General features: G+C 64.5%; 49 protein-coding genes and 4 pseudogenes (2 of these 53 running past the window's edge). 29 read left to right on the forward strand and 24 right to left on the reverse strand.

Annotation, left to right across the window (positions count from 1 at the left end; all coding sequences use genetic code 11):
• From OKW37_RS27165 to OKW37_RS27190, 6 genes and pseudogenes are all read left to right on the forward strand, one after another.
• Window positions 1–301 (forward strand): annotated as a pseudogene (locus OKW37_RS27165) (PLP-dependent aminotransferase family protein) (it extends 1188 nt beyond the left edge of the window).
• Between the two features lie 376 nt (window positions 302–677).
• Window positions 678–1130, forward strand: a complete 453-nt coding sequence (locus OKW37_RS27170) for an HU family DNA-binding protein (RefSeq protein WP_090807144.1) — start codon at window positions 678–680, stop codon at window positions 1128–1130.
• Between the two features lie 413 nt (window positions 1131–1543).
• A complete protein-coding gene (locus tag OKW37_RS27175; RefSeq protein ID WP_184063524.1) occupies window positions 1544–2953 on the forward strand; it encodes a circularly permuted type 2 ATP-grasp protein in 1410 nt (469 codons plus the stop codon).
• 170 nt (window positions 2954–3123) lie between these two features.
• A complete protein-coding gene (locus tag OKW37_RS27180; RefSeq protein WP_187619543.1) occupies window positions 3124–4074 on the forward strand; it encodes an alpha-E domain-containing protein in 951 nt (316 codons plus the stop codon).
• Between the two features lie 12 nt (window positions 4075–4086).
• Complete coding sequence (locus tag OKW37_RS27185; RefSeq protein ID WP_184063527.1) at window positions 4087–4887, forward strand: transglutaminase family protein; 801 nt, start codon at window positions 4087–4089, stop codon at window positions 4885–4887.
• Between the two features lie 169 nt (window positions 4888–5056).
• Window positions 5057–5929: a proteasome-type protease gene (locus OKW37_RS27190; protein WP_184063530.1), complete on the forward strand. Its 873-nt coding sequence runs from the start codon at window positions 5057–5059 to the stop codon at window positions 5927–5929.
• Window positions 5930–6082: 153 nt separating this feature from the next.
• Here the strand turns inward: OKW37_RS27190 and OKW37_RS27195 are convergent, their stop codons facing one another.
• Complete coding sequence (locus OKW37_RS27195) at window positions 6083–7267, reverse strand: porin (RefSeq protein ID WP_429402755.1); 1185 nt, start codon at window positions 7265–7267, stop codon at window positions 6083–6085.
• 432 nt (window positions 7268–7699) lie between these two features.
• Window positions 7700–8968, reverse strand: coding sequence for a YihY/virulence factor BrkB family protein (locus tag OKW37_RS27200; RefSeq protein ID WP_090807133.1), 1269 nt, complete (start codon window positions 8966–8968; stop codon window positions 7700–7702).
• 192 nt (window positions 8969–9160) lie between these two features.
• Here OKW37_RS27200 and OKW37_RS27205 point away from each other — a divergent pair, with 192 nt between their 5' ends.
• Both OKW37_RS27205 and OKW37_RS27210 read left to right on the forward strand, forming a co-directional pair.
• Complete coding sequence (locus tag OKW37_RS27205) at window positions 9161–9715, forward strand: YbaK/EbsC family protein (RefSeq protein ID WP_187611309.1); 555 nt, start codon at window positions 9161–9163, stop codon at window positions 9713–9715.
• Window positions 9716–9825: 110 nt separating this feature from the next.
• Window positions 9826–11385 (forward strand): methyl-accepting chemotaxis protein, encoded by a 1560-nt coding sequence (locus OKW37_RS27210; RefSeq protein WP_184063539.1) that lies wholly within the window; start codon window positions 9826–9828, stop codon window positions 11383–11385.
• Window positions 11386–11453: 68 nt separating this feature from the next.
• Here the strand turns inward: OKW37_RS27210 and OKW37_RS27215 are convergent, their stop codons facing one another.
• The 6 genes from OKW37_RS27215 to OKW37_RS27240 all read right to left on the reverse strand — a co-directional run bounded on the left by OKW37_RS27215 (window position 11454) and on the right by OKW37_RS27240 (window position 21156).
• A complete protein-coding gene (locus OKW37_RS27215) occupies window positions 11454–12941 on the reverse strand; it encodes a SulP family inorganic anion transporter (RefSeq protein WP_429402756.1) in 1488 nt (495 codons plus the stop codon).
• A 238-nt stretch (window positions 12942–13179) separates the two neighbouring features.
• Window positions 13180–13770: a BPSL1445 family SYLF domain-containing lipoprotein gene (locus OKW37_RS27220; protein ID WP_184007138.1), complete on the reverse strand. Its 591-nt coding sequence runs from the start codon at window positions 13768–13770 to the stop codon at window positions 13180–13182.
• A gap of 266 nt (window positions 13771–14036) precedes the next feature.
• On the reverse strand, window positions 14037–15425 hold the full coding sequence (locus OKW37_RS27225) for an FAD-binding oxidoreductase (RefSeq protein ID WP_429402757.1): 1389 nt from the start codon (window positions 15423–15425) through the stop codon (window positions 14037–14039).
• An 895-nt stretch (window positions 15426–16320) separates the two neighbouring features.
• Entirely contained in the window at window positions 16321–18471 is a 2151-nt protein-coding gene (locus tag OKW37_RS27230) for a hypothetical protein (RefSeq protein WP_429402758.1), read from the reverse strand.
• A gap of 217 nt (window positions 18472–18688) precedes the next feature.
• On the reverse strand, window positions 18689–19303 hold the full coding sequence (gene pdeM / locus OKW37_RS27235; RefSeq protein ID WP_429402759.1) for a ligase-associated DNA damage response endonuclease PdeM: 615 nt from the start codon (window positions 19301–19303) through the stop codon (window positions 18689–18691).
• A complete protein-coding gene (locus OKW37_RS27240; RefSeq protein WP_429402760.1) occupies window positions 19300–21156 on the reverse strand; it encodes a helicase-related protein in 1857 nt (618 codons plus the stop codon). Before OKW37_RS27240 ends, pdeM begins: the two co-directional genes overlap by 4 nt.
• Window positions 21157–21407: 251 nt before the next feature.
• Between OKW37_RS27240 and OKW37_RS27245 the strand changes: the two genes are divergently transcribed.
• From OKW37_RS27245 to OKW37_RS27255, 3 genes are all read left to right on the forward strand, one after another.
• On the forward strand, window positions 21408–21758 hold the full coding sequence (locus OKW37_RS27245) for an FKBP-type peptidyl-prolyl cis-trans isomerase (protein WP_373685682.1): 351 nt from the start codon (window positions 21408–21410) through the stop codon (window positions 21756–21758).
• 103 nt (window positions 21759–21861) lie between these two features.
• A complete protein-coding gene (locus tag OKW37_RS27250) occupies window positions 21862–22323 on the forward strand; it encodes a DUF488 family protein (protein ID WP_184025218.1) in 462 nt (153 codons plus the stop codon).
• Window positions 22324–22599: 276 nt separating this feature from the next.
• Complete coding sequence (locus tag OKW37_RS27255; RefSeq protein ID WP_184064180.1) at window positions 22600–23673, forward strand: DUF6765 family protein; 1074 nt, start codon at window positions 22600–22602, stop codon at window positions 23671–23673.
• A gap of 53 nt (window positions 23674–23726) precedes the next feature.
• Here the strand turns inward: OKW37_RS27255 and OKW37_RS27260 are convergent, their stop codons facing one another.
• Window positions 23727–23978, reverse strand: coding sequence for a hypothetical protein (locus tag OKW37_RS27260; RefSeq protein WP_429402761.1), 252 nt, complete (start codon window positions 23976–23978; stop codon window positions 23727–23729).
• 412 nt (window positions 23979–24390) lie between these two features.
• Between OKW37_RS27260 and OKW37_RS27265 the strand changes: the two genes are divergently transcribed.
• The 4 genes from OKW37_RS27265 (at window position 24391) to cls (ending at window position 27729) form a co-directional block, all read left to right on the forward strand.
• Window positions 24391–24729: a hypothetical protein gene (locus OKW37_RS27265; protein WP_187611310.1), complete on the forward strand. Its 339-nt coding sequence runs from the start codon at window positions 24391–24393 to the stop codon at window positions 24727–24729.
• Between the two features lie 211 nt (window positions 24730–24940).
• Window positions 24941–25774 carry an H-NS family nucleoid-associated regulatory protein gene (locus OKW37_RS27270; RefSeq protein WP_429402762.1) on the forward strand — a complete coding sequence of 278 codons (834 nt, stop codon included), beginning with the start codon at window positions 24941–24943 and terminating at the stop codon, window positions 25772–25774.
• Between the two features lie 22 nt (window positions 25775–25796).
• Window positions 25797–26303 (forward strand): hypothetical protein, encoded by a 507-nt coding sequence (locus OKW37_RS27275; RefSeq protein ID WP_429353127.1) that lies wholly within the window; start codon window positions 25797–25799, stop codon window positions 26301–26303.
• A 151-nt stretch (window positions 26304–26454) separates the two neighbouring features.
• Window positions 26455–27729, forward strand: coding sequence for a cardiolipin synthase (gene cls / locus OKW37_RS27280; RefSeq protein WP_429402763.1), 1275 nt, complete (start codon window positions 26455–26457; stop codon window positions 27727–27729).
• A gap of 33 nt (window positions 27730–27762) precedes the next feature.
• Here the strand turns inward: cls and OKW37_RS27285 are convergent, their stop codons facing one another.
• The 4 genes from OKW37_RS27285 to OKW37_RS27300 all read right to left on the reverse strand — a co-directional run bounded on the left by OKW37_RS27285 (window position 27763) and on the right by OKW37_RS27300 (window position 30752).
• A complete protein-coding gene (locus OKW37_RS27285) occupies window positions 27763–27969 on the reverse strand; it encodes a hypothetical protein (protein WP_244144817.1) in 207 nt (68 codons plus the stop codon).
• A gap of 124 nt (window positions 27970–28093) precedes the next feature.
• The gene (locus OKW37_RS27290; protein ID WP_184064195.1) at window positions 28094–28636 is read right to left on the reverse strand and encodes a hypothetical protein; all 543 of its coding nucleotides are present in this window, start codon (window positions 28634–28636) and stop codon (window positions 28094–28096) included.
• A gap of 50 nt (window positions 28637–28686) precedes the next feature.
• Window positions 28687–29340 (reverse strand): response regulator, encoded by a 654-nt coding sequence (locus OKW37_RS27295; protein ID WP_184046652.1) that lies wholly within the window; start codon window positions 29338–29340, stop codon window positions 28687–28689.
• Entirely contained in the window at window positions 29337–30752 is a 1416-nt protein-coding gene (locus OKW37_RS27300; protein ID WP_184064198.1) for a cache domain-containing protein, read from the reverse strand. Before OKW37_RS27300 ends, OKW37_RS27295 begins: the two co-directional genes overlap by 4 nt.
• Before the next feature lie 240 nt (window positions 30753–30992).
• On the opposite strand from OKW37_RS27300, the gene OKW37_RS27305 reads away from it, so the two are divergent.
• Both OKW37_RS27305 and mctP read left to right on the forward strand, forming a co-directional pair.
• Complete coding sequence (locus OKW37_RS27305) at window positions 30993–31190, forward strand: DUF3311 domain-containing protein (RefSeq protein ID WP_090807102.1); 198 nt, start codon at window positions 30993–30995, stop codon at window positions 31188–31190.
• Window positions 31187–32668 carry a monocarboxylate uptake permease MctP gene (gene mctP, locus OKW37_RS27310; RefSeq protein ID WP_184064201.1) on the forward strand — a complete coding sequence of 494 codons (1482 nt, stop codon included), beginning with the start codon at window positions 31187–31189 and terminating at the stop codon, window positions 32666–32668. The genes OKW37_RS27305 and mctP overlap by 4 nt, the downstream gene beginning before the upstream one ends.
• A 175-nt stretch (window positions 32669–32843) precedes the next feature.
• Here mctP and OKW37_RS27315 read toward each other — a convergent pair.
• Window positions 32844–34078: pseudogene (locus tag OKW37_RS27315) on the reverse strand (NAD(P)/FAD-dependent oxidoreductase).
• Between the two features lie 252 nt (window positions 34079–34330).
• Here OKW37_RS27315 and OKW37_RS27320 point away from each other — a divergent pair.
• Genes OKW37_RS27320 through OKW37_RS27335 form a run of 4 tightly spaced genes read left to right on the forward strand, consistent with a single transcriptional unit; the run spans window position 34331 to window position 38876 of the window.
• Window positions 34331–35233: a DUF3348 domain-containing protein gene (locus tag OKW37_RS27320; protein WP_429402764.1), complete on the forward strand. Its 903-nt coding sequence runs from the start codon at window positions 34331–34333 to the stop codon at window positions 35231–35233.
• A 10-nt stretch (window positions 35234–35243) separates the two neighbouring features.
• Window positions 35244–37601, forward strand: coding sequence for a DUF802 domain-containing protein (locus OKW37_RS27325; protein WP_429402765.1), 2358 nt, complete (start codon window positions 35244–35246; stop codon window positions 37599–37601).
• On the forward strand, window positions 37598–38251 hold the full coding sequence (locus OKW37_RS27330; protein WP_429402766.1) for an OmpA family protein: 654 nt from the start codon (window positions 37598–37600) through the stop codon (window positions 38249–38251). Before OKW37_RS27325 ends, OKW37_RS27330 begins: the two co-directional genes overlap by 4 nt.
• On the forward strand, window positions 38244–38876 hold the full coding sequence (locus tag OKW37_RS27335) for a DUF2894 domain-containing protein (protein WP_429402767.1): 633 nt from the start codon (window positions 38244–38246) through the stop codon (window positions 38874–38876). The genes OKW37_RS27330 and OKW37_RS27335 overlap by 8 nt, the downstream gene beginning before the upstream one ends.
• A gap of 59 nt (window positions 38877–38935) precedes the next feature.
• Here the strand turns inward: OKW37_RS27335 and OKW37_RS27340 are convergent, their stop codons facing one another.
• Window positions 38936–39196, reverse strand: coding sequence for a zf-TFIIB domain-containing protein (locus OKW37_RS27340; protein WP_090807087.1), 261 nt, complete (start codon window positions 39194–39196; stop codon window positions 38936–38938).
• Window positions 39197–39203: 7 nt separating this feature from the next.
• Window positions 39204–39956 carry a TerC family protein gene (locus OKW37_RS27345; RefSeq protein ID WP_429402768.1) on the reverse strand — a complete coding sequence of 251 codons (753 nt, stop codon included), beginning with the start codon at window positions 39954–39956 and terminating at the stop codon, window positions 39204–39206.
• A gap of 120 nt (window positions 39957–40076) precedes the next feature.
• On the opposite strand from OKW37_RS27345, the gene OKW37_RS27350 reads away from it, so the two are divergent.
• Window positions 40077–40958, forward strand: a complete 882-nt coding sequence (locus OKW37_RS27350) for a LysR family transcriptional regulator (RefSeq protein ID WP_187611205.1) — start codon at window positions 40077–40079, stop codon at window positions 40956–40958.
• Window positions 40959–41002: 44 nt separating this feature from the next.
• On the opposite strand, the pseudogene OKW37_RS27355 reads toward OKW37_RS27350, so the two are convergent.
• Window positions 41003–41209: pseudogene (locus tag OKW37_RS27355) on the reverse strand (hypothetical protein); the annotation flags it as partial.
• A gap of 148 nt (window positions 41210–41357) precedes the next feature.
• Between OKW37_RS27355 and OKW37_RS27360 the strand changes: the two are divergent.
• On the forward strand, window positions 41358–42032 hold the full coding sequence (locus OKW37_RS27360) for an HAD family hydrolase (RefSeq protein WP_429402769.1): 675 nt from the start codon (window positions 41358–41360) through the stop codon (window positions 42030–42032).
• Window positions 42033–42044: 12 nt separating this feature from the next.
• Here the strand turns inward: OKW37_RS27360 and OKW37_RS27365 are convergent, their stop codons facing one another.
• Window positions 42045–42833, reverse strand: a complete 789-nt coding sequence (locus OKW37_RS27365; RefSeq protein WP_429402770.1) for a hypothetical protein — start codon at window positions 42831–42833, stop codon at window positions 42045–42047.
• A 587-nt stretch (window positions 42834–43420) separates the two neighbouring features.
• Here OKW37_RS27365 and OKW37_RS27370 point away from each other — a divergent pair.
• On the forward strand, window positions 43421–44383 hold the full coding sequence (locus OKW37_RS27370; protein ID WP_429402771.1) for a response regulator: 963 nt from the start codon (window positions 43421–43423) through the stop codon (window positions 44381–44383).
• Window positions 44384–44424: 41 nt separating this feature from the next.
• Here OKW37_RS27370 and OKW37_RS27375 read toward each other — a convergent pair whose 3' ends face one another.
• On the reverse strand, window positions 44425–45390 hold the full coding sequence (locus OKW37_RS27375) for an alpha/beta hydrolase (RefSeq protein WP_429402772.1): 966 nt from the start codon (window positions 45388–45390) through the stop codon (window positions 44425–44427).
• Between the two features lie 2 nt (window positions 45391–45392).
• On the reverse strand, window positions 45393–45920 hold the full coding sequence (locus tag OKW37_RS27380; protein WP_187611210.1) for a thioesterase family protein: 528 nt from the start codon (window positions 45918–45920) through the stop codon (window positions 45393–45395).
• Between the two features lie 254 nt (window positions 45921–46174).
• Here OKW37_RS27380 and OKW37_RS27385 point away from each other — a divergent pair, with 254 nt between their 5' ends.
• A complete protein-coding gene (locus OKW37_RS27385) occupies window positions 46175–46519 on the forward strand; it encodes a DUF4148 domain-containing protein (RefSeq protein ID WP_429353140.1) in 345 nt (114 codons plus the stop codon).
• A gap of 199 nt (window positions 46520–46718) precedes the next feature.
• Here OKW37_RS27385 and OKW37_RS27390 read toward each other — a convergent pair.
• The 4 genes and pseudogenes from OKW37_RS27390 to phnC all read right to left on the reverse strand — a co-directional run.
• A pseudogene (locus OKW37_RS27390) lies at window positions 46719–47006 on the reverse strand (EamA family transporter); the annotation flags it as partial.
• A 45-nt stretch (window positions 47007–47051) separates the two neighbouring features.
• The gene (phnE, locus tag OKW37_RS27395; RefSeq protein ID WP_429402773.1) at window positions 47052–47891 is read right to left on the reverse strand and encodes a phosphonate ABC transporter, permease protein PhnE; all 840 of its coding nucleotides are present in this window, start codon (window positions 47889–47891) and stop codon (window positions 47052–47054) included.
• A complete protein-coding gene (gene phnD, locus OKW37_RS27400; RefSeq protein WP_187611213.1) occupies window positions 47888–48865 on the reverse strand; it encodes a phosphonate ABC transporter substrate-binding protein in 978 nt (325 codons plus the stop codon). Before phnD ends, phnE begins: the two co-directional genes overlap by 4 nt.
• Window positions 48866–48924: 59 nt before the next feature.
• Window positions 48925–49809, reverse strand: coding sequence for a phosphonate ABC transporter ATP-binding protein (phnC, locus tag OKW37_RS27405; protein ID WP_429364178.1), 885 nt, complete (start codon window positions 49807–49809; stop codon window positions 48925–48927).
• A 312-nt stretch (window positions 49810–50121) separates the two neighbouring features.
• Between phnC and OKW37_RS27410 the strand changes: the two genes are divergently transcribed.
• The 4 genes from OKW37_RS27410 to OKW37_RS27425 form a co-directional block, all read left to right on the forward strand.
• Window positions 50122–51159: a M14 family zinc carboxypeptidase gene (locus OKW37_RS27410; RefSeq protein ID WP_184064246.1), complete on the forward strand. Its 1038-nt coding sequence runs from the start codon at window positions 50122–50124 to the stop codon at window positions 51157–51159.
• The gene (locus tag OKW37_RS27415; protein WP_184064250.1) at window positions 51156–52016 is read left to right on the forward strand and encodes an alpha/beta fold hydrolase; all 861 of its coding nucleotides are present in this window, start codon (window positions 51156–51158) and stop codon (window positions 52014–52016) included. The genes OKW37_RS27410 and OKW37_RS27415 overlap by 4 nt, the downstream gene beginning before the upstream one ends.
• Before the next feature lie 197 nt (window positions 52017–52213).
• Window positions 52214–57052, forward strand: a complete 4839-nt coding sequence (locus OKW37_RS27420) for an NAD-glutamate dehydrogenase (RefSeq protein WP_429402774.1) — start codon at window positions 52214–52216, stop codon at window positions 57050–57052.
• Window positions 57053–57224: 172 nt separating this feature from the next.
• Window positions 57225–57505, forward strand: the 5' portion of a protein-coding gene (locus OKW37_RS27425) for a cation diffusion facilitator family transporter (protein WP_184064256.1). 625 nt of this gene lie beyond the right edge of the window; the window shows 281 of its 906 coding nt (coding positions 1–281); it begins with the start codon at window positions 57225–57227; its stop codon lies off the right edge, out of view.

The raw sequence follows: 57505 nt of genomic DNA on the forward strand, positions 1-57505 counted from the left end.
CCGCCGCGCGATGCTGCTCGAGCATCTGCAAGGCGGTCTCGCGCGCTGGTTCGAGCCGATCGTGCCGACCGCCGGCATCCATCTGGCGGCGCGGCTCAAGGGGCCGTTGGCGTCGCTCGGCGAAGAGGTGCTCGTTGCCGCCGCGCGTGAAGCGTCGATCGGCCTCTATGGACTCGCGCCATTTCACCATCGCGTGACACCACAGCCTGGGTTGATCTTCGGCTATGGCAGCATCGCGGCCGAACATATCGACACGGCGCTGACGACGCTCGCCGACATCCTGCAGCGCATCGCACGCTGAAACGGAGCTCGCCGCAAGCGAGGCGTAGGCATCGTCGAAACGTTGGGGGGTGCGTTGCTTGACGCGTCAAACGAAGAAAATGCCCTGTTTCAAGGGGCGAAAACACCGGCTCGCCTCGACGCAACCGCCTCGAAACCACGGCCGAAACGAACTGTAACGAGCGTTACTCCTGCATGTCAAAGAGCTCGCCGCGCACGTTTTAGGCGCTAAAACAGGTACTAAAACGTGTTGCACCGTCGGCGCCGCGCAAAAAACTTCGTCGCAATACATAAAAGAGTCGCGCAAATCGCTTTAGCGCTTGTAGAATCCGGCGTTGAAGCGTGCACATACGGTGCGCGCTTCGAGCAATTCACTGACCACAACAGGTAGGAGAAACATGCCGACTTCCGCAAAAAAGGTGGCCAAGAAGGCTGCTGCCCCGGTACCGACCAAGAAGGTTGCTGCAAAGAAAGTTCCTGCGAAGAAAGCCGTCGCAGCCAAGAAGGTCGCCGTGAAGGCGTCTGGCGCACCGTCGCCGATCAAGGACACCTTCACGAAGGCCTCGTTGGCAGCTCACATCGCTGAACGCGCTGCAGTGGAACCGAAGACCGCCAAGGCCGTGCTGGCCGCGCTCGAAGACACGATCCTCGGCACGGTGCACAAGAAGGGCGCTGGCGAATTCACGCTGTCGGGTCTGCTGAAGATCGTCGTGCAGGCTGTGCCGGCGAAGAAGAAGCGCTTCGGCAAGGACCCGTTCACGGGTGAAGAGCGCTGGTTCCCGGCCAAGCCGGCCAGCGTGCGCATCAAGACACGCGCGCTGAAGAAGCTGAAGGACGCAGCGGCAGCCTGAACGCGTTGCTCGCACGACTCAGGCGTCGGCATGGCGCTGTTGTGTTTAACCATGCCTGACGTTTGAGTGCGTGAAAAAGCGCCTGCATGCAGGTGATCGAAGTCCCCGTGGATGAAGATTCACGGGGACTTTTTTTATGCGCTCGCTTCGTAGTGCGCGTCGAGTCCATTGGCGAAACGGCAAGCGCGCCTCTCATAGTGTGCTCCCTGATGGCGCACACGCACCTGACTGGCGCATCATGAGCCACGACAGTACGATCAAGGCAATCCGACGCCCTGCGGATGCGCCATTAGCGGGCACGTCAACGCGCTCTATCCCGACACATTCAATGGCATAACGCTTGCTTGATCGAAGGTCGAATACCGAATGCGCAGCGCATTCGCCTTCTATTTGACAACAAGACTGGGGCTGACATGCGATGCTTTGACGAGATGCGCCATCACGCCGATGGCGTACGGCCGCATTACGCGCGCTTTGAGCGATGGTTGGACAGTCAGGGCGATGAAGCGATTGCACGCAAGCGCGCGGAAGCGGACCTGCTGTTCCGGCGCGTCGGCATCACGTTCGCGGTAAACGGCGACCTGTCAGGCACCGAGCGGCTGATTCCCTTCGATCTGATTCCGCGCATCATCCCGCGCGGCGAATGGCAGACGCTCGAAGCGGGTTTGCGACAGCGCGTGCAGGCTCTCAATCTGTTTATCCACGACGTCTATCACGATCGCAACATCGTGCGCGCGGGCATCGTGCCGGCCGACCAGGTCTATACCAACGCACAGTATCGTCCCGAGATGCAGGGCGTCGACGTGCCGCTCGGTGTTTACGCGCATATCGCGGGCGTCGACGTGGTGCGCGCCGGCGATGAAGGCGAATTCTACGTACTCGAAGACAATCTGCGTGTGCCGTCGGGCGTGTCGTACATGCTCGAAAACCGCAAGATGATGATGCGGCTCTTCCCCGAACTGTTCGTGCAGAACCGCATCGCGCCGGTCGCGCATTATCCCGACCTGCTGCTCGATACGCTGCGCTCGGTCGCGCCCGCGGGCGTCGACGATCCGGTCGTCGTCGTGCTGACGCCGGGCATGTACAACTCCGCGTATTTCGAGCATACGTTCCTCGCGCAGCAGATGGGCGTCGAGCTCGTCGAAGGCAAGGATCTGTTCGTCGACGACAACTACGTGTTCATGCGCACCACGCAAGGACCGAAGCGCGTCGACGTGATCTACCGGCGCGTCGACGACGATTTTCTCGATCCGCTTGCGTTTCGCCCCGACTCCGCGCTCGGCGTACCGGGTCTGCTCACCGCCTATCGCGCCGGCCGCGTCGCGCTCGCGAACGCGATGGGCACCGGCATCGCCGACGACAAATCGATCTACCCGTACGTGCCCGACATGATCGCGTTTTATCTTGGCGAAAAGCCGATTCTGAACAACGTACCGACCTATCAGTGCCGTAAGCCCGAGGATCTCGCCTATACGCTCGCGCATCTGCCGGAGCTGGTGGTCAAGGAAGTGCACGGCGCGGGCGGCTACGGGATGCTGGTCGGCCCCGCCTCGACGAAGGCCGAAGTCGAGGCCTTCCGCGAGCGGCTGATCGCGCGTCCGGCCGGTTATATCGCACAGCCCACGCTGGCGCTGTCCGCGTGTCCGACTTTCGTCGAATCGGGCATCGCGCCGCGCCATATCGACCTGCGGCCGTTCGTGCTGTCGGGCAAGACCACCACGATGGTGGCGGGCGGCCTCACGCGGGTCGCGTTGCAGGAGGGCTCGCTCGTCGTCAATTCATCGCAGGGAGGCGGGACCAAGGACACCTGGATGGTCGACTGACGCGGTTGCCGCCGCGCTTTTCGCCTCGCTTCTCGCCTCGCTCGCAACAGAGCAGAGCAGGGCGCGACACTCGCAACCTGATGCGCGCTGGCGCTCAACGGATAACCAGCGCGGACCTTCGTCGCTGACGAAGGCCTCGCGCGTTCAGATCACAGACATGGAACGTCGTCATGCTTAGCCGAACCGCCGATCACCTCTTCTGGATGGCCCGCTATATGGAGCGTGCGGAGAACACCGCCCGCATGCTCGACATCAACCTGAAGGCGCAACTGCTGCCGCAGACGGCCGAACAGGAGGCTCGCGCGCAGCGCTCGGTGCTGCGCATCTCCGAGCTCGAAAGCGCCTTCGCGCAGCGCTACGACGAACCGACGCGCGAGCACATGCTCGACTTCATGATCGCCGACGCAAGTAATCCGTCGAGCATTCATTCGTGCCTGCAGGCCGCGCGTGAAAACGCCCGCGCGGTGCGCGGCACGCTGACGACCGAGTGGTGGGAAACCATCAACGACACGTGGCTCGAATTCAACGAGCGGCTCGCGAGCGGGCAGGCCGCGAGCAATCCGGGCTCGTTGTTCGAGTGGGTCAAGTTCCGCTCGCATCTGTCGCGCGGCGTGACGATCGGCACCGCGCTGCAGGACGACGCGTTCTTCTTCACGCAGCTAGGCACGTATCTGGAGCGCGCCGACAACACCGCGCGGATTCTCGATGTGCGTTTCGCGAACGTCGAGCCGAATTCACGCGACGCGGCGCGTCAGCTCGAGGACTTCTATTACTGGACCTCGATCCTGAGTTCGGTGTCGGCGCTCGAGATCTACCGCAGGGTATATCGCGACGTCGTGACGCCCGCGCGCGTCGTCGAGCTGATGATCCTCAATCAGCAGATGCCGCGCTCGCTGCTCGCCTCGCTCGACGGCGTGTGCAGCAATCTCGCGATGCTGCGCACATCGGGCTCGAACCAGTGCGAGCGCTTCGCCGGCAAGCTGCGCGCCGAGCTGTTGTATGCCGACATCCGGCAGATTTTCGAAAGCGGTCTGCACGCCTATCTGACGCAGTTCCTCGCTCGCGTGTTCGATCTGGGCAATCTGGTGGCGCGTACTTATCTGATGCTGCCAGTGGCCTGACGGAGTTTTCTCATGTACCTGACGATCCGCCACGACACCTCCTACCGCTACGAAGCGACGGTTCACTATTCGATCCAGCAGTTGCGCCTGACGCCCGCGAGCGGCGCCGGACAGACCGTGCGGCGCTGGAACATCGACGCGCCGGGCAAGCTCGACGCGACGCTCGACGCCTACGGCAACGTGCTGCACACGCTCGTCATGAACAAGCCGCACGACGAGATTCATCTGCGCGTGTCGGGCGAGGTGGACACGATGCCGCTCGTCGACGGCGTGCTGGGTGATCCGCCCGGCCCGATTCCGCTCGAGCATTTCACCTGCGCGACGCGTCTGACCGAAGCCGACGGCGCGATCCGCGAACTGGCGGAGTCGGTGGCGAATCTGGCGAGCCCGGCAAGCCTGCTCGCGCTGTCCGAGCAGATCGTGCAGCGCGTGCAGTACCGGCCCGGCGTAACCGAGGTTACGAGCACGGCCGCCGAGGCGCTCGCGCTCGGCAACGGCGTGTGCCAGGACCATGCGCATCTGATGCTCGCGTGCTGCCGCGCGCGCGGCGTGCCGGCGCGCTATGTGAGCGGATATATCGAACCCGGCGACGTGCCGCATGGCGCGAGTCACGCGTGGGTCGACGTATGGCTCGAAGGCAAAGGGTGGATTTCGATCGACGTCACGCATGCCGGGTTTGCCAGCGAGATCTACTGCCGGCTCGCGGTCGCCCGTGACTATGAGGCCGCGGCACCGGTGCGCGGCCGACGCATCGGCGGACTCGAAGAGGAGCTTCACGTGGCGGTGGCGGTCAGCGCGCAGATGTCGCAGTAGCCGCATTGCAACGCCAACGCGCGCGACCGCATTTAACATTCCTGCCACGTGTTCGGAATCAGCTGCCAAAGGCTGCAAAAAGGCTGCAAAAAAGGCCGTAAACACGGATAAAAGGCGCCTGTGCGCCGCATTACAATAGCTCCGTTCCTTTGCCTTCCGCGGATTCCTTATGACTTACTGCGTAGCGATGGCCGTCAACGACGGCCTCGTATTTTTGTCCGACACGCGTACCAATGCGGGCGTCGATCACATCAGTACCGCGCGCAAGATGTCGGTGTTCGAGCAACCCGGCGAACGCATGCTGGTGCTGCTCGGCGCCGGCAATCTGTCGATCACGCAAGCGGTGCTGCACGAGCTGTCCGAGCCCGCCGATGCCGGCGAGCCCACGCTGTGGAGCGTGCCGACCATGGCGGACGCCGCGCGCGTGGTCGGCAGCGCGGTGCGTCGCGTGCATGAGCGCGAGGCCGAGGCGATGCAGAAGTTCGGTGTCGACTTCAATTGCAGCTTCATTCTCGGCGGCCAGATCGCGGGCAACCGGATGCGCCTTTTCATGATCTACGCGGCGGGCAATTTCATCGAGGCGTCGGCCGTGAATCCGTATTTCCAGATCGGCGAGGCGAAGTATGGCAAGCCGATCATCGATCGGGTGCTGACGCCGTCCACACCGCTCGACGAGGCAGCGAAGTCCGCGCTGATCTCGATGGACTCGACGCTGCGCTCGAACCTGTCAGTGGGCTTGCCGCTCGATCTGCTCGTGTACGAGAAGGATGCGCTGCGGGTCACGCGGTTCGTGTCGATCGATCGCGACAACGCGTACTTCGACATGCTTCACCGCACGTGGGGCGAGCGTCTGCGCCAGGTGTTCGCCGAGATTCCCGATCCGGACTGGCAGCAGTCGCTGGATGCGCCGTCGCTGCAGTCGGAGCGGGCGCTGGTGCTATATCGCGCGCCGGTCGGCGCCGATGGCGTCGAGCATGAGCACGATGTGTCGCCCGCGCAGATTCTCGCGCAGGCCGACAAGGGCAAGGCGCAGCGGCGCTAGCTGCGTTGGGTTCGGAGCGCGCGTCAGGCTCGCTTGGGCCCGCACCAAAACCTCAGGACGAAAAAAACCAGCCATCGGCATCGCCTCTGGCTGGTTTCTGGTCTCTGGCTACGCAGCCCGTCGGCTGCGTAGCAGGTCCGATTCGAAGTCCGATTAGAACTTGTGACGGATACCAACGCTGACCATGACCTGGTTGTTGGTGCTCGACTGGTTGCCATACGAACCGATCGAAGCCGTGGACGAAACGAGTGCGCCCGTAGCCGGATCACGCTGTTGGCCGCTTGCATGCTGCCATGCGGCGACCGTGTACAGGTCGGTGCGCTTCGACAGCGAGTAGTCGCCGCCCAGCGAAACCTGGTTGTACGTTGCCACCGCGTCGCCCGTACCGCGGGTGTACGCGTAGCCGATACCCAGCAGGGCTGCCGGCGTGATCTGGTAGCCGACGTACACGCGGCCGACGTTGAAGATCTGCGTCGACGTGAACGCCGATTGTGCGTCCGGCTTGTAGCGCGCGTTGCTGTACGACAGGTTAGCCGTCAACGGGCCCGTCACGTACTGAGCAGCTGCCGAAGCGATACTGATCGACTTCGCCGTGGTGTAAGCCTGGTTGATGCCTGCGTTGTTCGGGAAGTTCGTGTCGAACGTAGCGCCGGGGACCGTCGTGCTGTTCCAGCCCGTGCGGACAGGAAGGTTGGTGCTTGCGTTGTCAGTCCTCAGGTAGCCACCCGCGACGCTGAACGGACCCGTTGCGTACGTTGCTGCGCCGCCCCACGTTTGACCCGAACCCGTCGCGCCTGCGACGCCGCCCAGAGCGTACATGCCTTCGACCTGGAAGCCCGACCACACCGGCGACACATACTTCAGCGAGTTGTTCACGCGGAAGCTGTTGTCGTTGTTGTCGACGTCACCCGGCGTAGCGAACGTGCTGCCGAAGTAGTTGTCGCCCGTCAGCGGCTGGATCATGTCGACCAGCGGGTCGTATTGACGACCAGCTGTGAAGGTGCCCCAAGAGTCGCCCGTCAGACCGACGTAAGCCTGACGACCGAACATCAGGCCGCCTTGACCGAGCTTGCCGGAGTTGATGTCAAAGCCGTTTTCCAACTGGAAAATTGCCTTCAGGCCGCCGCCGAGGTCTTCCGTGCCCTTCAGGCCGAAACGGTTACCTTGCAGGTTGCCGCCAAACATTTGTACGAGGCTACCGCCGTTGGGCGTAGCGTTGTTCACGTACTGGACCGATTCATCCAGCACGCCATACAGGGTCACGCTGCTTTGCGCGTGAGCGATACCGGCGACGCCGAGGAGCGCCAGTGAGAGGGTAGACAGTGCGATTCGTTTCATCCATTTCTCCACGCAGATGATTGTTCGTTGTTGCGGAAAGCAGAATAGCTCAGCGGCTCGGCGGGGTAGAAACGGAAAAAAAAGAGTGTCGCCAAAAACTGACAATCGATGCAAACCCTTGTATTTAAAGCTCTCAGCGATTGTTTCCATTTGCGCAACATTTATTGGTCTGATGTGCATTATTGTTGATTTGTTGATAGTGACTGGGTGAACGAACACACTATCAGCATCGATTTGCATGCTAAATGTAATCTAGTCGTCTACACGTCCACTCGCCTTTGTAGTGAAATCATAAAAGAGACGGCTGACGAAAGGACTAGACAGGCTGGACAGACGGGGCGCGTTGTGTGTCCAGGCGCAATCGACTGGTTTGACGGCGCAACACGTGCATCTATAAGGGTATGGACGGTAGCGTGGTGAGAAGCGCCCGCTTCAGCGCCGGTCGGCGCCACGGCGCGCCATGGCCGCGGCCGTGAGCCCCGCGGCGGCCGCGAGCAGCACCGAGGTCCACGGGTTGCGTCGCACGTAGCGGTCGGCGGCCGTCGCCTGGCGGCGCGCTTCGACGAGGGCGGACGCCGCGAAACGGGTGGCTTGCGCTTCGGCGTCGAGCACCTTGCGCGTAACGTCCACCGCGGTCTCATGCGCGGAGCGCCTTTGCGCCGCCGCGTTGATTCCCGCGGGCAGCGGCGTAGCCGTTTGGCTGGCAACACCTACAGCAGCGGGAGCAGACGGCGCGGCATTTGCCGCGACGGTCGATGCCGCCAGTACCGACGCGAGCTTCGCGCGGCTGCCCGGCGGCGACTCGCCCTGCATGCCCCAGCCGCCACGCGGATCGTGCAGCCGGCCGCGCGCCGCCGAGAACTCCGCGCCGAGCAGCAGCACCAACGCCGAGAAGTACAGCCACATCAGCAGCACCGCGAGCGAGCCGGCCGCGCCGAACGCGCTGGCCATTCCCGCATGCGCGAGATACAGCGCGAACAGCTTCTTGCCAGCCGTGAACAACACGGCCGCGACGATGCCGCCCACCACCGCATCGCGCCACAGCACCCGAGCGTCGGGCAGAAACTTGAGCAGTCCGGCGAACGCGAAGATCAGCACGAACAGCCCGACGCCGAGCTGCAGCAGATTGCCGATCACGACATACGGCGAGTCGCCCCACAGCCAGTTGCCGATAAAGACGATCACCGTATCGAGCACCAGCGACACGATCAGCAGGAACGCGACGCCGAGCACGAGCCCGAACGAAATCAGTCGCACCCGCACCAGCGCGAGCCAGCTGGAAGTGCGCGGCCCGCTGTACGGCCACACTATATTGAGCGCGCTGTTCAGCGACGAGAACGTCGCCGACGCGCCGATCGCCAGCAGCGAGAACGAGATGATCGTCGCGATGCCGCCTTTGGCGCCCGCGTGATGCGCGTTCTCGACGATCGTCTGCACGCCGGCCGCGGCCTGATCGCCGATCAGGCCGTTGATGTGGCCGAACAGCTCGCCGCGCGCGGCCGCCGGGCCGAAGAACCAGCCGGCCACCGCGAGCACCATCACGAGCGTCGGCGCGAGCGAAAACGCCGCATAGAACGCGATGCTCGCCGCCAATGCAGGACAGCGGTTCTCCGCGAACTGCCGCAGTGCACCCATCGCCCAATTGGCCTGATGACGCGCGGCCTGCTGGAGGTTCTCGCGAGAGAGCGTGTCGATGTCCATGATCGTGTCTGAATCGTGAGGGCGCCTTCAGGGTGTTTGCTTCATTGCCTTTCGCAAACCTCGTGCCCGTCACTATACAAGTTAAGCGGCGCGCTGCATGGCCTGCGTTCATGGCCTGTTTTGCGGCCCGTTTCGCGGCCGCCCGCGCGTACCGCTAGAATGCAGCGGGTTAATGTCACCTTTCCGCTCATCATGCATTCGCACGAACTCGTACAGCAACTGGACGTCATCGAGCGCGACCAGTGGAGCGCGCATCTGCCCGCGCACGTCATCGAACAATTGCCGGCGCGCGGGATCACGGTGTTCGCCGTCACCGACGACGCCTCCGACACCGCCGCATTCAGCGCTCGCTACGGCTTCGGTCTCGAAGACTGCGCGAACACGATCGTGATCCGCTACAGGAAAGAGGGTGGCGAGCACTATGCGGCGCTCGTGTCGCTCGGCTCGCGGCGGCTCGACATCAACGGCGCGGTGAAGGCCGCGCTCGGCGCACAGCGGCTGTCATTCGCGAAGCGCGAGGCGGCGGTCGAGCATAGCCAGATGGAGTTCGGCGCGATTACCGCGTTCGGTCTGCCGGCCGACTGGCGCATCCTCGTCGACGCCGCCGTGATGGAGCGTGCGCAGATCGTGATGGGCGCCGGCGTGCGCGCGGCCAAGCTGCTGACGTCGCCCGACATGCTGCGGCAATGGCCGCGCTGCGAGGTGGCGGCGCTGACGCTGCCTGCGGACGGAAACCCGCAACCTTGAAGCCGCACTGAAGTTTTCCTCCGTCGCGCCGTTAATCCCGACAACGACATGAAACGTTTGCGGCGTCCGTTCGCGCGGACAGCCGCCGACCACGACAAGGGATACGGAAGATGGAACGGTTTCGCCTGAAAGTGCGGCTGTGGCTCGCGCTCGCGGTGATGTGCATGGGCATTCTGGCGATCGGCCTGTGGGGGGCGTTCAAGACACGAGACACGATGATCGCCGATCGCGAGGGCGAGCTGAAAAACGTGGTCAGCATCGCGTACAGCGTGCTCGATCGCTACAACGCGCTCGTCGCGGCCGGCACGATGCCGCTCGCCGACGCGCAGCGCGCCGCGATGGACGACCTGCGCGCAATGCGCTACGACGGTGCCGGCGGCTATCTCGTGCTCGAAGATAGCCAGGCGCACGTGCTGATGCATGCCACGCGCGCCGACCTCGTCGGCAAGGACATGACCAACGTCACCGATCCGGACGGCCGCCACGTGTTCAAGGAAGGTTCCGAGCAAACGCAGCGCGAAGGCGAGGCCTTCGTTCATCTGCAGTTCCCGAAGCCCGGCACCGACAGGCTTGCGCCGAAGATCAACTACATGCGGCTTTACAAGCCGTGGGACTGGACCATCGTCACCGGCGTCTTCACGGACGACATCGACGGCGTGTTCTACCGCACCCTCGTGCAATACGTGATCGCGGCGGTGGTGCTTTGCGCGCTCGTGTCACTGGTGATCGGCGTGATTCTGCGCAGCATTCTGCGTCAGCTTGGCGGCGAACCGGCGTACGCGCTGCAGATCGCGTCGCGTATCGCGGACGGCGACCTCGACGTGGTCGTCGACGCGAAGGCCGGCGACAGCACGAGCCTGCTCGCCGCGATGAAACGGATGCAGCAGCGTCTCGCGCAGGCGATCGAGCAGATTCGCGCCGGCGCGACGCTGATTTCGTCGGTATCGAACGAGATCGCCGCGGGCAATTCGGACCTGTCGCGCCGCACCGAGCAGCAGGCGGCCGCGCTCGGCGAGACCGCGTCGAGCATGGAGCAGATCACCGCGACCGTGCGTCAGAACGCCGACAACGCGAAGCAGGCGAGCCAGCTCTCGCACAACGCGTCGGAGACCGCGGCGCGCGGCGGCGCGGTGGTCGGTCAGGTGATCGACACGATGCGCGGGATTTCACAATCGTCGCACCGGATCGGCGACATCATCGGCGTGATCGAAGGGATTGCGTTCCAAACCAATATTCTCGCGTTGAACGCGGCCGTCGAGGCGGCGCGCGCGGGCGAGGAGGGCCGCGGTTTCGCGGTGGTCGCGGGCGAAGTGCGCACGCTCGCGCAACGCAGCGCGGCGGCCGCGAAGGAGATCAAGGCGCTGATCGAGGAATCGGCCGCGCAGATCGCCGGCGGTTCGGAGCACGTCGGACGCGCGGGTGACACGATGCAGGAAGTCGTGCAGGCGGTACGTCGTGTCAACGACATCATGGGCGAGATCAGCGCGGCGTCGGCCGAGCAGACCTCGGGCATCGAGCAGGTCAACATCGCGGTCGCGAGCATGGATCAGACGACGCAGCAGAATGCGGCGCTCGTCGAGGAGGCGAGCGCGGCGGCCGATGTGCTGAAGACGCAGACCGGGCAGTTGTCGGCGGCGATCGCGGTGTTCCGGTTGCCCGAGCAGCGCTAAGGCACCAGGCCGCGTTGTCGACGCGCGCGAGAATTCACCGCACGCGGGCTCGCAACGCGGTGCGTGTCTCACGCCAGGCCGATCCCCGCGCGGCTCAACAATTGGCGGTTGCGCTCCGACAGATTCTTCATGCGCAATTGCTTGCCCGCCTTGCGATAGCGCTCGGCCAGACCCTGCAACGCGGCGAGCGCCGAATGATCGGCGAGCAGCAGGTGACTGCAATCGACGGTCACGCTCGCCGGGTCGCGCGCCGGATCGAACAGCTCGTGAAAGCGCGTCGTCGACGCGAAAAACAGCGTGCCGCGCGGCACATAGGTCTTATGGCCCGCTCGATCCTCGGCATGCGTGTGAATTTCGCGCGCGTGCTGCCACGCGAAGTTGAGCGCGGCGATCACGATGCCGCACATCACCGCGATCGCGAGATCGGCAAACACCGTGATGACCGTGACCGCGACGATCACGAGCGCGTCGTTGCGCGGCACCTTGCCGAGCACGCGCAGCGATCCCCACGCGAAGGTTTGCTGCGCGACCACGAACATCACGCCCACCAGCGCCGCGAGCGGAATTCGCTCGATCAGCGGCGACAGGAACAGGATGTACAGCAGGATCATCACGCCGCTGACGATTCCCGACAGCCGCGAGCGTCCCCCCGAATTCAGGTTGATCATGGTCTGGCCGATCATCGCGCAACCGCCCATGCCGCCGAACAGCCCCGATGCGAGGTTCGCCGCGCCGAGCGCGACGCATTCGCGATTCGGCTGACCGCGCGTTTCGGTGATTTCGTCGGTCAGGTTGAACGTCAGCAGCGTTTCGAGCAGACCGACGATCGCGATCAGCACGGCGTACGGCAGGATGATGCGAAGCGTCTCGAGATCGAGCGGCACGTCGGGCAGATGCAGCGTCGGCAGATTGCCGGCGACATGCGCCATGTCGCCGAGCGTGCGCGTCGGCAGATGCAGCAGCTGCGTGAAAAGGCCGATGCCGAGAATGGCCACGAGCGCCGGTGGCACGGCTCGCGTAAGTCGCGGCAGCAGATAGACGATCGCCATCGTCAGCGCGACGAGCGCGCACATCGTCGCGAGCGCGCTGCCGTGCAGCCAGGCTTCGCCGTGCGGCGTGAGCGTTTTGAAGTGAGCGAGCTGCGCGGTCGCGATGACGATCGCGAGTCCGTTGACGAAGCCGAGCATGACCGGATGCGGGACCATGCGGATCAGTTTGCCGAGCCGCAATATGCCGAACAGGATCATCAGGAGGCCGCTCAGGATCACGGTCGCAAGCAGATACTGCGCGCCGTGCTCGACGACGAGCGCGACGATCACGACGGCCATCGAGCCCGCCGCGCCCGAAATCATGCCGGGACGTCCGCCAAATAGCGCGGTGACGGTGCAGATAAAGAATGCGCCGTACAGACCCATCAACGGATTCAGATGGGCGACGAGCGCAAAGGCGATGCATTCGGGCACCAGCGCGAACGACGAGGTCAAGCCTGCGAGCACGTTGCTGCGAATGCCGGACAGCCAGGCGGGCCGACCGGAAGCGGGACTGGCGGTGTTCATGTTCTACGAGGTGGCGCGCGAGCGCAATGCTGAGGCTTGTATGGGCTGCGCTGGACTGGCGTGGCAACGCGCGGCTGCGCGAAGGATTGCGTCCGCTGGGCGCGGACGGTTGACGAAAGGGGCGAATTCTACCGTAGCGCGATGAACGGCGCTGGCGAAGCGGGCGGGAACGCTATGGCCCGAACGCGCGGTGCGCTCGCGCCACAAATCCGGAAGAGGGAAAGCTCCGCTCAGATACTCAGATAATCAGCCGCGACACCTTCGTGCCCTCGAGCGACACGCCGGCCATCAGGCCGCCGTTGGTCAGCACGAAAGCCTGCACCGGGCTCGTCGCGGTCGACGAATCGACCGCGCCGTTCGCGCCGACTTTCAGCACGGCGACGGTCGCGTTCGCGCCGACTGCCCAGCCCTGGCTGTGCATGAATTCGTCGAGCGCTTCCTGCGTCATGAACAGAAACACGAGCGCCTTCGACTGCGCGCCGATCTGCAACCCGAACGAGCCCGCGACCGTGCTGTAGTAGCCGACCGTGCGGCCGCCGATGCGCATCGCCCCTTCACCATACTGTCCGCCGACCCAGAAGCCGGCCGAGATCACCGATGGAAACACCAGCACGCCGCGCGCTTTCGCAACGAGCTCACGCGCCCCGTCGACGTTTTCGTAGAGACGCGCGAGCGTCGAGTCGACGCCGGCGTTGATCGTGTCGCGCTTGCCGGCGTTGGCAGACGGCGATGCGTTCGAGGACGGCGAAGTCGTCGTGCAACCGGTGAGGCTCAGGCCTGCGACGGCCAATGCAGCGCTGCCGGTCATGATGAATTGTCGTCTGCGCATGACGGTTTTCCTTTGCGTTTCTCACGCGTGTTGTACGTTTTGGAAGAGTGCGGCGAGTCGCCTGCTTTGCTTTGTTCTCATATGCACGCTGGAGGTTCCGTGCGCGCGGTCATCGCAGCCAGGCGGCGGCGTGCCGCGACGTTCGCATCGCGGACGCCCACCGCTCAAATAGCAGGTGGCGTGCCCAATGGCCGCGCCGCCTTGCGCGAGAGCGACGCGGCCATTGCAGTTCGGGTTTTTGCGCCGCTTTCCGTCACGCGTCGTCGCTACGCCGTTGGGCGAATGTTCTGGTTATGACGGAACAGGTTGCGCGGATCGTAGCGGTCCTTCACGGCGACGAGCCGCTCATAGTTGGGCCCATAGGCATCCGCGATACGGCCGCCTTCCTCCTGAGTCATGAAGTTGACGTACACGCTGCCTAGCGCAAAGGGGCGCGCCGCGTCGAAAAAGTCGCGCGCCCATTTGACACAGCGCTCGTCGTCGCGCGCATCGTCCCAGCGGCCGTGCACGTTCATCGCGTATTGCGTCTCGCGACTTGGGTAAGCGGTCGCGTCGACCGCCACGCGCTGCGTTTGCGCGCCGATCAAGCCGAAGAAAATTTCGCATTGCGCGGACGGCAGTGTGTCGATCGCGCGGATCAGCGCGTCGATCAGTCCATCGTCGATGGTGGCGAGGTTGTGCGACTTCCAGTAGTTGCGCGCGCCCGGCGTGAGCAGCGGATCGAAGGCCTGTTGCCAAACTTCATAAGGCATCGGACCGAGATGTTCGCCGAGCGGCTTGCCGAAGCCGCGCACGGCTTCCACCGCGGCTGGGCCTTTTTCGACCGGCCCGTTGTAGCACATCGCGAACACCAGCACGGGTTGGCCGTGCACGTCGGGCGGCAGGAACGGCAGCGGTGGCGCGAGCCGCGCGACGGCCCAGACGGCCAGCTCGTCGGGCATCGCGGGCACGGCATCGCGGTATTTGATCAGCGCTTCCTTCGCGTCGGCGAGCGGCAACACGACGAGGCCGCCATACACGAGCGGGCCGACCTCATGCAGCGCGAACTCGAATAGCGTAACGACGCCGAAATTGCCGCCGCCGCCGCGAATCGCCCAGAACAGATCGTCGTGCGAAGTGGCGCTCAGGCGGCGCAATTCACCGTCCGCGGTGACGATGTCGGCCGCGACGAGGTTGTCGACCGTCATGCCGTAGCGGCGGCTCAACCAGCCGAAGCCGCCGCCGAGCGTCAGACCCGCGACGCCGGTCGTCGAGTTGATGCCGAGTGGCGTCGCGAGTCCGAATGCCTGCGTTTCGTGATCGAGATCGTGCAGCGTCGCGCCCGGTTCGACATAGGCGCGCCGCGCTTCCGGGTCGATGCGCACCGATTTCATCGTGGACAGATCGAGCACGAGGCCGTCGTCGCACACAGCGCTACCGCCGATGTTGTGGCCGCCGCCGCGAATTGCGAGCGGCAGGCCGTTGTCACGCGCGAAGGCGACGCCGCGGCGCACGTCGGCAACACCCGCGCAGCGCAGGATCATCGCGGGAGAACGGTCGATCATTGCGTTCCAGATGCTGCGCGCCGTGTCGAAGCCCGGCGTGTCGGGCAGCAGAAGCTGACCGCGAAGTCCGGATTTGAATTCGTCGACCGCGCTGCTGGAGATAGTAACCATGTTGTACCTCGTCGAAGAGGGGGAGGCGCTCGCAGAACGCTGCTCCGCAGACCAACCAAAAATGCGGGCGGTGAATGAAAGCGGATTGAGAGGTTCGGCTGCGTGCAGTAAACGGGGCGACGCGTCGAAGTCAAACAAAGGTTTACCCGCGTTCGTGGGCGATTCCGCGCGGTGGCTCGCGGGGACAGGCTTTTGCGGGCAGGGCAACGACGATACGCGGCGGTACTGCCGAAGATGGTGGGAATGCTCCGGGAAAAGCGTGCGCGCTGATGTGTTGGTTATCCGACGCGCTGGTGGTTGTGCCACGACACTTTGCATATGGGCGTGGCTCGTGATCGCGTGCGACCGAGGCACACGTTCGACGACTGTGCGAGGTAGCGCACATGGCGACAGCGATTTTCGCGACGCACGCGCATTGCCCGACGACGCGTAATGTTTCGCACGCGCGTTTCGGTGATTTTCATTGCGTTGTCTATTGGGTTGCTCTCATTGGGTTTTTCCTATTTCTATTTTTATGTGCGAATGGCCACACGAATAAAACCAATGATGTGTAAATGGTCGGTATTTGTCCGATAAAACCAAAGGCTAATTTTCGTTTTTCTGATCAGATTGCATTGGGCGCGAGATTTTTTAACTTCCTGTCTGAAGAATGTGGAGTAGCGGATTTGGCGGGCGGATCGTCGTTTAACGCCGCCTGACGGGCCGTATCGGCAATATCGCATTGCGTGGTCTAGCGCACGGTCGAGCGATTGCGCTGCGAATAACTTCAACGTCCATCAAGCCTCGCTGTGCTGCTCTCACGATCACGTGCGCGCACGGCCAGCCGATTCTCTCGAAGCACGCCAAATCGGACCGGGGATTTTCCGTGAGAGAAGTGTTTAGTGCGAATGCATTTTTAATTCGCATAAAGCGAAGCTGCGCAAAGGCTTTGACTTTTCGTTTTGTTGACGAGCGGAGATTCACTCGTTAATTGGACCGGTCTTTTTGGTGAAATAATTCGGAGAGTGAAATGAAGAAGCAAAGCGGGGACGCGTGGATATTGGGAACGCGACGGGCGGCTTTGGCGGTCGCGGTCAGTCTTTATGCGGCGATGGCGGGTGCGCAGACGAATTCGGGGAGCACCGCCGCGCCGGCAACGAATCCCGCAGTGATGGTGCTCGCCGAGGCTAGCGTGCACGGCGGATGTCCGTCGGGCGGCGGGCCGGGTTGCACGTCGCAGGGATTCGGGCAGCTCGGGGCGGGCGCCTTCGGCGTCGCGGCGGCGGGGCTCGGCCCGACATCGCCCACCGGCTCGCCGGCGGGCAACGGGACGTCCTCGACAGGCACGGGCGCGGGAAGCGGTGGCGGGAATAGCTCGGCTAATTCCGGCCCGGGCGGGGTGGGCTCGGGAAATACCGGCGGCAACAACGGCAATGGCGGTGCCGGCGACAACGGTAACGGCGGCGCGGGTAGCGGTGGTGGCGGGAATGGCTCGGGGAATGGCGGCACGGGCGGCGATGGCGGCGGTAACGGAGGCGGTGATAACGGCGGGGACGGTGGTGGGGATGGTGGTCATGGGCATGGTCATGGTCATGGCCACGGCGGTGATGGTGACGGCGATGGCGGCCATGGTCATGGCCACGGTGGCGATGGTGACGGCGACGGCGGCCATGGTCATGGCCACGGCGGTGATGGTGACGGCGACGGCGGCCATGGACATGGCCACGGTGGCGATGGTGACGGCGATGGCGGCCATGGCCATGGCCACAGTGGTGATGGTGACGGCGATGGCGGCCATGGACATGGCCACGGTGGTGACGGTGACGGCGATGGCGGTCACGGTCACGGTCATGGTCACGCTGGCGATGGTGACGGCGACGGCGGCCATGGACATGGCCACGGTGGTGATGGTGACGGCGACGGCGGCCATGGACATGGCCACAGTGGTGATGGTGACGGCGATGGCGGCCATGGCCATGGGCACGGCGGTGATGGTGCCGGCGATGGCGGTCATGGCGACGGCGGCCACGGTGACGGCGGTCATGGCGATGGCGGCCACGGCGCCAGCGGTCATGGCGACGGCGGTCATGGCGACGGCGGTCATGGCGACGGCGGTCATGGCGACGGCGGTCATGGCGACGGCGGTCATGGCGACGGCGGTCATGGCGACGGCGGCCACGGTGACGGCGGTCATGGCGATGGCGGCCACGGCGCCAGCGGTCATGGCGACGGCGGTCATGGCGACGGCGGTCATGGCGACGGCGGCCACGGTGACGGCGGCCACGGTGACGGCGGTCACGGTGACGGCGGTCATGGTGACGGCGGTCATGGTGACGGCGGTCATGGTGACGGCGGTCACGGTGACGGCGGTCACGGTAACGGCGGTCATGGTGACGGCGGTCATGGTGACAGCGGTCACGGTGACGGCGGCCACGGTGACGGCGGCCACGGCAGCAGCGGTGGCGAAGGCAAAGGCGGTTCCGGCAACGGTGGCCATGGCGGTGAAGGCGGTGGCGGCCAGGGCAACGGCGGCTACGGCCACGGCGGCCATGGTGGTGAAGGCGGCGGCCAGGGCAAAGGCGGTTCCGGCAACGGTGGCCATGGCGGTGAAGGCGGTGGCGGCCAGGGCAACGGCGGCTCCGGCCACGGCGGCCATGGCGGTGAAGGCGGCGGCCAGGGTAACGGTGGTTCCGGCCACGGCGGCCATGGCGGTGAAGGCGGTGGCGGCCAGGGCTCCGGCCACGGCGGCCATGGTGGTGAAGGCGGCGGCCAGGGTAACGGTGGTTCCGGCAACGGCGGCCATGGCGGTGAAGGCGGTGGCGGCCAGGGCAACGGCGGCTACGGCCACGGCGGCCATGGTGGTGAAGGCGGCGGCCAGGGCAACGGCGGTTCCGGCAACGGTAGCCATGGCGGTGAAGGCGGCGGTGGCCAGGGCAACGGCGGCTCCGGCAACGGAGGCCACGGTGGCCGTGGCGGCAACGGCGGCAACGGCGGCAACGGCGGCGGTCAAGGCAGCGGCGGCCACGGTGGCGGCTACGGCGGCGGTGGCTCCGGCAATGGTGGCCACGGCGGCGGCAACCACTAACCAGTGGCAGGAGTCCCGCGAACCTTGCGGGGCTCCCGAGGGTGGAGGCCGGCGCCGCCCGGCCTCCACACCGACCGCACTCGCGCCGCGGGGAGTTTGCAGCGAAAGAGCCAGCAAAAAACCCAGCCAGCGAACCGGCCAACCAATCCGCAAACAAAAAACCAACCAGGCAACAAAATGGACGGCCCCCGCCGTCCACTCAACTCCTCAACTCGATCACTCTTTGCTGTACCACCAGAAAAACCCTCTCCCCCAGAACGCGCCCCGTCTCACGCGCGCCTCCGGTAAAACTACCGAACGCCGGCAGCACCCCCCGATCGATCCCAAAGCGAAAGCACGGCACACGCACTGAATCGGTCCGCGTCGCGATCCGAAAGACCGGATGCACATGCCCCGCGAGCACATACGCGTGATCGACCGCATGCGGGCGCTGGCACAGCGCCCAGGCCCCGATATGCCACGGCTCGCGCACGGACTCGACATCCAACGTAAGCGGCAACGCACCGGCATGCCGATCGTGATTGCCCTCGACGAGTACCACGCGCCTCGACGCATGCCGCGCGCACCACGCATGCAACGCATCGAGCGTGAGCGTCGACAGCGACTCGCGCGCATGCAGCAGATCGCCGAGAAACACCAGCGTCGCCGGCTCGAACTCGGTGATCAGACGTTCGATCCGCAGCAGATTCTCCGCGGTCGAACCAGTCGGCACCGGAATGCCGCGCGCGCGCAGCGCCGGATCGAAACACGCGCGCAAGCTCGACAGCACGAGAGGTCGTCCGCCGACGTCGATCGCGAGCGGGGTCGGCTTCATCGTTGCGCCGCCCGTTCGAGCTCGGCCAGCATTCGCTCGACGCGATCGGCGAGCTTCTCGGTGCTGACTTTTTCGCGCAGGCGTCCGACGATCAACGGAAACGCGAACGGGGTCGGCTTCTTGGGCCGCGCGAGCACGACGCGGTTCGCGTTCATTCGTTCGAGCGCAAAACGAATGCGCCGCACGTCGAGTTCCTGCAGCAGTACTTCGGTATCGGCCTGGCCCAGCAGCAGATTGCCGCGATCGTGCTGACGAAAGATCTGGTAGAAAAGCCCGCTCGATGCCTGCAATTGCCGCGCGCTCTTCTGCTGTCCCGGATGCGCCTGAAACACGAGTCCCGACACTCGTGCAATCTCGCGAAAACGTCGCAAGGAGAGTTCGGACGAATTGAGGCTCGCAAGAATGTCGTGATCGAGTTCGTCAGGTGAAAGCAGGCCATTCTCTAATTGCGCGGCCCAATCGAAAGCCTGCGCGCACAGCAATTCGAAACCGTAGTCGTTGATCGAAATCGAAAACGTGCCGGGCTTCTCGCGCGCGACTCGCCACGCGAGCAGAGCGCCAAGTCCGATATGCGCGGTGCGCCCCGCGAACGGATAGCAGAAGAAGTGGTGACCCTCGCGCGATTTGAGCAGCTCGACGACGAGTACGCCCGGCTCGGGCAACGCCGACCACTTCTGCTGCAATTCGAGCAGCGGCCGCACCGCGCGCAATTCCAGTTCGTCGTAGATGCCGTCGGCGGCGCGCGCGAGCATCGTCAATGTGGCGTCGGCGAGCTCGGACCATAGCGGCATGCGGCTACCGGCCCATTGCAGCGTCGCGCCGCCGCCTTCGACGAAACCCAGCGTCCAGTCGAACTCCTGCTGCGTCAGATCACGATATGCATAGGTATGCAGAAGTTCATCGTACAGCTCGAGCGCGTCGAAGCCACCGCCGATCGCAACGGTGACGAGGTGCTGCACCAGCACGTCGAACGGCTTTTGCGGCGTATCGCGGCTTTCGATCTGCTGCTTGTCGACGGCTTCACGCGCGGCCGCCGCTTCGATCAATTCGAGCGCATGCGTCGGCACGATCGTCACGCGAGACGGCAAACCGGGCGCATGTCCCGAGCGGCCCGCGCGCTGCATCAAGCGCGCGACGCCTTTTGTCGCGCCGATCTGGAACACGCGTTCCACCGGCAGAAAATCGACGCCGAGGTCGAGACTAGACGTACACACGACAACCTTTAGCAAGCCGTTCTTCAACCCACGTTCGACCCACTCGCGTACCTGCTGATCGAGCGAGCCGTGATGCAGCGCGATCACTCCGACCCACTCGGGGCGCGCCTCGAGCAGCGCCTGGTACCACACCTCGCATTGCGAGCGCGTGTTCGTGAAGACGAGCGACGTGCGTGCTTCGTCGATCGCGCGCGCGACCGCATCGACCTGCCGCATGCCCATATGACCGCCCCACGGAAAGCGCTCGATCGTGTCGGGAATGATCGTGTCGACGATCAGTGCTTTCGTCAGCGCGCCGTGCACGCTGACGCGCGGCGTCGCGACCGGCGCGAGCAGTACCTCGGTCGCGAACGACAGATTGCCGAGCGTCGCCGACAGCCCCCACACCTGCAAGCCGGGCCGCCAATGGGTGAGACGCGCGAGCGCGAGTTTGTCGGCGAACGGGCGGCGCGCGTCGTCAAGTGAATACGAGGGGAACGGTAGCGGTTCGAACGCGGGTTCGCGCGCATCGAGCCGCGCGTGTTGCGCGCGGCTGCGCGGAATCCGGCGCGGCCTTGGCGCGCGAACGCGCTCGTCGGAGGGGGCTGGCGCTGCGGAGAGATCGTAAGCGGGGTCGTCGGAATGGGCCGGCTCGGTCATCGAAAGCGCTCTCAACAAGTGTGGCGGATTCGCTTGCCGGCGACTCGCGCCGGACGTTCATGTGGACCGCGGGGTCGCGCGACGGCTCAGCGAGGTTCCTGATGGGCGCGCAACGACCCGCGGCATCGGGCAATATGTGGGAGCCTCGGCCGACACCCGATCCGTTACAATCAAACGGACTACCCCACTGGAGATTCGCTTTGAAATCACTCGTTGCTTTGCTGGCCGCAGCCGTTCTGTCCTCGACCGCGATGGCTGCCGCGCCGACCACGGAGAAGCTGCCGTCCGGCGTCATCGTCGAACATCTGACGCAAGGCACGGGCCCGCAACCGTCCGCGACCGACGTGGTAAAGGTCAACTATCGCGGCACGCTGCCCAACGGCACCGAATTCGATAGCTCGGCCAAGCATGGCGGGCCGGCCACGTTCCCGCTCAATCGCGTGATTCCGTGCTGGACGCAAGGCGTGCAGAAGATGAAAGTCGGCGGCAAGGCGCGACTCACGTGCCCGGCGGCGACCGCATACGGCGATCGCGGCGTCGGCCCGATTCCGCCGAATACCGATCTGACCTTCGAAGTCGAACTGGTCGACATCGTCAAATAAAGCACGCGAGCGGCGCTAAAGATGCACTGACACCCGAGCCTCGCTGCGCCAATCGCAGCGAGGCTTTTTTATGGGCGCCGAATGGCCTGCCAGGGGATTCACCATGAAACGTGACAAAAGTAGCGTGCAGGTGGCCAGCATTGGTTTTACCGGCAAGAGCGCCCAGAAATTCTTCAGTTTGCTGAAGGACGCCCATGTGCGCACGGTGCTCGACGTTCGCCTGAACAACACGTCGCAACTCGCGGGCTTTGCGAAAAAGCAGGATCTGCCTTACTTTCTCGACCAGTTGTGCAATGCGGCGTACGTGGAAATACCGGAACTGGCTCCCGAGCCGGACCTGCTCAAACGCTACCAGGGCAAGCAATTGAGCTGGGAGAACTTTCGGGAGGAATATTTCGACCTCATCGCGCGCCGCCGCGTGGAAAGTAATCTGGATATCGCGCTATTCGAATCGGGTTGCCTGCTTTGCAGTGAACATTTACCACATCATTGCCACCGGATGTTTGCGCTCGAGTATCTGAACCAGCACTGGAATAGTCGTCTTTCCGTTACACATTTGACCTGACCGGCGCCGATCGGGCCGGGTTACGTTTTTCCGCCTCATTGGCCGGCGGCTTTTCGTGCCGGCAGGTTACATCTCGCCGGCTGCGCCCGCGTTTCCTTCAGTAGCCCGAATGGTTGCGTGGCGCGAAACGTGGAAAAGCGCGTCCAGTACGCATGTTTTTTCAATGCGTGTGCCGCTCGCTCGTCTACTATCTACTCACGCGCAGCTCCCTCTATTCGTCTCGCCCTATCGCCGGCCACGAACCGGCCGTGATTATGCGCGCCAGGAGCGCTTGCCATGAACATCGACTTTCATTACGGCGTGGTCTACATTGCCGCGCGCGTCGGCGGCATGACGGCCGGCGATGCGCAAACCATCGCGCATGCCTGCCAATATGTCGACGACGCAACGACGAGCGGCATACTGCGGTTCAAAGGCGGCGAGACATTCGAGCGATTCGCGACCGCGCACAAGTTATTCGATTACGCCAATACCGAGAACGACCAGAACCGGCTCGTGTGGACGCCGTTCCATTTTCTGCCGGCTGGCGAGGGTGAAAGTCTCGAGGAAAAGGCGGTTTGCCGGCCCGACAGTGAAGTTGCGCGCGAAGTCGTGCGGCGCGCGATCCGGCAGCGCGATTCGGAGACCGCGTTGCACCGGCTCGGCGTGACGCTTCATACCTATGTCGATACGTGGGCGCACCAGGGATTCGCGGGCATCGAAAGCCCGTGGAATCGCGTGCATCTTCTCGAGGCACAGGATTGCACGCGCAAAGGCTGGCTCGCGAGCCTCGAACTAGCGGTCGCGCATCTGATCGAGCATGTCGAGGAGGACGTTCTGACGATCGCGTTGCCGGTCGGCCATGGCGCCGCGTTGCATTATCCCGACCAGCCATGGGCGCGCTGGCATTACATCGACGGCCGCAATCACTTCATCTCACGACATAATTTGCCGGATTTCGTGCAGGCGGCGGATATGAGTTGTCGTGTCGTGCGAGCTTATCTGGCCGGACGCGAAGATTTCGAAAACCAGCCAGGCATGCCGGACGACGTTAAAGACGCGCTGACCCGGCTGCTCGATACGAACCGCGAACCCGACGACAACCTGCGTCTGAGAACCGTTTGCGAATGGGTGAATGCAGGCCGTATTCCAGGTTTGAAAGAACCCGTGCCCGGCTATATCGCCAAAGGACAAGGATCGTGGAAGTACCAGGCCACCGGTTTGTTGTGCGATGACGACACCGGGGACAGACCGGAGTGGACGACCGCCTTCGAGAAGAGCGACTACCGGCTCTTTCACGACGCGGTCAAACAGCACCGTTTCGTGACCACTCAGGAGATCTTGCCCGCGCGCGGATTACGCATTGCCTAAGTGATCGGAGCAGGGCGCGTGCGAACGTTTGCGGCGGCGCCCGTATTCTCCAGTCACTGCATTCGGGCTTGCTGATGCGGCGCAGCCTGAGCCGCCGCCTGCTGTTCTTCGGCGTGCTTTTTGGCCATATGCCGTCCGACGATGCAGCCGCCGACCGCGCCGACCACCGCATGATGTCCCGCGTAGTGCCCGGCGACGCCGCCCACTACCGCTCCTTTCAGGCAACCGGCCGCGTTCGCGGTGCCGGCCATTGCCAACGAGACTGCCATTGCCCCGAGGGCGGTCCGAATAAAACCAGCTTTCATTGCAAGTACCATCGTGTTTGAGTGGATCGGAATTAGGGTGGCCCGGCGTCCATTTCAATAGCCGCCGCGGGCATGGCGGCTGACAAAGGACTCTCTATTGGCCATACGTCCGCCGCTGGGCACGGATACGAAGTGTAATGGACTTGGCCGGTGCAGGAGCAACAGGTGCTGCAAGATCGGTAACGGCACGTTACCGGAGCCCGGGCGGTGTCTTTGCACGCGTCGTCAGTGGCGTTTCGCGCATGCTTGAATCCGTTCGCTATAGCGGGCCACGAAAAAAGACCGTTTTCAAATAAAAAGTGGACTACTCTCCTTTGAATATCCAAAGGCCTGGCTATAGTAGAAGCGACTAATGCCAGAAAGCACGGCGGCGCCCCTTTCTGTCGCCGATGCGGATGACGGGGAAACACAAATGACGCCACCGAATGCAGCGATCTATCAGACCAGGACTTGCACGCCGGAGTCGTTGCGCACGCTCGCGAGCTTTCTCGAATTGGCGCTCGACGAGGGAAAAAGCGTGGTCGTGATGCGGATCGGCAAGCAGGCGCGCAGCGTTTATGTCGGAAATCCATCCGGGGCATTGGAGGATTTAACGGATTCCGGCGTCGTCGACGCTTTCCAGGCAGATGAAATGCTGGTACTGACCCGCCTGGGCCTGAACCGGATAACGGCGGACGGTCAACACTACCGCTTCATACGGAGTGTGAGGTACATTGCCGATCGCCAGGTCGTCGTTTTTACACCTATCTGAGTGGTGGTGGAACCGAAATGAAAAAGAAGAATCAGGTGGGAAGGAAAAGGAAGAAAGCTTCGATGACCCGGTAAAAAACCTGAAAGCTTCGTTATTTGAACGCCGCATCGGTGCTCGTATCGATGTATTGAAGCTCGGGATAGGTCAATACACTGCCTTTCTTCCGTCATTCATGGCATAGTTCGACGATTACCACATAAGGAGCAATCAAATGCCTTCGTTAGAGCAAATCCAAGCCAAGCTTAAGAAGCTCCAGGAGCAAGCTGACGTTCTCATTGCCAGAAAAGCACAAGCCGCGGTCGACCAGATTCGCGAATTGATGCTCAAGCACGGTCTCACGACTGCCGATATCGAAGCACAGGCGAAGGCACGACGTGCCGCGCAAGGTCTGAATGGCAATCCGGCGGGTCGCGGAAGACCTGCGGGCACGAGCAAAGCCGCCAGGTCGGCAACCCCGGCGAAGTATCGCGACCACAAAACCGGCGCGACCTGGACGGGGCACGGCCGCGCGCCTGGCTGGATCGCCGGCGTGAAGGACCGCACGGCGTTCCTGATCGACGCTGCGAGCGCAAGCAAGCTCGCGGCTGCTCCCGCCGCGAAGGGCGGCAAAGGACAGCCGAAAGGCGCCCAGCCGCCGAAGTACCTGAATCCGAAAACCGGCGCGACCTGGAGCGGCCGCGGTCCGGCGCCGGCATGGCTCGCGGCCGTCAAGGACCGCAGCAAATTCCTGATCGATGACGCGAGCATGGCTGCCGCTCCGAAAGCGGCGAAAACGGCGGCAAAGAGCAGCCAGGCGAAAGCGACCGCGAGTGCGGTAGGCAAGAAGACCGCGGCGAAAAAAGCAACGCGCAAGACGGCCGTGAAAAAGACCGCAGCCAGAAAGGCCACTCCGGCAAGCCGGAAAGCCGCGGTGAAGAAGACCGCCGGCCGCAAAAGCGTTGTGAAGGCGGCAAGAAAAGCACCGGCGCGCAAGGCTGCTGCAAAGAGTACGGCCGCACCCGTCGCGGCGGCTCCCCAAACGCCAGAGACGCAAGCAAGCGCGTAATAGCCGTGGAGTCGTGAAGTAGATGGTTAGCACGTTCGATGCACCCCGGCAGGAAGATCAGGTCTTCCTGCTGGACTCCGCTCCTCGTCCGGCAGCCGATGCCGCCGAACCATTCATCGTCGCCAGCGATCGCCGCGTGATCCTCACTTATCCGATCGCGGAGTCGGACTTTGAACGGTTCGGGCCATTCGATCCCGACGACGATCCTTTTTGCGCGGTGCTGTTCGCCGACTCCATCTTTCACCGTCTCGGGCCGCCGGGCGGTGACGATCTCGCCATTCATCCGCTCGCGGCCCAAGGTCTCGTCGGCTGCGCGGTGCATGAAGTCGTCAATTCGTCGTTGTGCGCCGAGATTGCCGCCGTGGCGACAGACTCCGTCGCCATTGCTCCCGAGGCACCGGCGCGGCGGCATTTCGTCATTACGTTTCAGGCATCGACGTTCGAATGCGTGGCGTCGGACTATACGGTCATCGGCGTATTCGGCGCGGGCGAAATCGCAAGCCGGGAGGCGTTTGCTTTGGTCAGATAAAGCATTGGAACCAGAAAGCAAGGCGCGGTCCTGATCCGGGCACGCGCCGTGCATGACGTGCTGATAGTGAAAGCCAGGCACGAGTGCGGCATTCCCCCGCCGGATGCGGGAGTCGTATGCCGTGACCCGCCGCCTGCCATCGAGGCCACGCATGCTGACCATTTCTATTACCGCGTTCGTCACGCTCGTGATCGTTCTCCTGATCGCCAATCTGTCGAGCGGCGAGAAGAAAATAGAACACAGAATCGAGCGGCTTTATAAGAGCGAAGATCCGCAATTCCTTCGTTCGATGGGTTTATTGCTCGGTCCACCCGTGGTGCCGGGTAATCGCTTCGAGATGCTGCTCAACGGCGACCAGATCTTTCCGTCGATGCTCGAGGGCATTCGGTCGGCGCGCGAAACCATCACATTTGAAACGTTCATTTACTGGTCTGGCGAGATCGGCGGACAGATTGCGCGTGCGCTGGCCGATAAGGCGCGCGAAGGTGTCGCCGTGCATGTACTGCTCGACTGGGTCGGTTCGTCGAAAATGGATCGGCACTATCTGCAACTGCTGCGGGAGGCCGGCGCCGAAGTGGTCAGGTATCACAAGCCGCATTGGACCGGACTCGGTCGCATGAACGACCGTACGCACCGCAAACTATTGGTGATCGACGGCCGGATCGGTTTTACGGGCGGGGTCGGCATAGCGCAGGAGTGGACTGGCAATGCGCAGGACGAAAAGCATTGGCGCGATACGCATTTTCGCGTGACGGGTCCAGTGGTCGGCCATATGCAGGCCGTGTTCATGGACAACTGGATCAAGGCGACCAGCAGCGTATTGCACGGTCCCGAGTATTTTCCGCACATCGATGCCGAGCCGAAAGGAGCGGGCCAGGGTCTCGCGCATATGTTCAGCAGTTCGCCGTCGGGCGGCAGTGACGACATGCAGTTGATGTATCTGATGGCCATCACCGCCGCCACGCGCAGTTTGCAGCTTGCGAGCGCGTACTTCGTGCCCGACAAGCTCACCATCAACGCGATCGTCGAAGCCGCGAAACGCGGCGTGAAAGTACAGATCGTCACGCCGGGCAAACGCATCGACACGCACACGGTGCGCGAAGCGTCGCGTGCGTGTTGGGGCGATCTACTGAAAGCGGGCGTCGAGATCTACGAGTACCAGCCGACCATGTTCCATTGCAAGTTGCTGGTAGTCGACGAGTACATGGTGTCGGTCGGCTCGACGAACTTCGATAGCCGCTCGTTCAAGCTGAACGACGAAGCGAACCTGAACATCTACGACCGTGATTTCGCCACGCAGCAGACCGCCGCGTTCGACGACGACATCGCGAAGTCGAAGCGCGTCACGCTCGAAGCATGGACGCGGCGTTCGTTCACCGAGAAGCTCGTCGAAAAATTCGTGCGGCTACTGGACACGCAGCTTTGAATGCCGGTGCGAACGAGACGAAGCGCCGACGGATCAGTGAACGGCGCTGCTCAGATACGCCTCGACGTCGGGGCGCACTGCTCGCTTGCCGTTGCGGCGTTCAACGGCAGCCACATCGACGAGGCGCGCCTTTGCGTGTTGATACGCATTGGCAAAGCCGCGCAGTTGTTGCGTGACCGGACGGTCGTCGAGCCGGCGTCGTGTGAGCGCTTGCGCGATGCTGCGTTCGATCAGCGCCAACTGGTGTCGATATAGTCGATGCACCGCTCACGGCAGCGCGAGGATATTGCACCAGCGCATCGAGATTGGGCGTGTTGATTTCGCCGCCGAACGCGTGGATGTCGGAGTAGCCGAGACTACCGCGCTAATTGCCCGGATTGAGCACGGGCTTGTCCGGGTCCGCCTGGGTGCGGTAAGGCAACTGCGCGGCGTGAGGATCGGTGATCGTGTTGTCGATCACGCGCTCGACGTCCGCCGTTTTGGCGAGTTCGGTGAGGAAAGTCTTCTTGTCGAAGCCCGGCGCGACGCAGCCTTCGACGTAGATAAAGCGGCGTTGCAGCGTGAGCCATAGCGTCGATTGCTCGCGCCAGTGCGTCGCGACGTTCAGATTCGCGAGACGCCGTTGCACGCTTTCGGCGATTTCCGCGTCGTACAGATACGCGTTCGGCAAACGGCAACGGCCTTCGATCCAGCAGCTATTGCCGCGTTCGATTCTGTAATGGCTCTCGTCGAGCCATTCCTTTTCGGTTTCGAATGGGCCAAGCGGAGTTGGGCAATCGGCGATCGCTTTGGATATCTGGAGGAATGGATCGTGGCCGCGATTGACGCGCGCCGGTTCGCCATCAACGCGAGCCGTGGCCACGCAAATCATCAGACCGGCAAGACTCAGTTCGAACACGCGCTTCATGCCGTGGTCGCTCCAGGTGTGGACCGCTCATTATCGCGCGCCCGCGAACCTCAACGCTTGTTGCGCCGGTTCTCGACCGCGAACTTGATCAACTCGGCCTGTCCTTCGATATCGAGCTTGCGCTTCAGATTCAGCCGATGCGTCTCCACGGTTCGCACCGACAGATCGTTGCGCTGCGCGATCTGCTTGCTCGACAGTCCCTCGGCAAGCGCATCGAGAATGTCGCGCTCGCGCGGCGTCAAGCGTTCGACCGGCGATTGCGTTGCCGACGCCTGGATCAGTCGAGCACCGATCTCCGCGCTAAAGAACGTCTTGCCGTCGAGTACCGCGCCGATCGCCTGAATGATTTCGAGCGCCGGCGAATCCTTCAGAACGTAGCCACTCGCGCCCGCGCGCACCGCCTGCGTCACGTATTCGAGGTTGTCGTGCATCGATAGCATCAGCACACGAATCGCCGGAAAGCGCTCGTGAAAGAGGCCCGCCAACGCAATGCCGTTCATGCCGCTTTTCATGCCGACATCCATCAGCGCCAGATGCGGCGCCTGTCGTTCGGCCAGCGCGAGCGCTTGCTGCGCGTCGCCCGCTTCGCCGACCACTTCGAAGTGGCGCACTGCTTCGAGCCGTGCGCGCAGACCGTCGCGCACGAGCGGATGATCGTCGACGAGCAGCAGACGCGCGATGGAAGGAGAGGTCGTGTCGTTCATGATGAGAGTTCCTGCAGGGACGGCACCGTTGCATGCGTCGTGGGCAGCGGCACGCGCGCGGCGACGACGGTGTGCCCCGGCTGCGAGTTCAGCGACAGCGTGCCGCCGAGCGCTTCGAGCCGTTCGCGCATGTTGCGCAGGCCGACACCTTCACGTCCGCCGACGAATGCTTCGGTCACGTCGAAGCCGCGGCCGTTGTCGGAGATCGTCAGCGTGACCGCATCGCGCGAAACCTCGAGCGCAAGCGCCGCGCTCGACGCCTGCGCATGTCGCACGATGTTCGTCAGCGCTTCCTGGGCGATGCGAAACAGCACGGTGTTGACCGTGTCGGGCAACGTGGCGGCATGCGTATGCGCGATCTGCGTGAAGCCGATCGCGATGCCGGACTCGTCGCCGAGTTCGCGCGTCAGTTGTTCGAGGGCGGCCGCGACGCCGAGATCGTCGAGCATCGACGGACGCAGCGCATGAGAAATGCGCCGGACTTCGCGCAGCGTATCGCCGAGCCGCGTGAGTCCGGTGGACAGGGCGGCCTCGGCGGCGGGCACGCGTGCGTCGCCGCGTTCGAGCCGCGCGAGCGCCGATTCGAGCAGCAGCTTCACGGACACCATCATCTGGCTGATGCCGTCGTGCAATTCGCGCGACAGGCGCGCTCGCTCGTTTTCCTGCGACTCGACGACCTGCTGCGCGAGCCGCTTCAGCTTCGCGTCGGCACTGCGATATTCGGTCACGTTCAGCACGAGTGCGCACAGCGCAATGACCGCGAGGCCGGCCACCGCGATCGCGTCGATCCACTTCATCGTGCGATCGATATTGGCCGCGGCCTCCTCGTCGATGTGCGCGAGCGTCGTGTCGACGTCGTCGAGATAGATGCCGGTGCCGAGCATCCAGCCCCAGCGTTCGAGCGGCACCACGTAGCCGAGTTTCGACTCCTCCTTGCCGGTCGACGGCCGATGCCACAGATAGCGCACATAGCCGCCGCCGCGCGCGGCTGCGGCGAGTAGCTGCTGGATCGTCGGCGTGCCATGGCTATCGCGCAACGACCACAGATCCCGACCCACCAGATCCGGCTCGCGCGGATGCATCAGCGTGCGGCCGTGCAGGTCGTACACGAAGAAGTAGCCGTCCTCGCCGAAATTCATCTTTTCGAGCACCGCGAGCGCACGCGTGCGCAGCAGCGCGTCGTCGCGTGCGTTGTCGCCGCCGGCCTCGTAGAGCGGCGCGATCGCAGTCGTCGCGAGTTCGACGTAGTGCTTGAGCTCGATCTCCTTACTCGCCATGTACGCGGCCTGGGTGGTCGCGTGCTGCCGCTCGGCGAGTGCGGTCGCTTCGCGGCGCACGCCCGTCTCGATGCTGGCGATCGCCGCCAGAAAGGGCACGATCGCGAGCAGCACTATCTTTGCTTTGAGTTTCATCGTTGAAAAAAGCCAGTCAACGGGCTACGTAATATTACGTAGACGGCTTACGTAGTTGCGCGCTTGAAAGCAGGCGCGCGAAGGCGAATACTACATGCCCGTCGCATACCGCGCCGCGCGAGGCCTGGCGCTCGAGTGTGCGACGTTCCCCGATTTTCCGCCTGACCTCAGGCAACCGGGCATTTGCGCGTCGGGCCACGAGCCATCGCGCGCGCTGTCGATAATACTCAGGAGACGTTCGTGGAGACCTCCCCCTCGGCCGGCCGTTCATGGCTCTGGCTCATTTTGCTGATCCCTTATATCGCGCTGCTGTGGCTGCCGTTCTATAACGACACGCATCCGCCGCTCGCGGGCTTTCCGTTCTTCTACTGGTATCAGTTTCTGTGGGTGCCGTTGACCTCGCTGCTGATTTACATCGTGTATCGAGGTCTCAAATGAGCGATCTGAATCCTGTGAACCCGGTTGCGATGACGGTCTTCATCGCGTTCTTCGTGCTCGTCACGGTGATCGGCTTTTTTGCCGCGCGCTGGAAACGCGGCGATCTGACTCAACTGCACGAGTGGGGTCTCGGCGGACGGCAGTTCGGCACGGTCATTTCGTGGTTCCTCGTCGGCGGCGATTTCTATACCGCCTATACGGTGATCGCGGTGCCCGCGCTCGTTTATTCGGTGGGCGCGTATGGCTTCTTCGCGCTGCCGTACACGATCATCGTTTATCCGTTCGTGTTCGCAGTGATGCCGAAGCTGTGGAAGGTTGCGCATGCGAAGAACCACATCACCGCGGCCGACTACGTGCACGGCGAGTACGGCGGCAAGTGGTTCCCGGCGGCCATCGCGCTGACCGGCATCGTCGCGACGATGCCGTATATCGCGCTGCAGCTGGTGGGCATGCAGGTCGTGATCAAGGGGCTCGGCGTCAGCGGCGAATTGCCGTTGATCGTCGCGTTCGTGATCCTCGCGCTCTATACGTATGCAAGCGGCCTGCGCGCGCCGGCGATGATCGCGTTCGTCAAGGACATCATGATCTATATCGTCGTGATCGCGGCGGTATGGCTGATTCCGGTGAAGCTCGGCGGCTATGGGCACGTGTTCGCACTGGCCGATGCGCACTTCCAGGCGAAGGGCGGCGCGACCGGTATCCTGCTGAAGCCGAATCAGTACACGGCGTTCGCATCGCTCGCGCTCGGTTCGGCGCTCGCCGCGTTCATGTATCCGCATACGATGACGGCGGTGCTGTCGTCGGCGTCGGCAAAGACGGTGCGCAAGAACGCGATCTTCCTGCCGGCCTACACGGTGCTGCTCGGCCTGATCGCGCTGCTCGGCTATATGGCGATCGCCGCCGGCGTGAACGTGAAGTCGGCAAGCGACGTGGTGCCGACCCTGTTCGGCACGCTGTTCCCGTCGTGGTTCGTCGGTTTCGCGGCTGCCGCGATTGCGATCAGCGCGCTGGTGCCGGCCGCGATCATGTCGATCGGCGCGGCGAATCTGTTCACGCGTAATCTGTGGCGTCCGCTGGTGTCGCCGAACATCTCGCCCGAGGCGGAGGCAGCCAATGCGAAGATCGTTTCGCTGGTCGTCAAGTTCGGGGCGCTGCTGTTCATCGTGTTCCTGCCGACGCAGTATGCGATCGATCTGCAACTGCTCGGTGGCGTGTGGATTCTGCAGATTTTCCCGGCCATCGTGTTCACGCTGTACACGCGCCGTCTGAACACGCCAGGTCTGTTCGTCGGCTGGCTCGTCGGTATCGTGCTCGGCACGGGCCTTGCGATTTCGCAAGGGCTCAAGCCGGTGTATGGCCTGCATTTCGGCCACGAGAACTATCCGCTGTATATCGGCCTGATCGCGCTCGTCGCGAATATCGTCGTGAGCTTCGCGGTGTCGGCAGTGTCGCCGCGACGGGCTGCCGTGACGGCCTGATCGACGGTTGTCCGGCTCGATGAAGAACGCCGCGGGGCTGTTGGCCCGCGGCGTTTTTTATTGCTTCGACGGCTGGCGGCTTGGTTGGAGGCGTGCCATGAGGGCGGCTTTAGCGTGAGATGACGATAATTGAGCGATGAAGGCGGGGATTTCGAGCAGGCCTCAGACCATCCGGCTAAAACCGCTCGACTCGAAACGGCCGCGGATCGACCAGCGTCTGCTCGCCGGTCATCATCTCGGCGATCAGCCGCCCCGTCACCGGTCCGAGCGTCAGACCATGATGCGCATGGCCGAACGCGAACCACAGTCCCTGATGTTTCGTCGCGGGCCCGATGATCGGCATCATGTCCGGCGTGCAGGGGCGGCGTCCCATCCACGGTTCGGCATCCAGACGTTCGCCGAGCGGAAACAGCGTGCGCGCGATCGGCTCGACCGCGTCGAGTTGCACCGGCGTCTTGGCCGCCTCGGGTCGCGCGATTTCGGCGCCCGTGGTCAAACGGATGCCGCGCGCCATCGGCGCGAGCACATAGCCGTGTTCGACGTCGAGAATCGGATGGTTCAACCGCGCGCTCCGACGCGGCGCGTAGTGCATGTGATAGCCGCGCTTGACCGCGAGCGGCAGCCGATACCCGAGCCGCGTGCTCGCGCGATCCGACCACGGTCCGAGCGCGATCACCGCCGACTCGGCCGTGATCGCCCCGTCCCGCGTCTCGACCTGCCAGCCTTCACGCAGCGTGTCGGCATCGCCGATGAAGAACCGTCCGCCGAGCGCTTCGAAGTACCGCGCGTATGCGGTGACGAGCGCGTTCGGATCGCTGACCGAATCGGATTGCGGATAGCGCAGCCCGCCTTGCAGACGCTTGTCGAGATCGGGTTCGAGCTGTTGCAGGCGCGGCGCGTCGAGCGTTTCGAACTCGACGCCGTACTCGCGATGCCACTGTTCGGCGAGGCTGGTTTCGGCGTCGCGCGCGCGGCGGCATGGCGAAACACCTTGATCCAGCCGATCGGCCGCAGCAGCGCGCTGGCACCGGCGTCCGCGGCAAGCGCGCGATGTTCGCTGACACAATGCTCGATCAGCGTCGCGTACGATTTCGCGATTTCCGCGTGCTTCGCCGGATGCGAGTTGCGCCAGTAGCGCCACAGGAACGGCGCAACCTGCAGCATCGCGTCGGCGTGATAGCGCACGTCGGGCGACTGGTTGCGCGCGTAGCGCAGCAGGGTGCCGAGCCCGCGCGGAAACGCGTACGGATAGACGCCTTCGCGCTGGATCAGCCCGGCGTTGCCGAACGAGGTCTCGTTGCCCGCCTGCTTACGGTCGATCAGCGCAACCGCGCGGCCGCGTTTCTGCAGATGCACGGCGACGCACACCCCGACAATGCCGGCGCCGAGCACCACGGTATCGAATTTCATGCTCCCTGTCCGCCTTGCGTGTGTTCTGTGTGTTGTCGACGCTCCGCCGTGTTCGTGCGCAGCGAGGCGCCAGCTTTCATCTTATACAGGGATAGGTCCGCTTCGCTATTGGCAAAAAAGCCGCGCTCGGGAAAACGCCCGAATGCCAGGTTCGATCGGGCAAAACCGTGTCTTTCGACGCACGATCGAGCGGGCGACTTAGGACTCGCTGGCGTCTGCGTGTAAACTGCTGACTTTTTTGCGTCCGGTGGTATGTTGCAAGCCCCTCAGCGCAGCGCCCTCACTGGGCCTGCGCTCGTTCGCTTACTGGCCCGTCTCGCCGAGGCCGACGTCGCCGAATCGCGACAATCGCTGGCGGATCGGCTGAGCCAGTGGCTCGGCTGGACCGACGCGATCGCGTTGTCGTCGGCGCTGGATGGCAAGCCGCCGTCCGTCGCTGGTGGCGCGCGCGCGTTCGGCCGTGCGGAAGAGGAAGAGTGCACGCGCGTGCGCCGCTCGCTGGTGAGCGCAATCGCGAGCGATAGCGTGCTCGCCGGCTCACGGCGGCGCGGCCCGTCGCCGTCGTCCGCCCGGATGTCGGCGCCGCGCGTGGCGGTCGACACGCAGGCCGACTACACGGTGTTCCGACAGCGCTATCTCGCGCTTCAGCAGTCGATGGAAACGGCGATCGGCACGTTGCGTGGCCGGCTGCGCGCGTTGCTGGCGACGCAGGCGCCGTCGCTCGCGCGGCTCGCGGTCGTCGATGCGGTGATGGAGCGTGCGCTCGGCGAGCGCGAGCGGAGTTTGCTCGGCGCGGTGCCCGGGTTGCTCGGCGGGCACTTGGAGCGCTTGCGCGAGGGTGAGAAGCGGAGGATGGCGGAGGCGGAAGCAGCGGCCGAAGTTGCCGCTGATGCCGATCCCACGCGGCAGCAGTCGGCCGAAGTCGAAGCCGGCGCTGCAGCCATGCAGCCGGAAGCAGCCTTGGCTCACGTCAAAGCAAGCACCGCAGCCACGCGGCTCGCCAGGTCGACCGATGGCGGCAACGCTGCCGTGCCGCTCGCGTCCGAGGCGTGGCTCGACGTCTTCCGCAAGGACATGCAGAGCGTTTTGCTGGCCGAGCTGGAGGTTCGTTTTCAACCGGTCGAAGGGCTGCTCGCGGCTCTTCGCGCCTGCTAACTGGGACCCCATGTCCAGATATCGTATCGATCTCGTTGTATTTCTCGCGGGGCTCTCCGCGGCGTGCTGGATCGCCGTCGGTTATGCCGTTTCCAATCCGCTCGCGTTCGTCGTCACGCTGCTGATCGGCGTCTTCTACGTGCTAGGCGCGCTCGAATTGCGCCGCTATGGTCAGGCGACCGCCACGCTGACAGGCGCGCTCGCCGCGTTGTCCGGACCACCGCCGAGCCTCGCCGCGTTTCTCGAACCTGTCCATCCGAGTCTGCGCAATAGCGTGCGGCTGCGCGTCGAAGGCGAGCGCGTCGCGTTGCCGGGACCGGCGCTGACGCCGTATCTGGTCGGTCTGCTAGTGCTGCTCGGCATGCTCGGCACGCTGCTCGGCATGGTGATGACGCTGCGCGGCACCGGCCTTGCGCTGGAGAGCGCGAGCGACCTGCAGGCGATCCGCGCATCGCTGGCCGCGCCGGTCAAGGGGCTGGGCTTCGCGTTCGGCACGTCGATCGCGGGTGTCGCGACGTCCGCGATGCTCGGGCTGCTGTCCGCGCTGTCCCGCCGCGAGCGGCTCGAAGCGGCGCAACAGCTCGACGCGAAGATCGCGACGACTTTGCGCATCTACTCGCAGAGCCATCAGCGCGAAGAAAGCTTCCGGCTGCTGCACCGCCAGGCCGAAGCGACGCCGCTGCTGGTCGAACGTCTGCAGACGATGATGAGCGCGCTCGAACAGCAGAGCGCCGCGTCGAACGAGCGGCAGATCGCGAGCCTCGACGCGTTTTACGGCCGCACCGAAGCCGCCTATCTGCGGCTCGCCGGTGTGATCGAGCAGTCGCTGAAGGACAGCGTGGCCGGCAGCGCGCAGGCCGCCGGCAAGGCCCTGCAGCCGGTCGTCGAAGCGACGATGGCCGGCCTCTCGCGCGAAACCGCCGCGTTGCACGACGCGGTCACCCAGGCCGTGCAGCGCCAGCTCGACGGCATGTCGAGCGGCTTCGCGGCGACCAGCGCGAACGTCGCCGAAATTTGCCACAGCGCGCTCGCCCGACATCGGCAGGCGAGCGACGAGTTGGCCGCGCAACAGCGCGCTTCGGTCGAACGCGTTGCCGAAGCGTTCGAACAGCGCTCGCTCGCGCTGCTCGACGGCGTATCCGCGCGGCTCGAAGCGACGGCGAGCGGCATGTCGCAGGCCTGGGGCGACGCGTTGGCTCAGCAGCAAAGCGCGGGCGACAAACTCGCCGCCAACAACGAACAGGCGTTGGCGCGCGCCGCCGCGACGTTCGAGCAGCATGCCGCGGCGTTGCTGAGCGCGGTCGGTAGCTCGCATGCGAACTTGCAGACCGAACTGAGCGCGCGCGACGAGCAGCGTTTGGGCGCATGGGCCGAGGCGCTCGACGCGATGGGTGCGAAGCTCAGCGAACAATGGCAGCAGAGGGGTGCGCAAGCCGCCAGCCATCAGCAGCAGATCTGCGACGCGCTTGCGCAAACGGCACGCGATATCTCCATGCAGACGCAAACGCATGCCAGCGCGACGATCGCGGAAATCGATCGACTGGTTCAAGCCGCGGCTGAAGCACCGAAGGCGGCGACAAACCTGCAAGCCGAACTCGCCGCGCGCGACGAACAGCGCTTCGCGGCATGGACCGAAGCGCTCGCCGCGATGACCGCAAAGCTCGACGAACAATGGCAGCAAACGGGTTCGCAAACCGCGACCCGTCAGCAGCAAATCTGCGACGCACTCGCGCAAACCGCACGCGATATCTCCACGCAGACGCAAACGCATGCCAGCGCGACGATCGCCGAAATCGGGCGCCTCGTGCAAGCGGCGTCGGAAGCGCCGAAGGCCGCTGCCGAAGTCGTCGCGGAACTGCGCCAGAAGCTCTCCGACAGCATGGTCCGCGACACCGCGATGCTCGAAGAGCGCAGTCGTCTGCTCGCCACGCTGGAGACGCTGCTCGACGCAGTCACCCACGCGTCGACCGAGCAACGCACGGCCGTCGATGCCTTGGTCTCGACGTCGGCGGGTCTGCTCGAACGCGTCGGCAATCGCTTCACCGAACACCTCGAGCACGAGACCGGCAAGCTCGGCACGGTCGCCGCGCAGGTCACCGGCAGCGCGGTCGAAGTCGCGAGCCTCGGCGAAGCATTCGGCGCGGCCGTGCACACCTTCGGCGAAGCGAACGACAAGCTCGTCGCACATCTCGAACGCATCGAAGCAGCGCTCGACAAATCGCTCGCGCGCAGCGACGAACAGCTCGCCTACTACGTCGCGCAGGCGCGTGACGTAGTCGACCTCAGCGTGATGTCGCAGAAGCAGATCGTCGAAGACCTGCAGTTGCTGGCAGCGCAGCGCGCGAGCGCTGGAGCCGACGCGGTATGAGCGAGGACATCGACGGCGGCGTGGAAACCTCCGCGCCGATCTGGGCCGCGTTCGGCGATCTGATGTCGGTGCTGGTCGGCGCGTTCGTGCTGATTCTGATCAGCGTGATCGGCGTGCAGCTCGAACTGTCGAGCAAGCTCGAGCAGGAGGTCAAGCAGCGCCAGGCTGAAACGCAGCGCCGCAAGACGCTCGAACAGGCACTCGCGGGACCGCTCGCGGCGGGGCGCGTGACGCTCGTCAATGGGCGCATCGGCATTAGCGGCAACGTGCTGTTCGCGCTGAACTCCGCCCAACTGCAGCCTGAGGGTCGCGCGCTGCTGAAGAGTCTCGCCGGGCCGCTGTCCGCGTATCTGCGCGCGAGCGATCAGATTCTGATGGTCAGCGGCTTCACCGACGATCAACGCCTGCGCGAAGGCAATCGACGCTTCGCCGATAACTGGGAGCTGTCGGCGCAGCGCGCGTTGACGGTCACGCGCACGCTGATCGACGAGGGCGTGTCGGCGTCGTCGGTGTTTGCGGCGGCATTCGGCTCGGAGCAGCCGGTCAGTTCGAATGCCGACGAACCCGGCCGCGCGAAAAACCGCCGCGTCGAAATCGCGCCGGTGCCGCGGCCGTCGAGTGCGGCGGGAGCGGAGAAGTCCGGTGCTTGACGACGCGATCCACGCGGCTCGCGCGAGGCTCGATGCATGGCGCGCGAGCGGCGCGGCTCGGCTCGATCCGGTGCGCTTTCATCTGCTCGACGCGCTTACGCGGCGCGCGGCACAGCACAGCGGCGAGCCGCGACGAGTGCTCGAGCAACGATTGGCAGGACTGCTGGCCGACTATACGGCCGAGGTCGAGCGTGCCGCTGCGGACGAGAGCGCGTCGCAAGCCACGTCCGGTGAAGCCAACGCGGCCAACGACGCCACGCTCGCGGCGCTGATCGAACGCCTCGCCCGCCACCACGCGCGCGCCGATGCTCCGCACGCTGCCGCCTATCCCGATCTGCCCGCAGTCGACTACTTCCGCGAAGTCTGGTCCAAACTGCGCACCGAAAAGCAGTTGCGCCAGTCGCTCGCGCAGGTGCCAGGCAACGCGGGGCCGCTCAATTCGAGCAGCCTCGTACATCGCGCGCTGTCGTTGATGCGCGAGCTGTCGCCGGAATATCTGAAGCAATTTCTGTCGTATGTCGATACGCTGTCGTGGCTCGAGCAGATGAACGGCGGCGCACCGCTCGACAAGGAAGCGCCGCGCGGCGCGACGACCGGCAAGGGCGTTCGCAAGAAGGTGCGCTGATAGGCGCGCTGATGCGCTAACGGCGGTTGGAATTTGCGTGCGCCAAGCCGCCGAAGCGTTCAGTCGAAGTCGAACACATCGAAAATCGAGCGCTTCTTTTGATACCCGCGATGTTCGTCGCGACGCTCCTCGTAACGCTGCCGCTCGCTTTCCAGGGCACGCTCGCCGCGCCGCGAGCCGTCGCCGTCATCCTGCGCAATCAACTTGTCCAGTTCGCCGCGATCGAGCCATACGCCTCGGCAGTCCGGACAGTAATCGATTTCGATCGAGCGGCGCTCGGTCATCAGCAGATCGGTCGTTTTGCAGACTGGGCATTTCATCACGGCATCACTCCTCGCTGCTTGCCAGACGTTTCGTTTTCGCGCGCCGCGCGAGCATGTTCATCGCCTCGACGAACGCGGAAAACGCCATCGCCGCATAGATATACGCCTTCGGAACGTGCGAGCCGAAACCATCGGCGATCAGTGTCATGCCGATCACGAGCAGGAAGCTCAGCGCCAGCATCACGATGGTCGGATTGCGATCGATGAAGCGCGCGAGCGGCTGCGCCGCGAACAGCATCACCATGATCGACACGATCACCGCGACGAACATGATCGGCAGGTGCTCGGTCATGCCGACCGCGGTGATGATGCTGTCGACGGAAAACACGAGGTCGAGCAGGATGATCTGGCCGATCGCGGCCGCCACGGTCAACTGCACGGTCGAGCTGGTTTTCGCGGCGAGTTCGTCAGCGGGGATCATGTGCTGACGGATTTCGGTGGTCGCCTTCCACACGAGGAACAGGCCGCCGCCGACGAGGATCAGATCGCGCCACGAAAAGCCATGATTGAACAGCGTGAACGCGACCGCGGTCAGCTTCGTGATCCACGCGATGGTGCTGAGCAGAAGCAGCCGCATCACCAGCGCGAGCAGGAGCCCGATGCGCTGCGCGCGCGGGCGTTGCGCTTCCGGCAAGCGGTTGCTGAGGATCGAAATGAAGATCAGGTTATCGATGCCGAGCACGATCTCCATCACGATCAGCGTGACGAGCGCGGCCCACGCGGCGGGATCGGCAACGAGTGCGAACAGGGAGTCCATGAGGTGGCGGAATCGAGTGCGCCGCGAGCGGCGGAACCGCCATCATGGGCCTATTCGCGGTTCGAATGAACCAGTGATAACCTGAACGACGTTTCGGATTTTTCGAAGTATCGGATTAGCATGCTCAACTATCGTCACCTGTACTACTTCTGGATCGTCGTGAAGGAGGGCGGCTTTGCGCGCGCGGCCGGGCGGCTCGACATGGCCGTGCAAACGATCAGCGCGCAGGTGCGCGAGCTCGAGAAAGCGCTTGGGCGCCAGCTGTTGAAGCCGGCCGGGCGCGGCGTCGCGATGACCGAGGCCGGCGAGCAGGCGTTCGATCGCGCGGAGCAAATCTTCCAGCTGGGCGAGGCGTTGCTCGACGAGATGCGCGAAGCGAGCGGCGCGGACTCGGTGCGGCTCGCGGTTGGGCTGTCGGATGGGATTTCGAAGCTCGCCGCGCATGCGTTGCTCGCGCCGGTGCTGGCCACGCCGTCGCTCAGGCTGCTGTGTCACGAGGGAGAGCCCGCGCAGCTGTTGTCGGAGCTTGCGCTGCATCGGCTCGATCTGGTGCTCGCCTGTCAGCCGGCGCCGCACGGCGCGGATCTGCGCGTGCTGAGCCAGCGCGTCGCGGGCTCGCCGGTCGACTGGTACGGGCCCGCGCAGGTCGTACGCAAGTCGGCGCGCGACGGCTTTCCGCTCTGTCTCGCTGACCTGCCCGTGCTGCTGCCGACCCGTCACGGCGCGCTGCGCGCGCGGCTCGACCGATGGTTCGAGTCTCAGGGAATCAGGCCGCGCGTCGTCGGCGAATTCGAGGACAGCGCGTTGATGGCGGTGTTCGCGGCGCGCGGGCTCGGCGTGTTTCCGCTCGCCGAGCTCGGCGCCGAAGATCTCACGTTATCGAGGGGCTTGCGCTGGCTCGGCCGCGCGGACGGCGTGATCGAGGAGATTCACGCAATCCGCTCGCGACGCGGCCAGCATCATGCGCTCGCGTCGCAGGTGATCGCGGCGGCGCAGTCGTGAGGGCATCGCACTGTCGCGGCGCGCCACGCCTGCGCCGCGCGAGATCAGAACGCGTGAGGCATGCCCACCGTCACCGCGACTCGCGTATTCGTCGACGTCGGCGGCAGCGTGTTGAGAGTCGCGTGCGACAACACCGAATCGGCCGGCGGGCCCTGCGAGTACGAAAGGCCGAAGCCGTACGAGCGGTTGTTCGCGAAGTTGCCGGCCTTGTTGCCGAACGAGTTCATCGTCTCGAACGTCAGACCGTGGTAAAGCGAAATCGGAGCAAATACGCGCCCATCTGCGGGAATTTGCGCACATCGTGTAGAGACCGTAAGCGTCGTCAAGGGCGACGAGCCGCCCTGGCCGTTTCATCGACACATGGCATAGTGATTGAACCCATCATCACCGGAGGCCGGCATGCGCATCCAGACATCCTTTCTTTTCGACCTCGACGGCACGCTCGTCGACAGCGTCTATCAGCACGTGCTGGCGTGGAAAGAGGCGCTCGACAGCGAAGGTATCCCGCTGTCCGTCTGGCGTATCCATCGCAAGATCGGCATGAGCGGTGGGCTGTTCATGGACCAGTTGCTGCGTGAGACACACGGCGAGATCAGCGTCGAACGCGCCGAACGGCTGCGGCACGCGCATGCGGCCGCCTATCAGCGGATGCGCGCCCAGGTCTGTCCGCTGCCGGGCGCGCGCGAACTGCTCGACGCGCTGACCCAGGCCGGCACGCCGTGGGCCGTCGCGACGAGCGGGCGGATGGAAACCGCCGCGCTGAATCTGGCGGCGCTCGGCGTCGATCCGGCAAAGGCGGTCGTCGTCACGCGCGACGACGTCAAATACGCGAAGCCCGATCCCGACCTGTTCCTCGCCGCGGCCGAGCGGCTCGGCGTGTCGATCGAGCACACGGTCGTGGTCGGCGACAGCATCTGGGACATGCTTGCGGCCCGCCGCTGCCGCTCGCTCGGTGTCGGCCTGCTGTCGGGTGGCTATGGCACCGAGGAACTGGAGCGCGCGGGGGCGTTGCGCGTCTACGACGATCCGGCCGATCTGCTCGCGCACCTCGACGAGGTGGCGTCGCGGCCGTGAGCGCCGCGTCGCTCAGGGTTTGATGATGGGCGGCTCCGCGGCGGGCTGCGTCGGTCCCACCTTCGACGATTCGCGGACCAGCCGATCGGTCATCGCCGACGCGACCGGATTCGTGCCGCGGCCGCTACCCGCGCCAGCCCCCGCGGGATTGGCAGACTGCAACGGCACGGTGACGCCGGACGGCATCGGCAGCGACGGGTCGGGTTTCGCCGATTCCTTGACCAGTTGGTCCGTCAGCATCGCGGCGACCGGGTTGGCGCCATTCGGGTGCGTGTCGTCGCGCCGGCGGGCATGGGTCTGGTCGATGCGCGGCCCGTACTGCGGCCTCGGTTGAGCCTTTTGCTGTGCGTACGACTGCGACTTCGAGGGGGCGTGCGCGCCTGCGGCCGGATTGGCCGCGGGCGGCGCCGCGTTATCGATGCGGCCGCTCGCGGTCTGGCTCGACTGGGGCGTGACGCTCGGCACGGGCGCGGCCGCTGTGGCGGGCAGGGACGGGGCGGGGGCGGGGGTGGGCGCCTCAGCAGGCGCCTGAGCGGCTCCCGGAGCCGGAGTGGCCGACTCCATTTGCGGCAGCGCCGATTGCGGCGCGGGCGGGCTCACGGGTTGCGCAGGCTTCACGCTGGCGCCAGCGGCACGCGTCGCATCGGTCTGCGGTTCCGATTCCACCGCGCCGGTGATGCTGCGGGTCACCGCGCCGGTCACGGCCGGCGCCTGATCGTCCCTGGGGTACAGCAGATAACCGGCGACGCCCGCATCGACCACGAGCAGCCCGACTATCATCATCTTGCCGGTATTCGTCATATCTAAGCAACAACCATTAAGCAACTGCGATTGACTGATGATAAACGACCATTTCGACATCGACGCTTCTTGTCGGCATATTGCGGCGCGTCACGATGATTGATGTCCGAACGGACCTGGCACGAACGGCGCGCGCTTGCCGCTAAAGCCATTCGCCGGCACGACGGAAGCGGACATTTTTTCCGCATGCCGCGATTTTCTTTTTCGACCAATTAGTCCCCCGCAATTGCGCGGCCGGCGCCTGCAGGAATGCGATTTAAGTTGTGCCGCCAATGCGTGGAGCCTGTACTATACGAACCAATGCAGACGACCGGCAGCCACGGTTCGATTATCCGACGTGTGAAAGCGACTTGCAGCGACTGGCTCGCAGCGCACATGCCGGCAGGCCCGCGCCAGGCTGCGGCACCCGAGACGCGCGAACAGCGACGGCAGACGGTCACCGGTAGTAGCGACAAGAACCCATTGATCATGCGGACCCGCGGGCGAGGCATCGCCCGGCATTCCTTGGGCAGTCGCCTGGCGAAACGTCAGATCGACCGACCGGTCGGTCGAGGGCATTCGCGGCGGCGTGAGAAACACGTGAAGATATGAACAACTTTATTCGACCTCCCGTTTTTTATCCGTCCACAGTAGTTTTCGTCGACGACAACGACAGCTACCTCGACGCGCTCCGCCGTTTCTTCCCGGGCACCTACACGAACCTGTTTTTCACGCGTCCGCAAGCGGCCCTCAACTATATTCGCCAGCACGCACGCGAGAATTCGCTCGAATTCGCGGCAGCGTCGGCGTGTCTGAGCGAACCGGGCGTCGAGCGCTTCGTCGAGACCTCGGCGGAGCGCGACATCGTCGCGCAGCCGTCGCGCTTCGAGGAAGTGGCGGCGGTCGTCGTCGACTACGACATGCCGGGCATCGGTGGCGTCGAGTTTTTGTCGTCGATCTCGCACCTGCGTTGCGCGAAGGTATTGCTCACCGGCGTCGCCGATGAAACCGTCGCGGTGAAGGCCTTCAACGCCGGCATCGTCGACCTGTACCTGCGCAAGACCGACGCGGATTCGGCCAATCGCCTCACGCATTTCCTGAAGGACGCCAAAAGCCGCCATTGCGCGGAGTCGGGCTGGCTCGCGCTCGGCGAAAACGGCATGACCTACTGCGATCCGCGCACGCGCAAGATGATCGACGAAGTGGTGGCGGCTCAGGGCATCGTCGAGTATTACTGGCGGCCCGAGCAGAACGTGATCCTGATGTTCGACGCCGCGGGCAACCCGAGCGTGTTCGTCGCGTGGGCCGAGAACGACTGGATCTCGCAGGGCGAGATCGTCGCCGACGAGGGTGGCCCGTCCGACCTGCTGCGCCAGCTCGCCACGCGCGAGGTAATGCCGCTGTTCTGGCCGGACCTCGCGTATCGTGGCGGCATGAAGTTCCGGTCGCTGATGCCCCAAAGCATTCCTGGCTGGGACGACGCGTTCTTCGGCTGGACCCGCATAGAGCCGGCCGAGGTCGGCCTCGATCTGGTCACGTTCGCGCAGTGGCGCGGCGACCGCCATCGCTGAGCCGCGATAACGCGCCGGGCGCGGCGGTGCATATCGCCGCGTTAATGGCGTGCGTTTTCGCGGAGAAATTCGCATACAGCCCTGTGCATGGCCTGCACGCCGGGGCTTGTTTCAAGCGCGCGCCAGCATCCATGCACGAGCCCCGTGCCGACCAACAGCCGGGCATCTCCACCAGCTTCGCGAATCCGCTCGACGAACACGCGCGCGTCGTCGCGTAGGGGGTCGTGCTCGGCGCCGATGGCCAGCGTCGGCGGCAGCCCGTCGAAGCGGGTTGCGGCGAGCGGGATCGTCCACGCGGGGCCGGGCGTTGGGTCGGCTTCCTCTCCTTTTCCCCAGTAAGCGTCGCGAAACTTATGCACGTCCGCGAGCGTCAGCATCGGCGCATCGGACTCGGTGTCGCGCGCGGGCAATTGCGGCTCGGTGCCGAGCATCGGATAGACGAGCGCGATGCCGCGCACCCCGCTCGCACATTCGTCACGCAGGCGTAGCGCGACGCTTGCCGCGAGCGTGCCGCCGGCGCTATCGCCCGCGAGTTGCAATGCGGCGCGCTCTGGGAGGTCGAACGGCAGGCGGTGGTTCAACGCGGCACGCGTGATCTCGAGGCAGTCGTCGTGCGCGGCCGGCGCGCGATGCTCAGGCGCGAGCCGGTAGTCGACCGCGATCACGTCGAGGCCGGTGTCGGCGGCGAGGCGCGCCGTCACCATCTGATGACTGTTCAGCGAGCCGAGCACGAAGCCGCCGCCATGAAAATACAGCACCGTGCCGCGGATCGTGCCGTGTTCGCTTGCCTTCGCTGGATGCCGGTAGAGCCGTAGCGGGATCGCATGGCCCGCGTCGGTGCGAAAGCTTGCGTCCTGTGTGGTGAGTTCGCTGGGCAGTGGCGGCGTCAACGTCGCGGCGTAGCGGTCATACAGCTCGCGCTGCTCGCGCGGCGTCATCGCCGCGTGATGCGACGGATAGAGCGCGCTCGCTCGTTCGATAAAGGCGGCGATTTCCGGCTCGAGCATGGTCACTCCGTTTGAGTAGTGTTTCCCGTTTGCGCTGCGCATGGCAAAGCGATCACACGTCCCGCGAAACGCGCCGGCGGCAATGCCGCATGGGCTTGCGCGAGTTCGTGTACGCGCGCTTTGACGTCCGGATCGAAAGCAACGCCGCGCGGTCCGCTGGTATCGACGTGCAGCAGCATCTGCTCGCCCGCGGCGACGGGGCCGGTGCGTTGGCTTTGCGTCGTGTCCAGCGCAAACATTTCGACGTACACGTGAATACGTTTCGCGTCGTAGCCGAGCACGCGCATGTCGACACGCACCTGCGTGCCTTGTTTGATTTCATGCAGATAGTTGAGATGCGCCTCGAGCGTGTAGATCGATCGATGCCGCTCTTTGCGCACCGCATCGGGCAGGCCGATCAGATCGATCAGCCCGTCGACCGCGAGACTGAAGATCAGCAGGTAGAACGCGTCGCGCATGTGGCCGTTGTAATCGACCCATTCGGCGCGCACGCCGTCGCGGTAAGAGGGCAGGGCAACGGGATGCGACATGAGCGTCTACCTCCTCGACCGAATGCGATGGCTGCGGCGCGTCGTTGGGCGTTATCAGTGTAGTGCATCGCGTTGAGGCTGCGCCGGAACGTGATGGCCTCGAATTATGGCCGCTATAGCAACAGTGAATTCATGGTTCAGGGCTTACTACGTGGCTCGACTGGCTTCTAAACTGCCTTAACCGCTGCGGATGGCCGATGGTCGCACCAGGCTCCGCGGCAATCGCATGAAGCCATCTCGGGAGGTTGGAAATCATGAAGTCAATCAGGTCGCTGATCGAAGCAGGGGCTATCGCCGCTCTCGTTGCCGCGCCGCTCGCGGCATTTGCCCAGTCGAATCCGGCCGATCAGCCGCTCGCGCGCGCTCAGGTCCGCACCGAACTGATTCAGCTCGAAAAGGCCGGTCATGATCCGTCCAATGCGAACGTGATCGACTATCCGGCCAATATCCAGGCGGCCGAAGCAAAGGTCGCGGCGCAAAACCAGGCTGCGCAGAATAGCGGCTACGGTGCGCCGTCGAATGGCTCGTCGCAGCGCAGTGGCCGCACCGATTTCGCGCCGACTTCGTATTCCGTGCCGGTGGTGAATTACACGCGTTGATTGCAGCGTGTACAACTAACGTCACTTCCGAAGTGCAGCAACGCGACGCCGTTGAATCTGACGAGCGGCGCGGCCGACAGCACGGGCTGAGGCTTCAGTTCACCGTTCGTCGTGAGTCCGACGGGCGCGGGCACCGACCAGCAGCGCATCCTCGGTGCGGGCGCGACCTACGATTTCGGCTTCGTCAACCTGCTCGTCAGCGCCGAAAGGCGAGCGAGACGATGCCGCACGACACGAGCGCGATGCCGGGCGCGGCGAGCGGCTTCAGCACCTCGCCCGCGAACACGAGTGCGCGGACGAACACGAGCATCGGCGAAAGACCGCGCGCAATCGGATAGACCTGACCGAAATCGCCGCTTCTGTACGCGTGAATCAGCGCGAGCAGATAGCCCCATTCGAGCACTGCCCGACTCAACGATATACGGCCACGCGGCCACGCGGTCACGGTCAGCACCGGCAGCGGCAGCAACAAGGCCGGAATGGCGTTTTGAATCCGGCTGCTCAGTGCCGCGCGCGCGAACGCGCGCCATCCTCAGATCACCCGTTCACGCAGCCACGCCGAGCCGAGATCGATCACCGTCACGACGACGATCACCATGATCATCACCGCGGCCGTCTGCGCATAGTTGAACGAGCGGATCGCTTCGTACAGCACGACGCCGATGCCGCCCGCGCCGACCATGCCGACCACCATCGCCGAGCGCACGTTCGACTCGAAGCGATACAGCGCATACGAGATCCACAGCGGCAGCACTTGCGGCAGCACCGCATAGACAATTTCGTCGAGGCGCGTCGCGCCGGTTGCGCGCACGCCTTCGGCCGGGCGCGGATCGATCGCCTCGACCGCTTCTGCGAACAGTTTGGCGAGCACGCCCGTCGTATGCACCCACAGCGCGAGCACGCCGGCGAACGGCCCGAGGCCGACCGCGACGATGAACAGCATCGCGAAGACCATTTCGTTGATCGCGCGGCATGCGTCCATCAGGCGGCGCATCGGCTGCACGACCCACTGCGGCGCGAGATTGTGCGCTGACATCAGGCCGAAAGGCACCGCGCAGACGAGGGAGAGCGCGGTACCCCAGATCGCGACCGCCAGCGTCACGTACATCTCGTGCACGTAGCTGCGCCACTCGGTGAAGTCGGGCGGGAAGAAGTCCGCGGCGAACTGGCCCATGTTGGCCGAGTCGCTGAGCAGATCGAGCGGCCGCATGTCGGCGCCGTGCCACGCGCCGCCGAGTACCGCGAGCACCGCGATCCAGCCGAGCAACGACCACCAGCTGCGCTTGCCGGCACGATCTTTATCTTGCGCCGTCCGCGCGGCGGCCGCTTCGCTCGCGCGCGCGGGCGACGTGCTCAGATCGGCGGAGTTCATTGCTTCGACTGTGCGTTGCTGAGCGCGCTCAGCTTCGCGTCGAGAGCGGCCAATTGCGTCTTGCGGTCGCTATCGGACAGATGCGCATCGTTCTCGATCTTCTGCTTCTGCTGGAACAGCACGATCTCGCGAATCGGCAGCAGTTGCCGATCCGACGATGCCTCGAAGCCGCTGTACTCGGTGATGCCGGCCATCACCGCTTTTTCGTGCAAATCGGTTTTCGCGTAGTTCAGGAAGAACTTGCGCAGCTTGTCCTTCGTCGCTTCCGGCAGATCCTTGCGCCACACGAGCGGGTCCGAAGGAATCAGCGGCGAGGTCCACAGCACGCGCACCTGCGCGAACTTGTCCGGATGCTCGCGCTTGAGCGTTTCCATCATCATGCTGTTGTTGGTCGCGATGTCGATCTTGTTGTTGACGACGGCCAGCAGATTCGCTTCGTGGCTCGACGGCAGCACGCTCTTGAACGACGTGTAGACCGGCGCATTGTGCTTCGCGAACAGGTAGTAGCCAGGCACCAGCGTGCCCGACGTCGAGTTCGGATCGCCGAACCCGAGCGTCACGCTCTTCGTGTCCTTGAACACGTCGTCGAGCGTCTTGAAGCGGCTGTTCACGTTGGTGATCAGCAGCGAGTAGTAGCCGCTGTCGCCGTTCGCGTGCTGCGCTTTCGCGAATACTTCGCCACTCGAACGATCGACGGCTTCGATCGCCGACGCGTTGCCGAAATAGCCGACCTGCACCTTGTTGAAGCGCATGCCTTCGATGATGCCCGCGTAATCGGTCGCGAAGAATGCCTTCACGTTCAGGCCGGTCTGTTTCTTCATGTCATCGATCAGCGGTTCCCAGCGTTGCTTGAGCACCGCCGACGAATCGGTCGAGATGATCCCGAGGTTGATGTCCTCGGCGTGGGCCGCGGCGATGCAGGCGAAAGCGGCAGCGCCGGCCGCGAGCGTGATCAGGGAGCGCAGGAATTTCATCGGTTGAGATCCGGTTGAGTGGACGGAGAGAATCAAAAGCGCGCGACAGCGTGCGCGGTTCAGTTCGACGGCGCGGCGTTCAACGCGAACGCGTAGCGCGCGGCGGCGGTGTCGGGGGCGTCAGGCTCGTCGTGAGTTTCGTCTGCGTCGTGCGTCGCGTCGTCGAGCAGTTCGCGCGCATCGCCGCCGTAGAGTTTCTTTAGCAGCGCCGGTGTCAGCGCACTGGAAGGGCCGTCATAGACCACCTTGCCGCGACGCAGCGCGACCGTGCGCGCGCAGTACTGCAGCGCGATGTCGACCTGATGCAGCGACACCAGCACCGTGATCCGGTGCTCGACGTTCAGCGCTTGCAGCATGTCCATCACGCGGCGCGACGACTCGGGATCGAGCGAGGCAATCGGCTCGTCGGCGAGCACGATTTGCGCACGTTGCACGAGCGCCCGTGCGAGCGCGGCACGTTGCTGTTGACCGCCCGACAGGTTCGCGGCCCGCTCGCGCGCATATTCGCCGATCCCGACCTCGTGCAGCGCGGCCCGCGACAGCGCGCGTTCCGCGCGCGGGAAGCGGCCGGAGAGACGGCGCCACCACGGCAGGCGCGCGAGCGCGCCGATCAGCACGTTGGTTTCGACCGACAGCCGGTTCACCAGATTGAACTGCTGGAACACGAAGCCGATGTCGCGGCGAATGCTGCGCACCTCGCGCACGATGCGGCCGTTCTGCTGGATCGGCCGGCCGAGAATCTCGATTTGCGACGGCTGCGCGTCCGACGCGGTAAAGCCCGCGATATGCCGCAGCAACGTCGATTTTCCCGAGCCGGACGCGCCGATCAGCGCGACCATTTCACCGGGCGCGACGCGCAGATCGATTTCGTCGAGCGCTTTGCGGCCGTTACCGAACGTCTTGCTCAAACGCTCGATTCGAATAGCTTCACGGATCGCTTCCATCTGTATTCCCTCTTGCATCCGGCCACTGCCGGCAGGTGTGGGCACATTCTAGGAAGCGACTGTGACGGTTGAGTGAAGGCATCGCAACGTCTAGACGACTACATCTTTGTGCGTCGCGTTTTCCGCTGTGTCATGTGTCGTCAGGATGGCAAAACGAAGTCAGAGCGAAGTCAGTGATTCGAACGGAAAGTGACATACGGATGACACGATTCGCGTGCACACGTGCGCGCTCGCGCGTGCTGACACACAGCCAGGCTATAGTGCGGGTTTTCCGGCCGTCCTTAATAATCCCGACACTCCGGTCACGCCGTCATGCCGACTCCTTTGAGCTTTCTTCCGGACAGTTTTGCCGAATATGAAGATCTCAAGTCGATACTCGACCAGGGCAGGGCGAGCTTCGAAATCCGCGCGGTCTGCGAGACCGAGGTACGCGGCCGGCGCTTTTCCGTCTACACCGCGAGCATCGGTTCATCCGATCCGCTCGCGCCAGCCATTGGCTTTTTCGGCGGCATTCACGGGCTCGAGCGAATCGGCTCGCAACTCGTCCTCGACTATATGCGCGCGCTGCTCGCTCGGCTCGAATGGGACGAATTGCTGGTGCGCCAATTGCAGTCCATCCGGCTGATCTTTTTACCGATCGCGAATCCCGGCGGCATGTGGGCAGCGACGCGCGCGAATCCGCGCGGCGTCGACCTGATGCGCAACGCACCGCAAGACGCCGACGCGCGCGTGCCGCTGCTAGCGGGCGGTCAGCGCGTCGGCGCGTGGTTGCCCTGGTATCGCGGTCGCGCGGGCGAGCCGATGGAGGTCGAGGCGGCCGCGCTGCTGCATGTCGTCGAGACGCAGCTCGCCGCGCGGCCGTTGAGCATCGCGCTCGATTGCCATTCCGGCTACGGCTGGAGCGACAGCATCTGGTTTCCGTACGCCCGAACCCGCCGGCAGATGCCGCATCTGCCCGAAATGTACGTGTTGAAGAGCATGTTCGAACACGCGCATCCGCATCACGGCTACACGTTCGAGCCGCAAAGCCATCAGTATCTGCTGCACGGCGATCTGTGGGACTACGCGTATGACCGCACGCCGGCGCCGAACGTCTTTCTGCCGATGACGCTCGAACTCGGCTCGTGGCTGTGGATCAAGAAAAATCCGCGGCAGTTGTTTTCGCGGCAGGGCATGTTCAATCCGGTCATGGAGCATCGCACCGCGCGCGTGCTGCGGCGCCATGCGAACCTGTTCGACTTCCTCGCGCGCGCGGCGTTTTCGGCGCAGCGCTGGCTGCCGCAAGGCAACCGTCGCGAGCAGTTGCTGCAAAGCGCGCTCGATCACTGGTACGGGCCGGATCGCTTATGAGCACGTGGATTCTGCTGCGCGGACTGACGCGGGAAACGCGGCATTGGGGGCGCTTGCCGGCGGCGTTGCGCGAAACCCTGGGTCAAATTTCGGGCGACCGCTTGCGCGATGCAACCCCAGCCGCAACGAGCACGACCGGCTTGCGTTTGCTGCTGCTCGATCTGCCTGGCAACGGTGAATACGTGCGGCGGCGCGCGCCCGCGAGCGTCGCGGGCATGGTCGCATTCGTGCGGCAGGCAGCGCTCGAAACGGGTGTGCCGGGCCCCTACAACGTGCTCGCGATGTCGCTCGGCGGCATGGTCGCGACCCACTGGGCACAGCGTCATCCCGGCGAGATCGAACGGCTCGTGCTGATCAATACGAGCATGCGGCCATTCAGCCGCATGCACGAGCGGCTGCGGCCGTCGGCGTGGCCTGGTCTGCTCGGCGTCGCGGCGCATTGGAGCGATGCGGCCGATGCCGAGAGCGGCATCCATCGACTCACGTGCAATAACCTCCGCACCTTGGGCGCGGATCTCGCTGCCTGGACCGCGATTCGCCGCAGCGCGCCGGTGAGCCGCGCGAATGCGCTGCGGCAATTGTGGGCGGCCGCGTGCTTTAGCGCGGCGGCCGCCGCGCCGGAGTGTGCACTGCTGATTCTGTCGTCGGATGCCGATGGGCTCGTCAACCCGGTCTGTTCGGCGAAGCTCGCGGCGGCGTGGGGCGCGCCGCATCGCAAGCATCCGTGGGCCGGCCACGATCTACCCCATGACGATCCCGCGTGGACGGCCGCGCAGATTCGCGCGTGGCTCACCCAGCGCGCCGAGAATAGCGATGCGGCCGCGCCGGCACCGGCGCCCGCAAAGCCCGAGCGTTGAGCCGCGCACGGCGTTGCCGCGCCGCAGCGATGCTAGATGCTATGTGGGAGGGCGGCGATTCTTCGACGACCGGTCAGCGGGTATTACCTGACTGCGCGAAACGGCCGTATCGCGTACGGCAGGCGCATAATTCCAAGTCAGACGTTGCCTGCGAATCACGCGATACTCACCATTGCCGCCAGCCAGGGGAGTCGATCATGCAAGCAAAGAACGAAGAAGCCGTCACACACCTGCTGAACGATGTTGTCGAATTCGCGCGGGGGCGGTTGTCGGAGCCGGCCTTCAATATCGTCGAACCCTTCCTGCGGCATTACTACGATTTCGTCGACGCGGGCGATCTGCAAAGCCGCTCGATCGCCGATCTGTACGGCGCGGCGCTGGCCCACTGGCAGACCGCGCAGCGCTTCGTGCCGGGCGAGCAGCGGCTGCGCGTGTATAACCCGATCCTCGAACAGCATGGCTGGCATTCCGATCACACGGTGATCGAAATCGTCAACGACGACATGCCGTTCCTCGTCGATTCGGTCTCGATGTCGGTCAACCGGCATCGGCTCGCGCTGCATTCGGTCGTCCATCCGGTATTTCGGGTCTGGCGCGCGCCGGACGGCAGCATCGCGCGCGTGAGCCAAGGTGCCGAAGAAGCCGGCGATACGCGCTCGCATCTGACCTCGTGCATCCATTTCGAGGTCGATCGTTGTGGCGATGCCGCAAAACTCGACGCGTTGCGCGACGACATCGCGCGCGTGCTCGGCGACGTGCGCGCGGCGGTCGAGGATTGGCCGAAGATCATCGAACGCGCGAAGCAGACCATTCAAGATATGAAGGCGCGCGAAAGCGGTCCCGAGGGCGTCGAAGCGCGCGCGTTCGTCGAATGGATGGTCGCCGATCATTTCACGTTCCTCGGCCACCGTGATTACGAACTGGTGCAGCACGACGGCGGCTTCGGTTTGCGGGCGGTCGCGGGCTCCGGTCTCGGCATTCTGCGCGATGCGCAGCAGCCGGGCGGCGCGGCGGAAGTCACGCCGTTGCCGCCGGCGGCCGCGGAGATCATCTCCGGGTCGTCGCCGATCTTTCTGACTAAGGCCAATTCGCGCGCCACGGTGCACCGGCCCGGCTATCTCGACTATGTCGGCATCAAGCTGAGCGGCGCCGATGGCAAGGTGACGGGCGAGCGGCGCTTCATCGGCCTGTATACGTCGACCGCTTATTTCGTGTCGGCCGCGGAGATTCCGATCGTGAGGCGCAAATGCGCAAATATCGTCAGACGCGCCGCATTCCTGCCGAAAGGTCATCTGGCGAAATCGCTGGTGACGGTGCTCGAGACCTATCCGCGCGACGAATTGTTCCAGGCCGACGAGGACCAGCTGTACGACACCGCCCTCGGCGTGCTGCGTTTGCAGGAGCATCAGCGCACGCGGCTGTTCGTGCGGCGCGATCGCTTCGATCGCTTCGTATCGTGCCTCGTGTTCGTGTCGCGCGACAAGTACAACACCGATCTGCGGCAGCGCATCGCGAACCTGCTCGCCGACGCATTCAATGGTGAGAACGTCGAATTCACGCCGCTGCTGTCGGAGTCGACGCTCGCGCGAATTCATTTCGTCGTCCATGCCAAGGCGGGCGGCATGCCGAGCGTCGACACACGCGAGCTCGAAGCGCGCCTCGTGCAGGTCGCGCGACGCTGGCAGGACGATCTGGCCGACGCATTGCTCGACGCGTACGGAGAAGAGCAGGGCAACCGTTTGCTGCAGCACTACGCCGATTCGTTCCCGGCCGGCTATCGCGACGACTATCCGGCACGCACGGCCGTGCGTGATATCGAACTGATCGAGCGCGTGCAGGGCAGCGAGCGGCTCGCGATGAACCTGTACAGGCCGATCGAATCGGGACCGCGCGCGTTCCGTTTCAAGGTGTATCGCGCGGGGCTGCCGATCGCACTGTCGCGCAGCTTGCCGATGCTCGAACATCTTGGCGTGCGCGTCGACGAAGAGCGGCCTTATCTGATCGAGGCGCCCGGTGCGATGCCCGCGTGGATTCACGACTTCGGCCTCGAACTCGCGGACGATACCGAGTTCGACATCGAGCGGGTCAAGGATCTGTTCGAACAGGCGTTCGAGCAGGTGTGGACCGGCACGATCGAAAGCGACGACTTCAACCGCCTCGTGCTGCGCGCGCAACTCAATGCACGCGAGGTGACGATTCTGCGCGCTTACGCGAAGTACTTGCGGCAAGTCGGTTCGACGTTCAGCGACGCGTATATCGAACGCGCGGTGACCGGCAATCCGGCGATTGCGCGCATGCTCGTCGACCTGTTCATCGCGCGCTTCGATCCGGCGCTCGGCGCGGTACGCGAGGCCCGCGTCAACGCTTGTCTGGAGACGATCGACAGCGCGCTCGACCAGGTGCCTAATCTCGACGAAGACCGCATCCTGCGGCAGTTCCTCGGCGTGATCAAGGCGACCAAGCGCACCAACTACTATCGCCATGACGCTCAGGGCCAACCGAAGCCGTATCTGTCGTTCAAGTTCGATCCCGCCCAGGTGCCCGGCTTGCCCGAGCCGAAACCGATGTTCGAGATCTGGGTCTATTCGCCGCGCGTCGAGGGCGTCCATCTGCGAGGCGGGCGCGTCGCGCGCGGCGGCCTGCGCTGGTCTGATCGGCGCGAGGATTTCCGCACGGAAGTGCTCGGCCTGATGAAGGCGCAGATGGTGAAGAACGTGGTGATCGTGCCGGTCGGCTCGAAGGGCGGCTTCGTCGTCAAGAATCCGCCGCCGCAGAGTGAGCGCGATGCGTGGATGCGCGAAGGCGTCGCGTGCTATCAGACCTTCCTGTGCGGCTTGCTCGACGTGACCGACAATCTGGCGAGCACCGACGTCGTGCCACCGCCTGACGTGGTGCGCCACGATCCCGACGACCCGTATCTGGTCGTCGCCGCCGACAAGGGCACGGCCACGTTTTCCGACTACGCGAATGCGATCTCGCAGGAATACGGTTTCTGGCTCGACGACGCGTTCGCGTCGGGCGGCTCGGTCGGCTATGACCACAAGAAGATGGGCATCACCGCGCGCGGCGCGTGGGAGTCGGTCAAGCGGCACTTCCGCGAAATCGGCGTCGACACGCAGAGCGAGAACTTCACGGTGGTCGGTGTCGGCGACATGTCGGGCGACGTGTTCGGCAACGGCATGCTGCTGTCGCCGCATATCAAGCTGCTCGCCGCGTTCGATCACCGCCATATCTTTCTCGATCCGAATCCCGATCCCGCGGCGAGCATGGCGGAGCGCGCGCGGCTCTTCATGCTCGACCGTTCGAGCTGGGCCGATTACGATCCGTCGCTGATCTCGGCCGGCGGCGGCGTGTTCCCGCGCAGCGCGAAGACGATTCCGCTGTCGACGGCGGTGCAGGCGGCGCTCGGGATCAGCGCGGCGGCGCTCTCGCCGGCCGAGCTGATGCGCGTGATTCTGCAGGCGCCGGTCGATCTGCTTTACAACGGCGGCATCGGCACCTATGCGAAGGCGAGCCGCGAGACCAATCAGCAGGCGGGCGATCGCGCGAACGATGCGATCCGCGTGAACGGCGCGGATCTGCGCTGCAAGGTCGTGGCCGAGGGCGGCAATCTCGGCTTGACGCAACTCGGGCGCATCGAGTTCGCGCAGCGCGGCGGCCGCATCAATACCGATGCGATCGATAATTCGGCCGGTGTCGATTGCTCGGATCACGAGGTCAACATCAAGATTCTGCTGGGCCTCGTCGTCGCCGACGGCGAGATGACGGAGAAGCAGCGCAATGCGTTGCTTGCCGAAATGACCGATGAAGTCGGTCTGCTCGTGCTGACGGACAACTACTATCAGACCCAGGCTTTGTCGATCGCGGGCCGTTTTGGCGTGGAGCTGCTCGATGCCGAAGCGCGCCTGATGCGCTATCTGGAGAAGGCGGGGCGGCTCAATCGCGTGATCGAGTTTCTGCCCACCGACGAGGACATCGCCGAGCGCGCGGCCGCGAAGCAGGGACTGACGACACCCGAGCGCGCGGTGCTGCTCGCGTACAGCAAGATGTGGCTCTATGACGCGCTGCTCGAATCGTCGATGCCGGAAGACCCGCTCGTCAGTGATATGTTGATCGAGTACTTTCCGAAACCTCTGCAGCAGCGTTTCCGCGAACCGATGCAGCGCCATCCGCTGCGCCGTGAAATCCTCGCGACGCATCTGACCAATGCGCTCGTGAATCGCGTCGGCTGCGAGTTCGTGCATCGGCTGATGGAGGAGACCGATGCACAGCCCGGCGACATCGTGCGCGCGTGCATCATGGCGCGCGACGTGTTCGATCTCGATCAGATCTGGCGCAGCATCGACGCGCTCGACAACCGCGTTCCCGACGACGTGCAGGCACGCATGTTCGCGGAGGTCGCGCGGCTCGTCGAACGTTCGGCGCTGTGGTTCCTGCGGCATCTGCAAACGGGCGCGGCCGGCGACGACGTGACCGGCCTGCTCGCGCGCTGTCGCGACGCCGCGCAGCGTCTCGCGCCACAATGGCCGACGCTGTTGCCTGGTGCGGACCTCGAAGCGTTGTCGGAGCGGCAACGGGTGTTCGTCGATGCGGGTGTCGATAGCGATCTCGCGGTGCGGATCGCGAGCGGCGAGGTGTCGGCCGCTCTGCTCGATATCGCCGAAGTCGCGTCGACGTGCGGGCGCAATCTCGAACAGGTCGCGGGCGTCTACTTCGCGCTCGGCACGTTGCTGAATTACAGCTGGATCAGCGAGCGCGCCGCCTCGTTGCCGGCGCCGACACATTGGGACATGCTCGCGCGCGCATCGGCGCTCGCCGAACTCGCGCGGCTCAAGCGCGCGCTGACCACGAGCGCATTGGCCGGCGCGACCGATGCGTCGACGCCCGATTCGCTGGTGCAAGCGTGGCGCGACAAACGCGCGGCACAGCTCGAGCGTTATACGCGTCTGCTGACCGATCTGCGCGCGACGGGCGGCGCGAGTCTTTCGGTGCTGCTGGTTGTCGTGCGGGAGATGGCGGCGCTCGAGAGGGCGTGACCCGCACGAATGGTGCGAAGGACGCCTGGGGAACTGGCGGCACGACGGCACATCAGGTCCGATTCCTGCGACCGGGTGTGTCGTTGTCATCCATAATATCGAGTACTTGCCGATCACTTCGCTCGTGCAATACCCAACAATACCCAGCCCACTCACCGACCCCCGCCAGCAGATGAAAGAAGAATCGCCGAAAGCCATTTTCTATGCACTCGCCGCCAACTTCGGCATCGCCGTCTGCAAGTTCGCCGCGGCGGCGTTCACCGGCTCCGGATCGATGTTCGCCGAAGCGATTCACTCCACCGCCGACTGCGGCAATCAACTGCTGCTGCTATTCGGACTGCGCGAAGCGCGCAAGCCGGTGAGCCCTTTGCATCCGATGGGTAGCGGTCGCGAAATCAACTTCTATTCGCTGCTGGTTGCGTTGCTGCTGTTTTTTGTCGGCGGTGCGTTTTC

It is taken from the genome of Paraburkholderia sp. MM5482-R2 (assembly GCF_050436125.1).
In the GTDB taxonomy this organism is placed as follows: domain Bacteria; phylum Pseudomonadota; class Gammaproteobacteria; order Burkholderiales; family Burkholderiaceae; genus Paraburkholderia; species Paraburkholderia tuberum.

Coding starts and splice junctions, on each gene's coding strand:
- OKW37_RS27170 (WP_090807144.1), top strand. CDS start 678: ATGCCGACTTCCGCAAAAAAGGTGGCCAAGAAGGCTGCTGCCCCGGTA.
- OKW37_RS27175 (WP_184063524.1), top strand. CDS start 1,544: ATGCGATGCTTTGACGAGATGCGCCATCACGCCGATGGCGTACGGCCG.
- OKW37_RS27180 (WP_187619543.1), top strand. CDS start 3,124: ATGCTTAGCCGAACCGCCGATCACCTCTTCTGGATGGCCCGCTATATG.
- OKW37_RS27185 (WP_184063527.1), top strand. CDS start 4,087: ATGTACCTGACGATCCGCCACGACACCTCCTACCGCTACGAAGCGACG.
- OKW37_RS27190 (WP_184063530.1), top strand. CDS start 5,057: ATGACTTACTGCGTAGCGATGGCCGTCAACGACGGCCTCGTATTTTTG.
- OKW37_RS27195 (WP_429402755.1), bottom strand. CDS start 7,267: ATGAAACGAATCGCACTGTCTACCCTCTCACTGGCGCTCCTCGGCGTC.
- OKW37_RS27200 (WP_090807133.1), bottom strand. CDS start 8,968: ATGGACATCGACACGCTCTCTCGCGAGAACCTCCAGCAGGCCGCGCGT.
- OKW37_RS27205 (WP_187611309.1), top strand. CDS start 9,161: ATGCATTCGCACGAACTCGTACAGCAACTGGACGTCATCGAGCGCGAC.
- OKW37_RS27210 (WP_184063539.1), top strand. CDS start 9,826: ATGGAACGGTTTCGCCTGAAAGTGCGGCTGTGGCTCGCGCTCGCGGTG.
- OKW37_RS27215 (WP_429402756.1), bottom strand. CDS start 12,941: ATGAACACCGCCAGTCCCGCTTCCGGTCGGCCCGCCTGGCTGTCCGGC.
- OKW37_RS27220 (WP_184007138.1), bottom strand. CDS start 13,770: ATGCGCAGACGACAATTCATCATGACCGGCAGCGCTGCATTGGCCGTC.
- OKW37_RS27225 (WP_429402757.1), bottom strand. CDS start 15,425: ATGGTTACTATCTCCAGCAGCGCGGTCGACGAATTCAAATCCGGACTT.
- pdeM (WP_429402759.1), bottom strand. CDS start 19,303: ATGAAGCCGACCCCGCTCGCGATCGACGTCGGCGGACGACCTCTCGTG.
- OKW37_RS27240 (WP_429402760.1), bottom strand. CDS start 21,156: ATGACCGAGCCGGCCCATTCCGACGACCCCGCTTACGATCTCTCCGCA.
- OKW37_RS27245 (WP_373685682.1), top strand. CDS start 21,408: ATGGCTGCCGCGCCGACCACGGAGAAGCTGCCGTCCGGCGTCATCGTC.
- OKW37_RS27250 (WP_184025218.1), top strand. CDS start 21,862: ATGAAACGTGACAAAAGTAGCGTGCAGGTGGCCAGCATTGGTTTTACC.
- OKW37_RS27255 (WP_184064180.1), top strand. CDS start 22,600: ATGAACATCGACTTTCATTACGGCGTGGTCTACATTGCCGCGCGCGTC.
- OKW37_RS27260 (WP_429402761.1), bottom strand. CDS start 23,978: ATGAAAGCTGGTTTTATTCGGACCGCCCTCGGGGCAATGGCAGTCTCG.
- OKW37_RS27265 (WP_187611310.1), top strand. CDS start 24,391: ATGACGCCACCGAATGCAGCGATCTATCAGACCAGGACTTGCACGCCG.
- OKW37_RS27270 (WP_429402762.1), top strand. CDS start 24,941: ATGCCTTCGTTAGAGCAAATCCAAGCCAAGCTTAAGAAGCTCCAGGAG.
- OKW37_RS27275 (WP_429353127.1), top strand. CDS start 25,797: ATGGTTAGCACGTTCGATGCACCCCGGCAGGAAGATCAGGTCTTCCTG.
- cls (WP_429402763.1), top strand. CDS start 26,455: ATGCTGACCATTTCTATTACCGCGTTCGTCACGCTCGTGATCGTTCTC.
- OKW37_RS27290 (WP_184064195.1), bottom strand. CDS start 28,636: ATGAAGCGCGTGTTCGAACTGAGTCTTGCCGGTCTGATGATTTGCGTG.
- OKW37_RS27295 (WP_184046652.1), bottom strand. CDS start 29,340: ATGAACGACACGACCTCTCCTTCCATCGCGCGTCTGCTGCTCGTCGAC.
- OKW37_RS27300 (WP_184064198.1), bottom strand. CDS start 30,752: ATGAAACTCAAAGCAAAGATAGTGCTGCTCGCGATCGTGCCCTTTCTG.
- mctP (WP_184064201.1), top strand. CDS start 31,187: ATGAGCGATCTGAATCCTGTGAACCCGGTTGCGATGACGGTCTTCATC.
- OKW37_RS27320 (WP_429402764.1), top strand. CDS start 34,331: ATGTTGCAAGCCCCTCAGCGCAGCGCCCTCACTGGGCCTGCGCTCGTT.
- OKW37_RS27325 (WP_429402765.1), top strand. CDS start 35,244: ATGTCCAGATATCGTATCGATCTCGTTGTATTTCTCGCGGGGCTCTCC.
- OKW37_RS27330 (WP_429402766.1), top strand. CDS start 37,598: ATGAGCGAGGACATCGACGGCGGCGTGGAAACCTCCGCGCCGATCTGG.
- OKW37_RS27340 (WP_090807087.1), bottom strand. CDS start 39,196: ATGAAATGCCCAGTCTGCAAAACGACCGATCTGCTGATGACCGAGCGC.
- OKW37_RS27345 (WP_429402768.1), bottom strand. CDS start 39,956: ATGGACTCCCTGTTCGCACTCGTTGCCGATCCCGCCGCGTGGGCCGCG.
- OKW37_RS27350 (WP_187611205.1), top strand. CDS start 40,077: ATGCTCAACTATCGTCACCTGTACTACTTCTGGATCGTCGTGAAGGAG.
- OKW37_RS27360 (WP_429402769.1), top strand. CDS start 41,358: ATGCGCATCCAGACATCCTTTCTTTTCGACCTCGACGGCACGCTCGTC.
- OKW37_RS27365 (WP_429402770.1), bottom strand. CDS start 42,833: ATGACGAATACCGGCAAGATGATGATAGTCGGGCTGCTCGTGGTCGAT.
- OKW37_RS27370 (WP_429402771.1), top strand. CDS start 43,421: ATGAACAACTTTATTCGACCTCCCGTTTTTTATCCGTCCACAGTAGTT.
- OKW37_RS27375 (WP_429402772.1), bottom strand. CDS start 45,390: ATGCTCGAGCCGGAAATCGCCGCCTTTATCGAACGAGCGAGCGCGCTC.
- OKW37_RS27380 (WP_187611210.1), bottom strand. CDS start 45,920: ATGTCGCATCCCGTTGCCCTGCCCTCTTACCGCGACGGCGTGCGCGCC.
- OKW37_RS27385 (WP_429353140.1), top strand. CDS start 46,175: ATGAAGTCAATCAGGTCGCTGATCGAAGCAGGGGCTATCGCCGCTCTC.
- phnE (WP_429402773.1), bottom strand. CDS start 47,891: ATGAACTCCGCCGATCTGAGCACGTCGCCCGCGCGCGCGAGCGAAGCG.
- phnD (WP_187611213.1), bottom strand. CDS start 48,865: ATGAAATTCCTGCGCTCCCTGATCACGCTCGCGGCCGGCGCTGCCGCT.
- phnC (WP_429364178.1), bottom strand. CDS start 49,809: ATGGAAGCGATCCGTGAAGCTATTCGAATCGAGCGTTTGAGCAAGACG.
- OKW37_RS27410 (WP_184064246.1), top strand. CDS start 50,122: ATGCCGACTCCTTTGAGCTTTCTTCCGGACAGTTTTGCCGAATATGAA.
- OKW37_RS27415 (WP_184064250.1), top strand. CDS start 51,156: ATGAGCACGTGGATTCTGCTGCGCGGACTGACGCGGGAAACGCGGCAT.
- OKW37_RS27420 (WP_429402774.1), top strand. CDS start 52,214: ATGCAAGCAAAGAACGAAGAAGCCGTCACACACCTGCTGAACGATGTT.